Raw genomic sequence first — 57,671 nt, 5'->3', positions numbered from 1 at the left:
GCGGCCCCCGACCTGGGCGTGGAAGATGTCCGGGTACTGGGTGGCCGAGTGGTTGCCCCAGATGGTGATCTTGCGGATCTCGGCGCTGGGAACGCCGAGCTTCTTCGCCAGCTGCGCGATCGCGCGGTTGTGGTCGAGGCGGGTCATGGCGGTGAACCGCTCGGCGGGCACGTCCGGCGCGTGCGTCTGCGCGATGAGCGCGTTCGTGTTCGCCGGGTTGCCGACGACCAGGACCCTGATGTCCTCCGCCGCGCCGCTGTTGATCGCCTCGCCCTGCGGCTTGAAGATGCCGCCGTTGGCGGACAGCAGGTCGCCGCGCTCCATGCCCTTGGTCCGCGGGCGGGCGCCGACGAGCAGGGCGACGTTGGTGCCCTCGAACGCCCGCTTGGCGTCGTCGAACACGTCCACCCCGGCCAGCAGTGGGAACGCGCTGTCCTCGAGCTCGAGGGCGGTGCCCTCGGCCGCCCGGACGGCCTGCGGGATCTCCAGCAGCCGCAGCCTCACCGGCGTGTCCGCGCCCAGCAACTGGCCCGACGCGATGCGGAACAGCAGCGCGTAGCCGATCTGACCGGCGGCGCCGGTGACGGTGACGTTGACGGGCGTTGAACTCACTGGCATCTCCTGGTACAGGTCATCCGGAAGCTCGGGCGGCGGACCGGGACGACCGGCAGCGATCGTGGACCGGCCCACGAAATGCGATGTCTTTCCTTCGCCCCAGCGATGCTAGTCCGACCGCCTGCAACACGGGCAGCTTGGCGAGGCGGAGCCGCTCACACCCCCCGGGCAGGCGTCGGCCCGGACGGCGGGCGCGCCGGCACCAGGCCCCGGACGTGCGCGGACGGCCCGCGAGGGGTGGGTGCGCCGAGGCTCGTGCCGCCGACGACTCCCCGGCGGTGCCGGCCCCTACTGGCCGATCTCCTCGCCGCAGCGGGGCGCCGGCGGCACGAGCTCGAAATGCTGCGCGTCCGCGGCGACCTGGAGAAAGGTATAGCAGCGGTTGATCTGCCCGAAATGCGAGGAAAAATCGATCGGCGCGGGCAGCAGACCGTCGGCGTCGTAGCCCTTCAGCCCGCGCAGCCCCCGGATGAACGACTCCCGGCTCGGGCACGGCCCGGCCGCGGCGAGGCCCCGCAGGAACATGTCGGCCGAGATCCAGCCGGACAGGGCGGCCTGCTGGGCCGGCGGTGACACCTGCGGGGCGTACGTGACCATCCCGGCGAGGAAGCGCTGGTGCGCGGGCGTGCCCGCCTCGAACGGCTGGTAGTCGACGAACGTGTAGAGGCCGGCGAGCACCGGGCCGAAGACCTTCAACAGCCGCTGGTCGTAGCTGACGGGCGACAGGATCACGCGCAGGTTCGCGCGGGCGGCGCGGGCGCCGACGACCACCTGGCCGAAGGCGGCGCCGGTGACCGCGCCGACCAGGACGTCCGCGCCGCTGGCCCGGACCTTCTCCCCGATGCCGGGGATGTCGATCGGGCCGGTCGCGTCGACGCGGCCGACCACCCGGACGCCTGCCGCCCGCAGGCTCACCGCCAGCTTGTCCGCCATCGTCATCGACGTCGCCGAGAACGCCGACTGCGCGATGACCGCGGTGNGCCCGCCGCGCTCGGCCACGAACGCGCCCCAGGTGGTGACGGACGGCCCGTCAGAGATCATGTTGGAGTAGCTGAACATGTTGTCGTTCTGCGTCCAGGCCGCCTCCAGTGAGGTGCCCGTCACCGGCACCCGGGCGCCGTGCAGGTAGGCCGCGGAGCCGCTGGCCACCGAGGTCGACTCGATGATGCCGAAGACCCGGTCGGTCTGGACCAGCGCGCGGGCACCGGCCTCGTTGCCCGCGGGGTTCGAGGCGTCGTCGCGCCAGGTGTAGTGGACCTGGCGACCGCCGACGCCGCCGGCCGCGTCGGCGACCCCGAGGCGCGCGTCGACGCCGGCGCGGAACGGAGCGAACAGCGACGCCGCGTTGCCGGTGTCGGGGTAGAGCAGCCCGAGGCGAACCGCGTCCGGGGTGACGCCCGGCTCCGCGCAGCCCGGGGCCGTCGGCTTCTCGTCGCTGGACACCCGGCAACCGACCGCGACCAGCGCGACCACGACACCCAGCAGGCCGGCGAGGATGCGGCGCTGCGTCCGCGCTCGACGCCGCGACCCACCCCGCGGTCGGCGCCGGCCCGCGGCCGGGACCGTGACGCTGCTCACTCCACCAACCTTGGCCCAGGACGCCATGTTCCGGTGCCATTCCGTTGATTTTGTGAGATTCGCCGGAGCGGGATGGGGCGGGTTTGGGCTCCCGTCGGCGCCACCGGCCCGCTGGCCCACGCCGCGCCGGGCGGGAAGGATGAGGCGGGGAGGATGGGGCGATGGCCGCGGCGAGACCAACCTTGAAGATCGAGTACTGCACCCGCTGCCGGTGGCTGCCGCGGGCGGCCTGGCTCGCCCAGGAGCTGCTGACCACCTTCGAGGGGGACCTGGCCGAGGTCTGCCTGGTGCCGGGGACGGGCGGGGTGTTCGTCGTCCGGCTGGGCGACCGGGTGCTCTGGGACCGGCGGGAGCAGGGCTTTCCCGAGCCCTCCGCCGTCAAGCGGCTCGTGCGGGACGAGGTTGCGCCCGGGCGGCCACTCGGCCATGTGGAGGCCTCGGCACGCGATCCGGACGCCTGACCGCGGGGAGACCAGAACGCGCGAGAGCAGAACGCGCGAGAACAGGACCGCGGGAGAGCAGAACGCGGGCGGGCAGGACGCGGGAGATCGGGACGCGGGAGATCAGAACGCGGCGGCGGCGGCTCGGGCGATGGCCTCGTCCAGCGGTGCGGGGCCGCCGCTGACCCCGACGGCGCCGACGATCATCCCGTCCCGCCGCAGGGGCAGCGCGCCGGTCAGGCCCGAGCCGGGCTCGACCGGCGGGCGTTCCCACCCGCCGTACTCCTCGTCCCCCGCCCCGGCCCCGGCGGCGGCGCCCTCGCCCCCGGTGTGGTTCACCAGGCGGGCCGGTGCGGCCGACGCCCGCGCCGCGCACGCCCGGTCGACCGAGATGTCCGCGGTCTGCAGGCGGGCGTTGTCCATCCGGACATGGGCCACCAGAATGCCGGCGTAGTCGACGACGGCGATGTTAACCGGTTGACCGAGGTGAATCGCATATCTTTCCCCGGCGGCGATGATCCGGCGGGCATCCTCGAGCGATACGGTCATCCGCGACTCTCCCCATAAAGCGGCGTTCCGGTGCGCCTGACCATAGGCCCAGATCGGCCGTCGGGTGGTGGAAGGCGCGCCGCAGAACAACCGTCGCTCACGGCGGTTCCCCACGCGAGCGGCGGAACACAGAAGGACACAGGTTGCCCGCGGCCGGCGCGGTGGTGCCGCGGCCGGGGCGCGGAACACGGGGAAACAGTGAGGTAGCGCCGGGCGGGTCACCCGGCGGCGCCGTCCGCGCGGCCCCCGGCGGGACGCGGGGGCCCGGGCTCCCCGTCGGCCCCGGCCCGCCGCCGGGGTCGCCCGCCCGGGCCAGACGGGTGGCCCGGGTGGACCACCACCGCCGCGCGCAGGCCCGCCCGTCCGGGTCCGGCGCGCAGCCGTCCCGGCCGGCGCGCCGCCGCCGCGTCGTCTGGACCGCGGTGGGTGGCGTCGCCGGCCGGGACAAGGAGCGTCGCCGCGCCCAGGTGGGCGACGCCGCCTGCACCGAGGTGGGCGACGTCGCCTGCGCCGAGGTGGGTGGAGAAGCCGCGCCCGGGTGGGTAGCGCGGGCGGCGGCGGTCCACGTCGCCGCCGCCCGCGCGGGACACCACGACCGACCGCGCCGTTGCGGAGCGGCCGTGGTGAGTCCGGTGGCGGCGGCCCGGTCAGGCCGCCGCGGCCAGCGGGAGCACGACCCGGGGGAACCGGTGGATCAGCCGGGTCGTGAGCTGACCGCCGTCGAGCATGTCGAGCAGCGCGCCCGCCCGGCGATGGTCCAGCCGGCCCGACCGGTGNAGGCCCCGCAGCCGCAGCAGACCCGGCAGGTGCGCCTCGATGGCCCGCTGGTCCGGTCGGGGGGCACCGTCGAGCCAGGCGTCGAACTGCCCGCCGGTCATGATCTCCCACACGATCGTGTCGGCCACCGCGCCGGTGCCGTCGGTGATCGTCACCAGGTGGGGNACCCGGACCAGGTCGCTGAAGCCCGCCAGGTCCGGTCGCAGCCCGGCGGTCACCACGTTGTTGCCGAGCCGGGGATCGAGCCCGGGCGCCGGGCGGCGCAGCACGTTGCGCAGATGGGAGGCGAAGGCGAGGGCCAGCGCGCTGCGCCCGGGCGGGCTGGCGTGGGCGTGCAGCACGATCGCGTCGACGCCGGGCGAACGCACCTGCTCGGCGGCGGCCCGGACCAACCACGCCGGCTCGACCAGAACGAATCCCACCTGAGCCCGCCGGCGCTCGGCGATGGCGTCGCCGCCGTCCTCCACAGAGCCGGGCACTCCGAGGGTCTCGTGGGTCCACTGGCAGGTGATGAGCCCATCGGCACCCGGCAGTGAGAGCAGGGGAAGGTCTCCCGAGCTGAAGATCCGTTCCGTGGCGGGCGGGGGCATGCTGTCTCCGGTCCGGTTGGCCGGAAGCGCCGCGAAGGCGATCGCCGGCCGCAGGGGCGGGTCGATGCGGATAGGGACAGAACGGGCCTCGTTGCGCCGCATGTCCGTCCGATCCAGCAGGTTGGGGGCCGAGACGACGTCGCGTTGGGACGTCTGGGCCAGCCACGCGTGCTGCGGGCTGCGGGCTAGTGGAGCCCGCACGGCCGTGGCGCACGCCTGCCGGGAAGGGACGACCGGAGTCAGNAGGACCATGATCGCGGACGCCTACTGCAGCAGGTTGTCGAAATCGCCGTCCTTGGCGCCCAGTATCAGCGCCTCTATCTCGGCTCGGGTGTAGACGAGGGCGGGGCCGTTCGGATGCCGGGAGTTGCGGACGGCCACCTCGTCGCCCGGCAGCTTCGCCATCTCGACGCAGTTGCCCTGCGAGTTGCTCCGCCGGCTCTTCTGCCAGGTCACGCGCTCCAGCGCCGCCGCAGACATGCCACTGTAGATCTTGGTCACGCGATCTCCCGAAGCCCCGAGTAGCCGTGCCACGACGGCCCTCACCCACGCAGCTCGCCTGTCGCACCGCCGCACTGCGATGGACCCCTCGCCGACCACGCCGGACGGGAGCAGCCCCGCAACCCCCGCCGATGTGCCCGCGTGTGCGCCTGCACGAACTTCGGCTCACGATACAGCACGGTCAGGTGCACGTGCATCAAGCGGGTCGCATGTGCGCGCCACGGCCTCACGTGCGACCGGTCATGCGGCCGCCGCGGTCGCGGCTGCCCGGCGGGGGCGCTCGCGGGCGGNCGCATCCCCCGGTGGCGCTAGCACTCCTGGTCGGGAGTTCACCGAGATGACCCGAAGGAGGTAGCGAATCGTCCGAATAAACCCGCAAAGTGGTGAATCACGCAGCCGACCAGCGGCTCCGGTAACGGCCCGCCAAGGGACCTGGCCGCAGAAGGGAGCGTGACTTGCGGGAATGGCGTGCAAGCGCGGCGGGTCCGCCGGACTCCGGCGCCAAGGGAGGCCGATCGGGGGCACGCTCGCTGGTGTAAAAGTTCATAGCCCCGACACGTCGGGCATCAGGCCCCGTCCGACGACAACCAGACCCGGAGGCCTCCGAACTCACGAGAGACAACGCAATGGGAACCCATCGCCGGACCACCAGGGAGGTGGTCGCACCACACGGCGTCTTGCCGGCCACATCCCGGATCCACCGTCCCGGTGTCAGAACATCTCCGGCCGCCGCGGCGGCGCACGGCGCGGCGACCGCCACCGGTGGGCGGCACGGGGAGCACGACCGGGCCGTCGACCCGGTCGCATGCGCCCGAGTGGGGAGTCGGGCGCCCTGCCCGGTCCCGCGGTCGGGTGGAATCAGACGACGAGCAACCGCGGACATCCCCGCCCCACGGCCGGGGCGGCGACCGACGGTCCGCAACTCCCGGGCGGGAGGCTGGACCAGCGCACCGGACGGACGTGGGGACCATGGGACAAGCAGTCGGACGGGGGCACGAGAGAGTGGGAGCAGGCGAGTGCGAGCGGGAGGAAGTGGGAGCGACCTCATGGGGCAGCGTCGGAACGGATCGGAAGGCCCACCTCACGGGGAGCTACCACCGATCTCTGGCCACACCTTCGGGGGCACCTGCACCGGCACGCCAGCGGACACCGACCACCGGCACTCTCTGTGAGCGTGTATACAAATAACCCTCACTGCGCTAAACAAGCAGCTGTCGCCAGACAAGAGAACCAGCCGCATAACCGGATCCAGAAGATCAGATGTCATACTCTTGCGTTGACCGATGGCGAGGGGGCCGACCGTGACGACAGCTCAGCCGGGAAGTGGGCCGACCGTGCGTCGGATCCTGCTCGGCTCACAGCTCCGTCGACTTCGCGAGGAGAAGGGCATCAGTCGGGAGACCGCTGGATACCACATCCGCGCCTCCGAGTCGAAGATCAGCCGGATGGNGCTGGGCCGAGTCAGCTTCAAAGAACGAGATGTCGCCGACCTGCTGACCTTCTATCAGGTCACGGACGAAGCTGAGCGTGCTCCTTTGCTGGCGCTCGTGCGCGAGGCGAACACCGCCGGCTGGTGGCAGAACTTCAACGACGTTCTCCCCACCTGGTTCCAGCCGTACGTGGGCCTTGAGGAGTCCGCCCAACTGATCCGCACCTACGAGCTGCAGTTCATTCCGGGGCTGCTCCAGACCGAAGACTATGCGCGAGCCATCATCACTCAAGGTAGTGGNGGAGCGCCGGTCGAGGTGATCGAGCGGCGGGTGAGCGTCCGGATCAACCGGCAGAAGTTGCTTTACCGCAAGAGCCCCCCGCGACTGTGGGTGGTCATTGACGAGGCAGCGCTGCGCCGGCCCATCGGCGGCCCCAAGGTGATGCGGGCGCAGATCGAGCACCTGATCAACATCGCGCCGTTGCAGAACCTCACCCTGCAGGTGATGCCCTTCGCCTTCGGCGGCCACGCGGCCGAGGGCGGCGCGTTCACGATCCTGCGCTTCCCGGAGATGGACCTGCCCGACGTCGTCTACCTGGAGCAGCTCACCGGCTCCACCTATCTGGACAAGCGCGAGGACGTCGACCGGTACATGGAGGTCTACAACCGGCTCAGCGTCGACAGCACGACCCCGGCGTCCACCCCGGACGTCCTGCGGCGCATCGTCAACGAGTACTGAGTCGGCNCCGGGCCCGGCCCCGCGCCACCTGGCCCACCTGCCCCACCTGCCCGGTGCCGGCCGCCCGCGCCGCCGCTCAGCGGCCCTGGGGCCCGACGACGGTGCCGGTGCCGCCGTCGAGACCGGTGCCGCTGTCGGCGTCGGCGCACGCGGACGGCGGCCAGGTGAGCTCCAGGCTCAGCCACTGATCGTCCAGATCGACGCCGATGCCCACCGTCGGAGCACCCGGCGCCGGCCCGGCGGCATCGTCACCGGCACCGTTCGGCCAGGGCCAGGGTGGCGGCGGCACCCGGTCCGACCAGGGCAGGGCGACGAAGACACTGCCCCCGGCGGGCGACCACAGCACCGTGACGATCGCCCGCCCACCCGCGGCCGCGGCGAGCAGCGCACCGACCCGGTCGGCCAGCGCCGCGCGCACCGGCGCCGGGGCCGAGCGCAGATCGCCGGAGAGCTGGATCTCGACGCTGATCCCCGCGTTCTCGGCGTCGGCGAGCACCGGGTCCAGATCCGCCAGCGCGGATGACGGCCCGCCGCCGGTCAGCATCCGCCGGATCGCCGCGGCCCGCACCGCGCAGCGGCTGCGCACGGCCGCAGCCCGCGGGTCGAGCCGGCCGTCGGCGATCCCGGCCAGCAGCGGCAGCGCGTCCGCCTCCACGGAAGCCAGCCACTGGGCGCGCTCGCGGCGGATCATCAGCGACGCGTCGATGCGCGCGGCGACCTCGGCCTCGGCCGCCAGGGTGTGCGCCGTGGCGTCGGCGGTGGCGCGCAGCAGCGGGCCGAGCATGGCGGTGACGATCTGTACGCCGCACACTCCGTAGACGTTCGAGCTCAACCGGGCGAGCACCAGCGGGTTGTCCGGATCCCGCAGGAGAACCAGACCGACCAGCAGCAGGATCGCCGCCACCAGCGCGACGATCCACTCCCGACGAGGCCGGGAGGCGGTGATGAACGCCAGCAGCAGCGGCAGGACCAACAGGGGCCAGTTGGCGATCCGCACGATGTCCGGCCCACGGGTGTTCGCCGCCCCGACGACCGCGGCCGCCAGGGTCATCGCCAGCAGCACGAGTGATTCGGCGCGGCCCAGCGGCCGGTCCCGAACCCGCCGCGCGGTCTCGGCGATCACCAGCGCGAGGACCACCCACAGCAGCGCGGCGACCGGGCGCTGCCGTACCCAGCCGAGCGTCGCGGCCAACGGCGCCAGCATGACGACGAGCCAGAGCCCGGCGACCTGGCCGACGGCGCGCCGCTGCCCGGCGGCGTAGGCGTCGCCGAGGTCGGTGGCGATCGCGGTGACCCCCCGCCGGTCGGCGGCGACCCCGCCGCCACGACCCCGCGCCGGCCTCGCGGCCGCCTGGGGTTCCGCGGAACCCGCAGGACCGTCGGGGCCGGCGGCGCCACCGGTGGCGAGGTCAGGCGTCGTGCTCGGCGTGCGCCACTGGAGCCGCACGGTGGTGCCGCGACCCGGCGCCGAGACGATGTCGACCGTCCCGGCGACGTCGTCGAGCCGACCGACGATCGAGCGACGCAGGCCGAGCCGGGCCGGGTCGACGCGGGCCGGGTCGAAACCGCGGCCGGCGTCGGACACCTGCACGGTGACGACACCCGCGCCCCCGTCGAGGCGGACCCGCGCCCGCCGGGTGCCCGCATGGCGCTCCACGTTCGCCAACGCCTCGCCGACCGCGCCCGCGAACGCGGCACCGACGACGGCGGGCGGCTCGATGCCCGTCGCCCCACGGGCGGCACCGCGCAGGTGGCTCGCGCCGGGCAGGCGGTGGCCGCCGGGCAGGCGGTTGTCGCCGGGCAGGCGGTTGTCGAAGGTGACCCGCAGCCGCGGACCGTTGGCGTTGCGGACGACCTCGGCCAGGCGTTCGCCGATGGCCGGCTCGTCGCCCTCGTCCGGGTCGAGCAGGCCCTGCACGGCTGCGAGACTCTGCGCGCAGCGCCGACGGGCCAGCGCCACGTCTCGCCCGCCGCCCCAGGCGATCCCGGTCAGCGTGTTGAGGACCGTGTCATGAATGATCCGCTCGCGCTCCCGGCGATCCCGGGCGACCGCGTGGACTGCGGCCTCGCCGCGGTGGCGGGCCACGACGTTCGCCCAGCGCCGGTCGGCGGTGCGGGCGATCTGACGCAGCCGGCCGATCGCGAGACCCAGCAGCCCTGGCACCAGCACCAGGATCGTCGACTCGACGATGACCTGCGGATTGTGCCCCCAGCCCCCCGCCAGAGTGCCCGCGCCGAGCAGGAAGACACNCGGCGCGGCCAACGTGGGCGGGAAGGCCCAGACCGCGACGACCGCCGCGTTGATCGCGGTCAGGAACACGAAGTTGCCGCTGTCCCCCACGGACTGCGGCGGCAGCCAGTGCCCGGCCGTCAGCGCCAGCGCCAGNGCGACCGCGACGCTCGTGCCGGCGAGCGGGCGCCCCACCCCGCGGCGCAGACCCACCACGCAGAACACGACGCCCCAGGCGACGCTGAGCAGCACGACCGCCATCGCCGCCGGCTGGCCGGCGTACCAGTGCCAGACGAGCAGGTAGGCCAGGGTCAGCAGGACGGCGACGGCGCGCAGCGCGACGAGCACCGCGGCCATGACCCGCTCCAGCGCCCGGTAGGCACTGCCCGTCTCGACCGACGCGCGGCCCAGCTCCAGCGCGGCGGCGCCGAAGGCGGTGTCGGCAATCCCGTCCCCGGCCGCCGGCCCGCCGGGCGCCACCGCACCCCTGCCGGGGCGACCGGTACCCTCGGGTTCGCGTTCCTCCACCGTCCCGACGGTGGAGCCGGTGCCACGCAGCACCACTGTGGCTCCGTCATCGTCTGGCGGTTCCGTCATGGTTTGGCATCACTTCCGACCCGAAGCCCGTTCCGCCCGGGCGAGCTCGTCGCAGGCTACAGGCCGGGTGCCCCCTTCCGCCGGCAAAGGACGCCTCCCGCTGCCGGCTTCGTGAAGGGGACGTCCGAGCAGGTCGGGGGCACGAGATCGGGGAGCCGGTCGCCGGCGGTCGCTCGTGGGCCGGCGGCTGCGTGCCCGCGGTGCCCTAGGCTTGACCGCGTGTGGAAGGACCGCCAGTGAATCCTCCGCCGTCCGCGGACCCCACCCGCGTGGACCGGGAGCCGGCCGACCAGGACGGGACGCCGCGGGTCGGTGAGCTCTCCGCCCGGCTGGCGGAGCTGGGACCCGGCGACGCCCACCGGCTCGGTCGGCGTCTCGCCGACACCCGGCGCACCCGTGAGCCCGCCGCCCGCCAGCGCGCTCTGCGCGCCATCGCCGCAGACACCGATCGGGCGGCCGCGCGGGTCGCCCGCCGGCGGGCGAACGTGCCTGCGCTCAGCTACCCCGAGATCCTGCCGGTGACGCAGCGCAAGGACGAGATTCTCGCCGCGATCCGCGACCATCAGGTCGTGATCATCGCCGGGGAGACCGGCTCCGGCAAGACCACCCAGCTACCGAAGATCTGCCTGGAACTCGGTCGTGGGGTCCGCGGGATGATCGGCCACACCCAGCCGCGGCGGATCGCCGCGCGCACCGTCGCCGACCGCATCGCCGAGGAGTTGGGCACCCCCTCGCCGCAGGCCGGCGGGGTCGTCGGCTACCAGACCCGGTTCACCGACCAGGTGCACGACGACACCCTCGTCAAACTCATGACCGACGGCATCCTGCTGGCCGAGATCTCCTCGGACCGGTCGCTGNGCCGCTACGACACGCTGATCATCNACGAGGCCCACGAGCGCAGCCTCAACATCGACTTCATCCTCGGCTACCTGCGCTCGCTGCTCCCCCGCCGGCCCGATCTCAAGGTGGTCATCACCTCCGCGACGATCGAGACGGCCCGGTTCTCCGCGCACTTCGGCGACGCGCCCGTCATCGAGGTCTCCGGACGCACCTACCCGGTCGAGGTGCGCTACCGCCCGCTGGTGCCAGGCGCCNGCGACACCGACCCGAACGGCCCGAACGACCCGAACGCGGCCGAACCGGATGCGCGGCCTGCCGAGGAGCCGGCGGGCGGCCGCGGGACCGGCCGGGGCCGCGCCAGCAGCGGCAGCGGCAGCGGCAGCGGCGGCAGCGGCCCGGGCGGGCGCCGCGGGCAACCGGCCGAGCCCGAACGGGATCAGACCCAGGCGATCAGCGACGCGGTCGACGAGCTGTGCGCCGAGGGCCCCGGCGACATCCTGGTGTTCCTCAGCGGGGAACGCGAGATTCGGGACACCGCCGAGGCGCTTGCCCGCGAGCAGCGGCCGAACACGGAGATCGTGCCGCTCTACGCCCGGCTGTCCGCCGGCGAGCAACATCGGGTCTTCCAGCCGCACACCGGACGGNGGGTGGTGCTGGCGACCAACGTCGCGGAGACCTCGCTGACGGTCCCCGGCATCCGGTACGTCATCGATCCCGGCACCGCGCGCATCTCCCGCTACAGCCATCGGACGAAGGTGCAGCGCCTGCCGATCGAGCCGGTCTCGCAGGCGTCGGNGAACCAGCGCAAGGGCCGGTGCGGGCGGACCGCGGACGGCATCTGCATCCGGCTCTACAGCGAGGAGGACTTCGCCGGCCGGCCCGAGTTCACCGACCCGGAGATCCTGCGGACGAACCTGGCCTCGGTGATCCTGCGGATGGCCGATCTCGGGNTGGGCGACATGGCCACCTTCGGCTTCCTCGACCCGCCCGACCCGCGCCAGATCAGCGACGGAGAGCTGCTGCTCACCGAGCTGGGAGCGTTCGACGCGGGCGGCACCGGACCAGGCAGGCCCGTCGCGGACGCGCCCGCCCCGGACGGGACCGGAGCGAGCGGGACGGACGCGGGCGCGCCTGTCCAGGGCGGTACCGGAACGAGCGGGGCCGGCGCGAGCGCTGCCAGGGCGGGCGGTACCGGTACGGGCCGGCGGATCACCCCAATCGGGCGGCGCCTCGCGCAGATCCCCGTGGATCCCCGGCTGGCCCGCATGGTTCTCGCCGGCGACGAGCAGGGCTGCCTGCGGGAGGTGCTGGTCATCGCCGCGGCGCTGGCCATCCAGGATCCGCGGGACCGTCCGGTCGAACACCAGCAGGCCGCCGACGAGCGGCACGCCCGGTTCGCGGACCCGACCTCGGACTTCCTCGCCTACCTGAACCTGTGGAACTACCTGCGTGACGCCCGCGGCGAGCTGTCCGCCAACCAGTTCCGGCGGATGTGCCGGACCGAGTTCCTCAACTACCTGCGCATCCGCGAGTGGCAGGACGTCCACGGCCAGCTCGCCGCCGTGGCCCGTGGCCTGGGCCTGAACGCCGACGCCCGCGCCGGCGACCGCGCCTTCCGTGACAACCGTGACGGCAGGGACGGCAGGGACGGCACAGCCGGCAGCCGCGGTGCCGGCGGCAGGAACGGCAAGGGCGGCGGAGCTGGCAGGGACGGAGCAGGTGGCGGAGCTGGCGCAGGTGGCGGAGCTGGCGCAGGTGGCGGAGCTGGCGGAGCTGGCGCAGGTGGCGGAGCTGGCGCGGGAGGCGCGGACGGCGCAGGTGGCGCGGCGGATCCGCGGGCGGTGCACCGGGCACTGCTCACGGGCCTGTTGTCGCACATCGGCCGGTACGACCCGGAACGCCGCGAGTACGCCGGGGCCCGCGGCAGCCGGTTCATGCTGTGGCCGGGCTCGGCCATGGCCCGCGGCCGGGGCCGGGCCGACCGCGCCGCCGCAGCGGACGCCGCCACCGACGCAACCGGCCCGGACGCGCCGCGGCAGCGCCCGTCCGGGCCGCCGGCCTGGGTGATGGCCGCCGAGCTCGTCGAGACGTCGCGGCTGTGGGGCCGCACCGCGGCGCGGATCGACCCGGACTGGATCGAGCCGCTGGCCGGACATCTCGTGCACCGCAGCTACAGCGAGCCGCGCTGGTCCCGCCGGCAGGGGGCGGTGCTCGCCGACGAGCGGGTGACGCTGTACGGGGTGCCGATCGTCGCCGGTCGCCCGGTGCAGTACAGCCGGATCGACCCGGCGCTGTGCCGGGAGCTGTTCATCCGCCACGCCCTGGTCGAGGGCGACTGGCAGACCCGGCACGAGTTCTTCCAGCACAACCAGCGGCTGCTCGCCGACGCCGAGGAGCTGGAGCACCGGGCGCGCCGGCGCGACATCGTCGTCGACGACGAGGTGCTGTTCGGCTTCTATGCCGAGCGGATCCCGGCCGACGTCGTCTCCGTCCGGCACTTCGACGCCTGGTGGCGCAAGGCCCGGCGCGGCTCCCCCGACCTGCTCGACTTTCCCCGTTCGCTGCTCGTCTCGGCGGGCGCGGGCGACGTACGCGAGACCGACTACCCCGACGTCTGGCGGCTGGGCGAGCTGGCCCTGCCGCTGAGCTACCAGTTCGAGCCGGGGGCGGCGGCCGACGGGGTCACCGTGCACATTCCGTTGCCCGTGCTCAACCAGGTGAGCGCCGAGGGCTTCGAGTGGCAGGTCCCGGGCCTGCGCGAGGAGCTGGTGACCGCGCTGATCCGCGGGCTGCCGAAGGTGGTCAGGNGCAGCTTCGTGCCGGCGCCGAACTACGCGCGCGCGGTGCTCACACACCTCACCCCGGGGCAGGCCCCGCTGCTGGTCGCGGTCGAGCACGAGCTGCGCCGGATGGGCGGTCCGGAGATCCCGCGGGATTCCTGGTCGCTGGCCGCCGTCCCGGACCATCTGCGGATCACCTTCCGGGTCGAGGATGCTCGCGGGGCGGTGCTCGCCGAGGGCAAGGACCTCGACGCGATCAAGCAGCGGCTGCGGCCGCGGACCCGGGAGGCCGTCGCCGCCGCCGCGGACGGCGTCGAACGGACCGGGCTGCGGTCCTGGGACGGCGTCGGCAGCCTGCCCAGGGTCGTCGAGCTGCGCCGCGGCGGCCACGTCGTCAAGGCCTTCCCGGCGCTGCTCGACGAGGGCAGCACCGTCGCAGTCCGGGCCACCGACACCGAGACCGAGCAGCGCCAGGCGATGTGGGCCGGCACCCGCCGGCTCGTGCTGCTCGGCGTCGCCTCCCCGATCCGCGGCCTCAACGGGCGGCTGTCCAACGCGGCGAAGCTGGCCCTGAGCCACAACCCGCACCGCGACGCCGCCGACCTGCTCGACGACTGCGTGCGGGCCGCCGCCGACCGCCTCATCACCGCCGCGGGCGGCCCGGCCTGGGACGAGGCGGGCTTCACCGCGCTGCTCGCCGCGGTGCGCGCCGGCCTGCCCGAGGCGTCGTTCGCGGTCGTCCGCGAAGTCCAGCAGGTCCTCGCGCTCAGCCACACGGTCGACCTGGCGCTGCGGGACCTGCGCGCCCCGGCGTTGGCCGCCTCGGTCGCCGACGCCCGCGGGCAGCTCGACGCGTTGATCTACCGCGGTTTCGTCACCGACACCGGCGCGGACCGGCTCGCCGACCTCGCCCGCTACCTCACCGCGCTGGAACGGCGGCTGGAACGGCTGCCCCGCGACCCCGGCCGGGACCGGATCAACACGGCGACGGTCGGACGGGCGTGGGAGGCCTACCGGGAGCTGCTGGCGACGGTGCCGGCGGGTCGCGAGCCGGGCGAGGAGATCCGCCGCATCCGCTGGATGCTCGAGGAGCTGCGGGTGAGCCTGTTCGCCCAGAACCTGCGTACCCCGTACCCCGTCTCCGAGGAACGCGTCTACCGCGCCATCGACACCCTTCTCGGCTGACGCCTTCGACCCCGGGCCTACCGCGGGGGTAACCTCACGCTGGCTCTGCGTGGTGGGATGATGTCCACTCTGCGGATGTCGGCTCTGCGGATGTCGGCTCTGCGGATGTCGNCTCTGCGGATGTCGGCGGCGATGCGCCGGTTCGCCCCGGCGCTCGGCCTGCCTGCGCGCGCCGAACCGTCCGCCGTCCTCGCGCGCGCCTCGACCGGACCGACCTTCGCTGAATGATCATCCTGGACGGCGCCCCCGGCCTCGACGCGCTGCCGGCATGGCTGCTCCCGGCCGAGGCCGGGCGGGTGCTGCTGACCTCCCGCGACCCCAGCTGGGAGCCGTTCGACCGGACCCTGCCGGTCGGCCCCCTGAGCCGACCGGAGGCGATCACCCTCAGCTCGGACTCCGGCCAGATTGAGGCCAGATCATGCCGAGGCTTCGGCACGGTTTTTCGGCCGAAAACCGTGCCTAACCCTCGGCACGATTCTGTACACGGTCGATCGCAGAGAGGCACTAAGTGGGTGGCACGACCAGTGGCCGCAGAGGGCGGTGAGCCGACCCCGCGGTCGGGATCGGGGCGACCCGGATCGGGGCGGCCCAGATCGGGACGGTCGGGACCGGGACGGTCGGGACCGGGACGGTCAGATCGCGCCGCCCGGATCGCGCCGCCCGGACCCTGCGGGACTCGGTCATCCGGTTCCACGGAACCGGGTCCAGCCGCGAGGTGACACCCGGGAACATGGCGCGGGTCTAACGCCCTTGGTCCTGGCGGTCGGCCGGGAGTACCGGGCCCGGACCGGGTCAGGGCCCGGCAACGGGAGCGGCCGGTGACGCCGCGGCGACGCTGGCGCCCAGGGCGGAGCCGATGTCCAGGGCTGAGTTGGCACCCAAACCGGAGTCGGAGCTCCGGGCGCCGGAGGCGTCCGGGACGACCAGCGCGTCCGGGATGGCCGAAGCGTTCGGGAAGACCGAGGCGTCCGGGATGACCGGGGTGTCGAGGGAGGCGGGGGCGGAGAAGTCCCACAGGGCGCCGATGGCCCACCACGGCCAGGCATGGCCGCCGTCCCACAGGATGTGCTGCAGCTCGGAGCCGGGCGCGAAGCGGCTGGCCTCCGCCTCGCCGTCGGGGAGGTTCATCTTCAGGTAGTCCGACCAGCCGCCGCGCCAGGGCACGGTCCTGTCCGCGGTGCCATGGATGTGCAGCATCCGGACGGGGACGGTCGGGCAGGACACCAGCGCCTGCCCGCCGACCATGCCGACCGCGGCGACGAGGTCGGGGGCCTCGCAGGCGACCCGGGCGGCGAGCATCGCGCCGTTGGAGAAACCCCACACGTACACCCGGCTGCGATCCACCGGGGTGTGGCGGGCGGCGTCGTCGACGATCTGGCGCAGGTAGCCGACGTCGTCGGTGGTGGCCTGGCCGCAGCAGCCGCCGGCGTTCCACGCCTCATGGACACCGACCCCGTAGGCGACGGCGAAGCCATGGGCGTCGGCGAACGGATCCGCCCCCGACATCTCCCGCACGTTCTCGGGGCTGTTGAGCAGGCCGTGCAGGAGGATCACCAGCGGGCGGGCGGTGCCGCGGAATGTGGGCGAGAGCCGGACGTCGGTGTGCAGTTGGTAGGTCCGCCCGGAGGCCAGGCGGTGCACGGCGTCCGCGGCCGCTGCCGCCGGGCCGGTTCCGGCCGGGGAGGGCGCGGCGGACGCGGAAGGCCCGGCGGAGATCTCCGCGCCCAGGGCCGCGGCCAGGCCCCCGGCCGCGGGCGAACCGGCGGCAGCGGGCGCGCTCGTGCCGCCATGCGCGCTCGTGCCGCCATGCGCGCTCGTGCCGCCGGGCGAGCCCGCGCCGGCAGGTGAGCTGCCGCGAGCGGGCGGTCTGCCGCCGGACGGCGAAAGGCCACCCGAAGGTGAAAGGCCACCGGACGGCGAAAGGCCACCCGAAGGTGAAAGGCCACCGGACGGCGAAAGGCTGCCCGAAGGTGAAAGGCCGCCAGCGGGCGACAGGCGGCCGGCGTGCGAGACGGCGGCCGATCGGGGGTCGGCGGGGGGCGGGCTGGCCGGTGGGAGCGGGGCGACGCCCGGCAGCCGGGGACCGGCGACGGAGACGACGGCCGGTAGCCGGGGCGTGTCCGCGGTGGCCGCACCGGCCGCGGCGGCTGCGGTGGGAGCGGCGACTGCGGTGGGGGCAGCGGGTGCGGCGGGTGCGGCGGGTGCGGCGGCTATCGAGGACGGGCCGGTGAGGTGGGCAGTGCCGGCCGAGGACCCTGCGGCGGCCGCCGGGGCCGAGGCGACCGACGCGGCGGTGGCCGACGCGGATGACGACGGCGACAACGCCGCGAGGATGAGGGTGGCCAGGCCGACGGCGACCACGCCGACGATCCCGACTCCGCGCCGCAGCCGTCCCCGCCGGGACAGCCCGACCCGCGCCCAACGCAGCACGGACACCGTCCTCTCAACTCCTCGTCTCCGCCCGGTCAGAGCGGTCATGCTAACCCGCTTCCCGTCAAGAACTCCTATANCGGGCTAGCACAGCACAGCAGAGGGCAGTTCGTCCGAATCCGGACGGCTTGCGCACCCGCCCGGGTGCGCCCGACCGTGCCGCGACCGCCCGGAACCGGGCACCTGCCCGGACCGAACTCGCCCGGCGGACCAGGCCGGACGGACTCGGGCCGCAGCCGTCCCGAAACGCCCGGCCCGGCCGACCGGCCGGGTAGCCCAGACGAGTCCGGGGGGCCGCTTGCGGTGCGTTGTGCACGGTCGGAACCTGCAGACCGTTGTGAGGGAGGGGTCGTGACCCGAGGGTCGAGCGGGAGGCAGGGAGGTAGGCGGGTAGGGAGGTAGGCGGGNAGGGAGGNAGGGAGGNAGGGCGCGGCAGGGNGGGGGNACCGCCACTACCCGGCGTTGATCGTCTACGACCTCGAGGAGGCAGGACCTACTCGTCGGGCAGCACCGTGACCGAGGTTCCGGCGACGGCCGAGCACACATGTAGCACTGCTTCGCGGCCGGTGCGGGCGAAATAGGCGGGTTCGAAGGTCTCCGTGAAGGCCTCCAGCCGGGCACGGTCCACCAGAGCCACCGCGCAACCCGCGAACCCGCCTCCGGTCATCCGGGCACCGAAGCAACCCGGGGCGGCGTAGGCCGCGGCCACAGCCGCGTCGAGCTCCGGCCCCGACACCTCGAAATCGTCCCGGATGCCCCGATGGCCGGCCAGTAGCAGCCGGCCGGCCGCCTCGGCGTCGCCGCGGGTCAGCGCCTCGGCGACGGCATCGACTCGCGCGTTCTCGGCGATGACGAAGCGGGCACGGCGCAGCGCCACCGGGTCGAGGCGGCTCGCGGCGTCCGCCGACAGGGCGTCGAGGTCGCGCAGCGCCGGCACCCCCAGCGCCCGCGCGGCCCGCTCACATTCGGCACGCCGGTCCGCATAGGCACTCGTGACGAGCTCCCGCCGCGAGCCGGTGTCGATGACGACGACGGCGAGCCCGGCCGGCAGCGGCACGGGTGTGACGGTCAGCGTCCGGCAGTCGATGCGCAGGGCGTGCCCGGCGATCCCCCCGACGCAGGCGAGCTGGTCGAGTAGGCCGGTGGCGGCGCCGACCCAGGCGTTCTCCGCTCGCTGGGCGAGCCGGGCGAGCTCCGTCGGCGCGGGCACCGAGCCGGCGAGGTGGGTGCAGGCCACGGCGACCGCGAGTTCCAGGGCGGCCGAGGAGGACAGGCCGGCGCCGAGCGGGATGTCGCTGGCGAGCGCGCCCTGCCACGGCACGAGGTCGGCCCCGGCGGGCTGACCAGACGCGGCGAGCTGACCAGACGCGGCGAGCTGGACGGCCACGCCCTGCACGTACCGGGTCCAGCCGGTCGCGCGGGCGGACGGCGGCGTGTCCGCGGGGGGCGGCGGCAGCTCGATGACGGCGGGCGTCGGGTCCTGCTCGGACACCAGCCGTAGATGCGCACCGGCGGCAGGATCCGCGCCGGCCGCAACGTCATCGGTGCGGCGCAGGGCGATGCAGAGCTCGCGGTCGATCGCCACCGGCAGGCACAGGCCGTCGTTGTAGTCGGTGTGCTCGCCGATGAGGTTGACCCGGGCCGGTGAGCGCACCAGCAGAGTCGGCTCGCGGCCGTGGGCCGCCACGAACGCGCGCACCGCCCGAGCCGCGGCCGGCACCGCCCGTTCGCCCCCGCCGTCCACCGAACCCGGGCGCCCCGCCGAACCCCCGTGGCCTGTCGAACCCCCATGGTCTGTCGAACCCCCATGGCCCGCCGAACCCCGGTGGCCCGTCGAACCCCGGCGGCCCGTCGAACCCCGGTGGCCCGCCGAGCCCGGGCGGCCCGGGGGCGACGTCACGACGGACGGATCCGCAGCGGCGCGGCGGGGACCGCCTCGAGGCCGCCGGGCAGGGTTGCCTCCCCGTCCCAGGCGTCCGCCATGACCGCGCGCAACCGGCCCGCGGCGTCCTCGGGGGTGAGGTCGCGCGCGGGCTCCGCGAGCATCTCGTAGCCGACGAGGTGCTTGCGGATCGTCGGCGAGCGCAGCAGCGGCGGGTAGAAGTGGGCGTGCAGCTGCCAGACCCCCTCGGCGGGACGCCGCGAACCGGTCGGCCGGCTCGTGGCCCCCGCCGGGTGCGGACCAGGGGCGCCGTGCCAGCCCATCGAGAACGGGAACGGGTGGTCGAACAGGGCGTCGTAGCCGGCGAGCAGGCGGCCCAGCACGTCGGCCAGGCTGTCCCGCTGGGCGCGGTCGAGGTCGGCGAGCCGCTNCACGGGTCGGCGGGGCAGCAGCAGCGTCTCGAAGGGCCACACCGCCCAGAACGGCACGACGACGAGCCAGTCGGAGTCGTCGAGAACGATCCGCTCCGCGGCGCGCGTCTCGGTGCGCAGGTAGTCGAGCAGCAGCGAGCTGCCCGACCGGGCGAAGTGCTCCCGCTGGTGGGTGTCCTCGGCGGCGGCCTCGTCGGGCAGGGCGTCGCAGGCCCAGATCTGCCCGTGGGGATGGGGGTTGGAGGCGCCCATCGCGGTGCCGCGGTTCTCGAAGACCTGCACCCAGCGCCACCGCTCGGACAGCTCGGCCTCCTGCGCCGCCCACGTGTCGACGACCGCGCGGACCTCGTAGGAGGACATGTCGACCAGCCCACGGCCGTGGTGCGGGCCGAAGCAGACGACCCGGCAGGTCCCGTGCGCGGGGGTGCTGCGCANCAGTCCGCCCGGGTCGGCGCCGGGCGGCGCGGGATCGCTCTCGGCGGGTCGCAGCGCCGGGAAGTCGTTGGTGAACACGTACGTGCCCCGGTAGTCGGGATTGCGAGCGCCGCCCGCACGCTCGTTGCCGGGGCACAGGTGGCAGGCGGGATCGTACGCGACGGCGGGAGGCGTCGCCGCCGTCTCCCGGCCGCCGTGCCAGGGGCGCCGAACCCGCCCCGGCGAGACCAGGACCCAGCGGCCGGTCAGGGGATTGAACCGCCGATGCGTGGTGTCGTCCATCGATTCGACAGCCTGCCACGGCCGCGGCCGGACCGGCCCCGTCCGGACCACCCCGGAAGATCCACCGGCGGCCGAGGCGTCAGGCCACTCGGACCGCCCGGTTACCTGACGCAACGCACTGACGACTCTAGGGTCAGGGGGTGGCACCGCCGCGGCGCGGTCGCGACAACCCGCACGTGCGGCGATCCGGACGGGCGACGGCCGGGCAGGGGTCGGGGCCGTCGGCGCGTCGCGGCCCCCCGACGCATGCAACGCGCATCACACGGCGGATCGGACAGGCGGCAGCGGTCAACCGCCGGCAGTCGGCAGTCGGAGGCCGGCGGCCGACCGGCTCGGAAGGGACGGCAGGGCATGGATCGACGGACGTTGCTGCGCTCGGCGGTGGCGGCGCTGGGCACCGCCGCGTTCTCCGGGGCCACCTGGCGTGCGGCCCTGGCCGCCACCGCCCGGCCCGGGGTGGGGCCCTACGGGCCGCTGCGCCCGCCGGACCGTTCGGGGGTGGCCCTTCCCGGCGGCTTCACCAGCCGGATCGTCGCCCGCTCGCACCTGCTCGTCGGCGCGACCGAGTACGTGTGGCACGACGCGCCGGACGGCGGGGCCTGCTTCCCCGGGCCCGGCGGCGGCTGGACCTACGTGTCGAACTCCGAGGTGATGCTGCACGGCGGCGCCTCGGCGCTGCGGTTCCGAGCCGACGGGACGATCGCCTCGGCGGGGCGCATCCTCGGCGGCACCACCGCCAACTGCGCCGGCGGGGCCACCCCGTGGGGGACGTGGCTGTCGTGCGAGGAGTTCTTCTCCGGCCGGGTGTACGAGGCGTGGCCGGACGGGTCGCGCAAGGCCGTGGCGCGCCCGGCCCTGGGCCGCTTCGCCCATGAGGCGGCCGCCTGCGACCCCGACCACCGGGTGATCTACCTGACCGAGGACCGCAAGGACGGCTGCTTCTACCGGTTCCGTCCGGACCGCTGGGGTGAGCTGTCCGCCGGGCGGCTGGAGGTGCTGGTCGCCGATGCGCACGCCGAGTCCGGGCCGGTGCGCTGGGAGCGCGTACCCGACCCGGACGGCTTCCCCCGGGCCACCCGCCGGCAGGTTCGCGGGGCCCGCCGGTTCAACGGTGGCGAGGGCTGCTGGTACGCCCACGGCGTCTGCTACCTGACCACCAAGGGCGACGACCGGGTGTGGGCGTACCGGGCGGACGCCGGGCGGCTCGACCTGGTCTACGACCGGGCGAGCCAGCCCGACCCGCCGCCGCTCACCGGCGTGGACAACGTCGTCGGCGCGCGCTCGGGAGACCTGTACGTGGCCGAGGACCACTCCCGTCCCGCCCTGGTACTCATCACCCCGGACGGCGTCGTCGCGCCCTTCCTGCGGCTGCCGGGACACGACAGGTCCGAGATCACCGGCCCGGCGTTCAGCCCGGACGGCAGCCGCCTGTACTTCTCCTCCCAGCGCGGGGTGACCGGGCGCAACCGCGGCGGCATCACGTTCGAGGTGACCGGCCCCTTCCGCCGGTGATAGTTGAACCTGACTTCAGCTACAGAGACGTAGGATCGCGGGCATGCTCCCCACCGACCTGCTGACCGTCGGCGAGCTGTCGCGGCGCAGCGGATTCGCACCCTCGGCGCTGCGCTTCTACGAGCGGCAGGGGCTGCTCGCCGCCACCCGCACCGCCGGCGGCCAGCGCCGGTACGAACGCCACGTGCTGCGCCGGCTGGCGTTCATCCGCGCGGCCACCGCGATGGGCCTGAGCCTCGACGAGGTCGCGCAGGCGCTGGCGTCACTGCCGGACGCCCGCACCCCGACGAAGGCGGACTGGTCGGCCATCTCGCGGCGCTGGCGCATCCGGCTGGACGAGGAGATCGCCGCCCTGGAGGCCCTGCGCGACGGGCTCGACTCGTGCATCGGCTGCGGCTGCCTGTCGCTGCGCCGCTGCCGGATCTCCAACCCCGCCGACCGGATCGGCGCCCTCGGCCCCGGGGCCCGCGCGCTGCCCGCGTCGCTGCGGGGCGCCGGGAGGATGCATCACGGTGGCCACCGCCCGCAGCCCGGCGTCGACGGCGTCAGTGGCGACGGCGTCAGTGGCGACGGTCCGTGCCCGAGCGGACCCGCCGCCACCCCGCCGGGGTCGGTCGGATAGACAGACGTCACGGCGGGTGGCGCGGCGGTCCACGACCGCGCCAAGGTGAGCCGAAGCAGGGTCTGAGGAGGGGTTGTGGGGGACTCATACGGTGCGTTCCGGTCGAACGCCGGCTCCACGGAGCAGGTCGTCGGCCACGGTCAACGGCCTGGCGGCGAGCCGTTCTCCCCGCTGCCCAGCCGGGTGGCCCACCGGCCCGTCGAGGCGCCGCCCACCGGGCCCGGGCCGGTCCGCTCCCGTCGCCGCCGTCCGATGATCGTCGGGATCGGCGGCACCACCAGGGCCGACTCCACCACCCACCGGGCTCTGACGACCGTACTCGCGACGATGGCCCAGGCCGGCGCCGAGACGGTGCAGTTCGGATCCGCCGAGCTGGACCTGCCGATGTACGCGCCCGAACGCCGCGAGCGCTCCACCGCGGCCCTGCGCCTGCTCGCCGCCGTGNAGCAGTCCNACGCCGTCGTGATCGCCACTCCCGGTTACCACGGCGGGATGTCCGGCCTGGTCAAGAACGCGCTGGACTACCTGGAGGACCTGCGCGGCGCGCCGCGGCCGTACCTCGACGGGCGGGCAGTCGGTCTCATCGTCTGCGCCGAGGGCAGCCAGGCGGCCGGAACGACGCTGAGCGCCCTGCGCTCGTCCGTGCACGCCCTGCGCGGCTGGCCGACCCCACTGGGCGTGACGCTCAACACCGAGCAGCCCCTGTTCGACTCCGCCGGCCGGCTCGTCGACGCCGCCGCCGCCGCGAGACTCGAAACGCTCGCCGATCAGATCATGGGATTCACCTACGCCTGGTCCCAGGTGATCTGACCCGCCCGGCCGGGCCGCCGCATCGTTCCGTCGCACGGCCCGGTCGCCGGATCCCCGTCGCAGGATCCCCGTCGCAGGGTCCCCGTCGCAGGGCCCCGCCGCGGGTCCCCGCCGCACCGCCACCGCTCTACCCGGTGGCGACCTCCCCGTCCCGGTACCGTTCCGCATCGTGACGGTCCCGCCACGGCTCACCCTGGCGTATCCGCCCAGACGGGACGGGTCTACCGTGGCTGGCCCCGGCGGCGGAACGGGGGTGCCCGGCGCGGCCGGGCGGGCGGATGACGAGGAGACGGACGTGCGACGACGGTACGGGCTGCGTGGGCTCGCCCGGACAGGTCTGGCCCGGGCGGGTCTGGCCGCCGCACTCGCGGCGACGCTCGCCGGGTGCGGCGGTGGTTCGGACGGCGGGTCGGGCGGCTCGGCGGCGTCCGATCCCGCCGCGAAGGGATCCCCCGTCAAGCTGATGATCATCGCGCCGACGGGCACCGCGGGGACGAACTACCCCGAGATGGTGGCGTCCGCCCGCGCCGCCGTCCGTGGCGTCAACGCCCGCGGCGGGATCGCCGGGCACCCCGTCGAGCTCGTCCACTGCAACGAACGCAACGACGCCGCCAGCGCGAAGAAGTGCGCCCAGCAGGCCGTCGACTCCGGCGTCCTCGCCGTCGTCAGCGAGGTCAGCGGCACCGGTGGGATCATGCCGATCCTGCAGAACGCGGGCATCCCGTCGATCGGGTCGGCCGGCATCTCCGCCGACGGCTCCGAGCTCAGCTCCCCCGTCAGCTACGTCGTCAGCCCGTTGACGCTCTACCCGGCGGTCTGCCCGGCGCTGCTGGTGAAGGCGGGCGCGAGCCACCTCGGCCTGGTCGGCTACGACCTCAGCGCCAGCGACCGGCTGATCGTCATGGCCGAGGGCGGCGCGAAGGCCGTCAGCCACCCGATCAACCCGAAGATCCGCATCCCGATCACGACGAGCGACTTCACCCCGGCGATCTCCCAGCTGTCGCGCTCCGGCGCCGACGGCGCGGTGCTGGTCGTGTTCGACCAGGCCGCCTACGCGGTGATCTCCAAGTCCGGCCAGCAGATCCGCACCTGCCACGCGGCGGGCACCCTGTCGCCGAAGTACCTGGCCACGCTCGGCCCGGCGGCGGACAAGCTCGTCGTCGCCACCGCCTTCCCGGAACTGAGCCAGGCCGCCCAGTTCCCCGAGGTCGCGCGGATGGTCTCCGAGCTGGACGCGGAGCAGGCCGCCGGGGACGCCGACGCCGCACCCGCCCTGCGCACCACGACGACCACCACCGGGGCGTGGCTGTCCGTCCAGATCGCCGCGAAGGTCGGCAGTCAGGTGTCCGGGCCGCTGACGTCGAAGAACCTGCTCGCCCAGCTCAACCGGACCAGGCATCTGGACTTGGGCGGCATCGTCCCGCCGCTGGACCTCACCGCGACCACCCCGATCCCCGGCGCGGAGCGCATCTTCAACACGACTCTGCGGGGTGCCCGCTGGGACAGCGCCTCGAAGTCGTTCGTCCCCCTCGGCCCCGAGACCTACAACGGCCTGGACATCCTGCGTCGCGCCGGCTCCTGAGCGCCGTCCGCCCGCCGGGCAGCGACGCGCCACCATCCCCCTGCGCCGGCGGCGCGCGCCGGCTGGCCGGCGGGGCTGGTCAGGGAAGGGGGGCGTAGGCGGGCTCCGGGTCACCGAGGTAGGCCGCCCGCACCCGGGGGTCGGCGGCCACCTGCGCCGGGGTTCCCTCGGCGATGAGCGTGCCGGCGTCGAGGACGACCACCCGGTCGCAGACTCCCATGATCACATTCATGTCGTGCTCGTTGAGCAGGATGCCCAGCCCCCACTCGTCCGCGAGGCGGCGCAGCAGGGCCGCGACCTCGGCGCTGGCCGACTCGTCGAGGCCGGCGCACGGCTCGTCGAGCAGCAGCACGGCCGGCCCGGCCGCGACGGCGCGGGCGATGGCCAGCAGCCGGCGGCGGCCGTAGGGCAGGTCGGAGACGGTGCGCAGCAGATCCTCGCGCAGCCCGAAGGCGTCGACGGCGGCGATCGCCGCGGCGGGCAGCGGCCGCGACCGCGGGACCACCAGGTCGGTCAGGTACGCGCGGGCGTCGCGGCGGTCGCTGGCCGCCTGGATGTTCTCCAGCACGGTGAGGTCGTCGAACAGCTCCAGGTTCTGGAACGACCGGCTGATGCCCGCGCGGGCCCGCCGGTGCGCGGGCAGCCGGTCGAGGCGGACCTCGCCGAGGGTCATCGAGGTGACCGACGCGGAGGTGTAGCCGGTGATCGCGTCGATGACCGTCGTCTTGCCCGCGCCGTTCGGGCCGATCATCCCGACCACCTGGCCGGGCGCGACCCGCAGGTCGACGGCGCGCACCGCGTGCACCGCGCCGAAGCTGACCGTCAGCCCCCNCACCGACAGCGCCGCCGGCTCCACCGCGCCGGAGAACCCGCGCCCCGGCGAGACGGCGACAGGGGCGCCCGCAGCGAGCGCCGGAGAGTGCGCAGGTGCGCCCGATGCGAGCGTCGGAGAGTGCGCAGGAGCGAGCGCCGGGCGGTCCCCCGGGGCCGCGCGCAGCGCCCGGTCCAGCCGGCCGGCGTCGGCGCGACGGCGACGGTCGGCCGCGCCGGGCAGGTGGCGGTCGCGCAGCAGGCGGGCGGTGCGGGCGTTCTCGGGCGCCATCCCGCCGCCGGAGCGGGAGAGCACGACGACGAGGACGATCCCGCCGATCAGCGGCACGTACCGGTCCAGCTCGGCCAGCCAGTCGCGCACCACGCCCCCGAAGGCGACGCCGAGCACGGCCGCTCCCACCGCGACGACCCAGGGCAGCCGCCGCCGCGCCGCCGCGCCGAGCCGAGCGCCGGTGCGCCGGTCGCCGGCCACCGCGGCGCCGGCGGCGAGACCACCCACGCCGGCGATCGCCGCGACGACGACCCGCAGCAGCGCGCCGAGCCGGCCGAGCCACTCCCCGACCGCGCCGCCGATGCGGGTCGCCAGCGCGCCGGCGGCCATCGTCGCGCCCGCGAACGAGCCGCTGACCCAGCCGACCCCGCCGACGACGGCGTAGGCGATGAGCAGGATCGAGGAGAACGGCGCGAACGTTCCGTCGCCGTAGTCGATGTTGCCGCGCTCGCCGTAGACGTAGAAGGCGTAGAGCACCCCGCCGAACCCGGCGATGGCCGCCGACAACGCGAACGCGTACAGCTTGGCGGCCACGACGCTGATGCCCAGCGCCGCGGCGGCGCGCTCGTTGGTCCGCACCGCGATGAGCCGCCGCCCGGCCCGTCCCCGGCGCAGGTTCGCGACCGCGAGCGCGACCAGGACGAAGGCGAGCACGGACACGGTCGCGAAGCCCCGCGGATCGGTCACCTTGTCCAGCGGGACGCCGAGGAAGCGCTGGCGTCCCACCACCGTTCCCTCCGGCGAGGCGAGGTCACCGAACAGCGACCCGAGTCCCCCCGCCCCCGGGGGTGGCGGAGAGTGGTAGCCACGCTGGAACAGCAGGGCGTCGACGGCCGCGCCGAGGCCGAGCGTCACCACCGCGAGCTGCAACCCCCGGGTGCGCAGCGCGGGCAGCGCGAACAGCAGCCCGACGACGGCGGTGCCGGCCACCCCGACGGCCATCGCCGCCTCCAGCGGCCAGCCGCGGGTCGCCACCAGCCGCCCGGCGATGAGCGCCGCGATCCCGGAGAAGGCGAGCTGGGCCAGCGAGAGCTGCCCGGTGAACCCGACGAGCACCACGACCGACAGGATGATCAACGCCCACAGCGCGTTGGCGTCGAGGGCGTCGACCCAGTCACGGGGCAGCAGCCAGACCGCCGCCAGCATCGCCGCGACGGCGACGGCGAGGGCACGCGGATGGACCCGGCCGCTGCCGAGCACCGGATGGCGCTCGGCGAGGTGGCCCCGCTCGGGCAGGCCCCGGCCGCGTACGGCCAGGTAGAAGACGATGACGGCCAGCGGCACCGCTCGGTCGACCCCGCGCCACCAGGGATGGTGTGCGACGAGCTCGTACTGCNCCTCCACCTCGATGACGCCGAGGGCGAGACCGCCGAGCAGCACCCCGGGGAAGGACGCGAACCGCGCCACCAGCGCCACCGCCAGCGCCGGCACGATGAGCAGCAGCAGGTTCGTCGCGGACAGCGGGTTCTGCAGCGGGGCGAGCAGGACGCCCCCGAGCCCGGCGAGCGCGCCGCCGGCACCCCACGCCCCGGCGGCGATCGCGTCGACGGACCAGCCGAAGGTGGCGGCGGCCCGCGGGTTCTCGGTGGCCGCCGTCGCCGCGAGCCCCACCGTCGTGAACCGGAAGACCGCCCACGCCGCCGCGACGACCGCGACGACCGCGGCGAGCCGGACGAACACGTCCACGCCGACGGACTCGCCGAACAGCTCGACCGTGCCGGTGGGCAGCACCGTCGGGGAGGTGCGCACCGCACCGGCGAACATCAGCGTCAGCGACGACTGGAGAATGATCAGCAGGCCGAGGGTCGCCATCAGCCGCAGCAGCGCCGTCGCCTCCCGCAGCGGGCGCATGACCAGAACCTGGAACCCGACGCCGATGCCGGCCGTCGACGCGACCGCGAGCACCGCGGCCAGACCCAGGGGAAGCCCCCACGGACCGTGCAGGCCGTGGAAGGCGTAGGCGGCCCACGCCACCAGCGCACCCTGGGCCATGTTGAGCACCCCGGCCCCGCGGGCGATCACCACCACGCCCGCGGCGACCAGCGCGTACAGCGCGCCCGTCCCGAGGCTGAGCAGCGCGAAGCCCATGACGTCGTTCACGGTCCACCCTGCTCCGGGCGCCGCGTGCCGGCACGCCCTGCTTCATCCCCCCAGCGGTCCCCCGTGGCGGCCACCGGCCCGCCCCGGTCGCGACGAGCGGCTCGGCGCCCATCGCGCCACGGACCTGGCGCGTCGGAACCGCTGATCACGGCGACCGACGCAGACGGTACGGCGGGCGCGACCGGCGTGACAAGCAAACCCTCCACAACAGCCGCGGCAGCCCACGCCATGATCACCGATCGGCGGTGGCGACCATTGCGGCCCACAGGGCCCACCGGACTCCCGGCAGCAGGCCGGGCCGGGTGATCGTGGCCTTACCGGCGGACACCGGACGCTCACGCCAGGTCGCTCGGACGAGCCGCAATCCGCCCGGACGTGGCNCGGACCTGGCGCCGCGCGGCGTCAGGCATGGTGGCCGCGCCCATCTCCCGGTACATCTAGAACAGGCAGACAGAACAGGCCGACACGTCGCCGTCGCCCGGCGCCCGCCCGAACCCGGTGATCGGCCGACGGCGGCGCATCCTCACGACCAGTACACGGCCTCACGACCAGTACGCGGCCACGGNCGACCAGAACAGCCACGGGAGTGGGACGGATGACAGAGCTCGTGCCCGGTGCGAACGCGCCGCTGCCCCGCGGCCCCGTCTCGGTTCGCCTGATCGGGCCGTTCGACCTGTGCGCGTTGGTGACCGCGGCGCACGGCAAGGTCGACGGGGATGACGACTTCGTGTTCTACAACCAGCCGGCGACGGCCGGCGTCATCCTCAGCGGCGACGAGGTGATGGTCGACCCGGAGCGGCTGCGGCCCGGTGCCGAGCGCGTCGTGATCGTCGCCAGCTCCGAGGACGGCACGACGCCCTTCGGGCGGCTGCCCGGGCCCGTCGTCACGTTGCACGACCGGCGCGGCAACCTCAACGCCCACTTCACCCCGCCGCCGCTGACCAGCGAGACCGTGGTCACCCTCATCGAAATCTACCGTCGGGGCGCGCAGTGGAAGGTCCGCGCCGTCGGGCAGGGGTACGCCGACGGCCTGGCCGGCCTCGCCCGCGACTTCGGCGTGGACGTCGACGACGGCAGCCCGGCCACGCCCGAGACCGCGGCTCCCCCGCCCGACCCCACCCCGGCCGTCCCCCGCCAGGACACTCCCGCCAGCCCTGCCCCGACCCACGCCGCCCACGCCGGCGCCGGCGCCGCCCCCGTCCCGGCCGGCGGCCCGCCGGCACGGTGGGGCGAGCAGGCCGCGGCCGGCCGCGGGCAGGTGCGCGACGAGCGGCCGGGGCCGGCCGGGGCCGGGGAGGGCGACGTCTCGTCGATGCTGGCCCAGGTCGTCACGCTGACGAACATCGAACGCGAGCGGGAGGGCCTCGCGCCGCTCGCCGTCGACGCGCGGCTGGCCGCCGCCGCCGAGTCCCACAGCCGGGACATGGCGGCACGGGCCTTCTTCGCCCACACCAGCCCGGACGGCCGTACGGTGTCCGACCGGGTGACGGACCTGGGCTACCGCTACGCCCGGGTCGCCGAGAACATCGCCGCCGGCCAGACCACGGCCGAGGAGGTCGTCGCCGGCTGGATGCAGAGCCCCGGCCACCGGGCCAACATCCTCATCCCGCAGCTACGCCAGATCGGCGTCGGGCACGCCACCGGCGGCGAGTACGNCACCTACTGGACGCAGGTCTTCGGCGTCCTGCTCTGAACCGGCGGCCGGACGCCCACCCCGGGGATGCGCCTACCGGCGGCGCTCCTCGGCGAGCCGGTCCAGCTGACCGTGGGTGAGCGCGGCCCCATGCTCGTCCCCGACCTTCAGGAACAGGTCGAGGGAGCGGCGGTAGAGGGTGTCGGCCTCCTCGAACCGTTGTAGCTCCTGTAGGAGCAGGCCGAACTCGTGGTAGGTGCGCGCGGCGAGGACGTCGTCGCCGGTCTTCACGAAGAGGGCNGTGGCGTGGCGGTAGTGGCCTTCNGCCTCCTCGAACCGCTGTTGCTCCTTCGTGAGCAGGCCGAGGTTGTGGTGGATGAGTGCGGCGCCATGCTCATCGCCGGATTTCAGGAAGAGCGTGACGGACTGGCGGTAGTGGGCTTCGGACTCCTCGAACCGCAGTTGCCGATCCGCACCCAGGCCGAGATAGAAGTAGATGAGCGCGGCGCTGTGGTCGTCCCCGAGCTTCAGAAAAAGGTCGAGAGCGTGCCGCTGGTGGGTCTCGGCTTCCTGGAACCGCTGCCGCCCCTGCGCAATCGCACCGAGCTGACGGTGGGTCAGGGCAGCGTTGTACTCGTCACCGGACTTCAGGAAGAGGTCGAGAGCGTGGCCGTAGTGGGTCTCGGCGTCCTCGAACCGCTGCTGCTCCTGGGCAATCCTGCCCAGGCCGTAGTAGCCGAGCGTGGCACCTCGCTCGTCACCGACCTTCAGGCTGAGGTCGAGGAAGCGGCGGTAGTTGAGGTCGGCTTCCTCGAACCGTCGCTGGTCCACCGCGATCGCACCGAGCTGGTGGTAGGCGAGCGCGGCGCCATGCTCGTTACCGGCCGCCAGCGTGAGGTCGAGCGAGCGGCGGTAGTGGGCGTNGGCCTGCTCGAACTGTCCCTGTGCCTGCGCGACCGTGCCGAGCTGGTAATAGGTGTGCGCGACGCCGTCCCGGTCGCCGAACGTGCGGAGCAGGTCGAGGGCGTGCTGGTAGTGGGTGCCGGCCTCCTCGAACCGTCGCTGCTGCTGGGCCGCGATGCCGAGATTGTGGTAAATACCTGNGGCACCGTGCTCGTCCCCGATCTTCAGCTTGAGGTCGAGGGAACGGCGGAGATAGGTCTCGGCTTCCTGGAACCGTCGCCGGTCCACCGCGAGCGTGCCGAGCTGGTGATAGGTGCTCGCGGCGCCGGGCTCGTCCCCGAAATTCAGGAAGAGGTCGAGGGAGCTGCGGTAATGGGCGTCGGCCTGCTCGAACTGGCGCTGCATCTGCGCCAGCTTGCCGAGCTGGTGGTAGGTGGCCGCGGCATTGTTCTCGTCCCCGGCCTCCAGCCTGAGGTCGAGGGCGGTCCGATAGTGGATTTCGGCCTCGTCGAACTGGCGCTGTTCCTCCGCGACGATGNCGGCGAGATGGTGCAGGTGGGCGANCTCCTCCCGCCCGGTGGCGGTGCCGGGGTCCGGGTAGGCGCCGATGGTGCGGGTGATCAGGTGCAGTCGAGGGTGGTGCTGCTGCGTCTGCCCGAGGTACGAATCCAGCGGTACGAGAACGGGAAGGACGGGTTGTGNCGTGGTGAGGGCATGAGTGAGGGNCCCCTGCAGGTTGGCGTAGGACGCGGCGGTGACGGCCCGCCCCAGTGTCCGTTCCTCCGCCGCCTGGGAGNTGAGGAGCTGCTGGGCCCACTCACCGATGCCACAGTAGAACTGGTAATGGGCGTCGGCCGCGTCCGCCCGGTGGGGAAGGTCGCGGATACGGGTGCGCAGAAAGTAGGGCAGAACGGGTTGGACCTGCACCATGTCACTGAGATGCGGGTGCGGGGTGGCGAGGCCGACGCCGACGGCATGCTCCACCGCGCCCGCCAGGTCGAGCGGGCCGAGCGCCGCGATCGCCGGAAAGCCGGCGAGGATCTCCTGGTAGTGGGCCAGGGACGCGCCGGTGGGCACGACGGCGGTGANCGGGGCGAGCAGGAGCAGGGACTGCTGAAGTGCCGGGTCGAGTTTGCCGTAGCTGTACTCGATCGCGGTGCGGACCAGCCCGACCGGGTCGGCGTCGCGCTCGCCGGTGTCGAGATCGTCCAGGACCCCCGTAGGAGTGGNTCCAGCCAGCACGGGCAGGACGGCGGTGAGCGGGAGCGGGTAGCCGCCGAGCAGGTCGATGAGCCGGTCCAGCGCCGCCCGTTGGTCAGGATCCTCCCGGTGCCGGGTGGCGCCGTGGCGGATCAGGATCCGTCCGNCCAGGTCCCGGGCCGCCTGGGGATCCAGCCCGGGCAGCAGGTAGACGTTGTCCGTGAAGGTCCCGGGGGCGAGCCAGCCCTCCGCCTCGCGGGAGCCGATCAGGGCCAGCGTCCGGCCGCCCCGCAGCCGACCCAGCAGCAGCCGCAGCCGCTGCTGCTCGGGTTCGGGGAGGGCGTGCGGGATCGACGCCGGACTCGCCGTGATCGACTCGGCGTTGTCCACGAGGAGCAGGTGCCGTCGGGACCGTAGCAGCCCCGCGATCTTCTCCAGCTGGGCGTCCTCGGACAGCGCGTCGAGTCTCGCCTGCTCGACCGGGTCGAGGAGACGTCTCCCGATCTCTCGCACGATCTGCCCGGCAGTCCACGCCTGATCCTCGTAGCTGAATCGGAACACCTCGTCCACCAGGCCGGTGCGCTGCCACCACCAGCCCAGATGGGCCAGCAGCGCCGACTTCCCGGCCCCGGCCATTCCCCGCACGAGCAGCACGTTCCGAACGTCGTCGAGCAGGAGGCGGCGTTCGACGGTCTGCACGTCCAGGTCTCGGCCGACGAAGCCGTACTCGGTAGCCGGTTCGTCGGCCACCGCCGCCTGCCTGGCGTAGAACCGTTCGGATTCCGGCCCGGTCATCTCCCGTAGCCGCAGATCCACCGGGCGCTGCCGGTAGAGCACCGGCAGCATCCAGTCCTCCAACGTGAGTTCCTCGTTGAAGTACGCCTGCCGGGCCGGCTCCTCGAACAGCCGTCGCCGGGCGACGTGCACCGCGGCCACCGGATCCGCCTGCGCGGCCAGCCTGCCGTACAGGGCCGGGATCGCCCGCGCCGCCGCCGACACCGTCACCGAATAGGCCATCCCCACCGTCGTGGGCACTCCGGCCTCGACCAGTCGGTGGGCCAGGCTCGCCTCGTCCCCGTGCTGCATCGCCGACTGGCACGCCGAGACCACCNCCACCGGCACCCGGTGCTCCGCCAGCAGGCCGGCAACCGCGCCCGCGGGAACAGGCTCGGCATCCCCGTCCCGCGCGGTCTCGAAGAACAGGAATCCCTGCTCGCCGTCGAACGCCTCGAACCGCCGCCGCAGGAACAACCCCTCCGCCGCCCACTGCCCTGCCGCCAGTTCGGCCTGCGTGGTGAACAGGCCGTGCAGGTCGAAATGAACCACGTGGTACCAACCTGATCCGTGCTCGGCACGCGCCTCGTCGAGATGGTCGCGCAGNGCGTCCCACGTCCCCGGGCGGACCAGATCCACCTGCACCGGTACCGGAGCCTGCCGCAGCGCGTCCAGCAACGGCCGTGACAACGTCCGAAAACCCACGTCGGACGGGCCGTCCGGTCTCGCCGTGACCACCAGAATGTTCAACGTCGTCCGACCCGACNCCCCCTCGAACCGGGCCGCCAACGGCTCCACCCGCCGCGTCACCGGCAGCCGCACCGCCAGCGGTGAAGGCAGGTCGGGATCCCGCAGGGCCTCCCAGTGCAGGCGCTGGAATGCCGCCGACCCACTCNCCTCCNCCCGGCAGCCGTCGAATCCCTGCTCCCGCATCCGCCGATAGTCATACGCCCCCGCGCCGCCGAAAACCTGGGTGAACAGCACCCGCCCGTACTCGGCGATCCGCGCCTCCGCTGCCCGCTCCAGATCCTTGTCGAGGAACGGATAGCGCAGGTGCTCCTCGAAATACCACGCCAACGACGCTTCGTCCCGCTCGTCGGCGGGATCACGTACATCGATGTCATAGTCGACACCGTCGTCGAACGCCAGTCGAACCGCGAACGACCCGTCGGGGCGACGTTCCCGCTCCCGGACGACAACCGTGCCCACCGTCCACTCCCTCCGGGACCAGCTTCCCGGGGCCGGGGCACGCACGATGACGACTCCGACCGGCCGACACGCCGAATTTTACCCGCCGCGTACAACAAAGGGTGCCATCACCGAAAAGAATGGCGTGACGCGACCGGCGGATTCCGGCGTCCGACCGGAGACTCCGGGTGTCGGCTCCCGCTTTCGGCTCCCGCTGTCGGGTTCTGCTGTTCTCGCGACGGCCGGGTGAGCCCCGGATTCTCGGCTCGGAAGCGGAGCACGCGGGCCGAGGCCTGCGCGTCAGGGGCAGGGATCAGGGGGCGACGGGACGGCCGCGCAGGACGATGAGGTCGGGGGCGGCGAGGACGCCGACGTCGGCGCGCGGGTCGGCGGGGTAGACGACCAGGTCGGCGGGGGCGCCCTCGGTGAGCGCCGGATGCCCCAGCCACGCCCGCGCCGACCAGGTGGCCGCGGACAGCGCGGCCTGTGCCGGCAGGCCGGCGCGGCGTAGCTCGGCGACCTCGGCGGCGACCAGGCCGTGCGGCAGGCTGCCCCCGGCGTCGGTGCCGACGTACAGGGGGATCCCGGCGTCGTGGGCGGCCCGCACCGTGTCATACCGGCGAGCGTGCAGGGCCCGCATGTGCCGGGCGTAGGCGGGGAACTTCTCCTCGGCNCCGCGGGCGATGCCCTCGAAGGTGGCGATGTTGACCAGGGTCGGGACGATCGCGACCCCCCGCTCGGCGAACAGCGGGATCGTGTCCTCGGTGAGCCCGGTGGCGTGCTCGATGCAGTCGATGCCCGCCTCGACGAGGTCGGCGAGCGAGTCCNCCGCGAAGCAGTGAGCGGTCACCCGGGCGCCGGCCGCGTGCGCCGCGTCGATCGCCGCCTTCGCGGCGTCCGCGGGCCAGCAGGGCGCGAGGTCCCCGACGCCGCGGTCGATCCAGTCCCCGACGAGCTTGACCCAGCCGTCGCCGCGACCGGCCTGGGTGACGACCTCGGCCACCAGGTCGTCCGGCTCGACCTCGGCGGCGTAGTTGCGGAGGTAGCGGCGGGGACGGGCGATGTGCCGGCCGGCGCGCACCAGGCGGGGCAGGTCGTCGCGGTCGTCGACCCAGCGGGTGTCCGCCGGGGAGCCGGCGTCGCGCAGCAGCAGCGCGCCGGCCGCCCGGTCGGTGGTGATCTGTTCCTCCGCGGTCGGCCGGTCCACGGCGCCGCCGGCGTCGAGGCCGACGTGGCAGTGCGCGTCGACCAGGCCGGGCAGCGCCCACCCGGACACCGTGCGCACGTCCCGGGCGGCGGTGCCGGTCGGCGCGGTGAAGCTGATGCGACCGTCGACGACCCACAGCTCGTCGCGGACCTCCTGCGGCCCGACCAGCACCGCGCCCCGGATCCGCAGCGCCGGCGGAATCACCACCACCTGCCCGCTCCCGACCTGCCCGCTCCCGACCGGCCTGCTCCCGAGTGAGCCGCCCCCGCTCCGCAACCTTCCGTCCCGGGGATGGCCAGCCTGGTTTCGACCAGTGTTGTCACATTCGCCTCCGCTGCTCCGTCGAGCCAAGTCTGCCCTCTTCCCGACGAAGCAGCGCGCCCCGGCCCGCGCTGTGGCCGGTGCGCGGGGATCCGGCCGGGGCCGGGGCGGCGATGCCGGCGTCAGACGTCGAGCTGGGCCTCGACGGCACGCAGGCGGTGGCGGGCCAGCGCGAGGTTCGCCCGCCCCTTGTCCAGCACCAGGTAGAGGAACAGGCCGCGGCCGGAGTGACTCTGCAGCAGGCGGATCAGATGGTACTGGCGGCCGAGCGTGATGAGGATGTCCTCGATGGTGTCCTGCAGGCCGAGGCTCTCCATCGTCCGCAGCTTCGCCCGGATGACTTCGGTGTTACCGGCGGCGGCCACCTCCAGGTCGAGGGTGTGCGCGTTTCCGGCCGTGCCGAGGGTCATGCCGCTGGTGAAATCGACGAGGGCCGCCCCGAGCGCGCCCCCGATCTCCAACGACTCCTTCAGGGCTATATCGACACTGTTCATATCGCCTCCCGCGTTGTCGAGGTGGATGGCGGCNCCGACGCCACCGTCCGTGTGCACCGACGTGGGCTCACGCGAACCGCGCGTCGACAATCGTCCCCNCATCACAGTCCCTCGCAGACTTCAAACCGCCCGATCTACGACTGCTCATCCAACTTTAATCGGCCGCGACCGGAACGCACGAGGCTGAACCAAAAAGGTACGTCCGCGGACAGAGAGACCACATTGACCTGACCTCCACCGATGCNCGATCACCGTGCCACCGAACCGTCGGGCACTGAATTAACATGCAGAAATGAATACGAAGATTGGTCTTCGACGGTGGAGATATCCATCGGACGGCGTGGGGGCCGCCCGAGAGCCGTCGACGGCCCCCCCGTCGCCGCGGGATCCGCCTGGGCGGCAGCGCATCTCCCCCTGCTCGGGCGCCATGATCCGGTGTTGCGCGGGGTAGGAGCGGCGGCATGGCCGATCACCGAGCGACAGTGCACCGGGGCAGCCTTCGGCACGACGACTCGCGGCACGACGACTCGCGCCGCGGCGGCGGGCAGCGCGGGTGGCGAGGTGCGCTGCCGGTCGTGGTGCTGGGCCTCCTGCTGCTCGTCTCGGTGCTCGGGGCGGGATGCGGCTCGCAGCCGACGGGCGCGCGGCAGACCGCGGCGGCGCAGCGCGCACCCGCAGCCGGCGCCACCAGCCCGGTCGGCCCCGGCAGGGAGCAGCGGGGATCGACGCCCGAGGCCGGTGCGGTCGGACACGGGGACGAGCCGGGGCGGCCCGCGGCCGGGGGCGTCAGCGCGCCGCAGCTGCCGATGGGCGGGCGCACGCTGCTGCCGCGCTACCGGATCGTGGCGCACTACGGCTCGGTGGGCGGTGGTGCGCTCGGCGTGCTCGGCGAGGGAACGCCGGAGCAGGCGGCGCAGCGCGTGCTCGCGGCCGCGGCGCCCTTCGCCGCGGGCGGCCGGCCGGTGCAGCCGGCGATGGAGCTCATCACGACCGTCGCGTCGGCCTCACCCGGCCCGGACGGGCTGTACAGCTCCGCGCTGCCGGCGGCCGCGGTCGAGCCGTACCTCGCCGCCGCCCGGGCGCACCGGATGCTGCTCATCCTCGACCTGCAGCCCGGGCGCGGGCGTTTTCTGGACCAGGCGCGGCGGTACGAGCAATTCCTGCGGGAGCCGGACGTCGGGCTTGCCCTCGACCCGGAATGGAAGATGGGGCCGGACCAGATCCCCGGTCGCCAGATCGGCAGCAGTGACGCGGCCGGACTGAACGAGGTCTCGGCCTGGCTCGCCGATCTCACCCGTGCGCGCAATCTGCCACAGAAACTGTTCGTGATACATCAGTTCACCGAATCGATGCTGCCTGACCGGGCGGCCATCGCCGCCCGCCCCGAACTCGCCACCGTCTTCCACATCGACGGGTTCGGCGTCCGTCAGGACAAACTCGACAAGTACGCGCTGCTGGCGGCCAGAGCGCCGTTCTTCACCGGATTCAAGCTCTTCCTCGACGAGGACACGAACATGTTCAGTCCGGCGGAGACGCTCACCCTCACGCCCCCGCCGGACCTCATCACCTACCAGTGAACGGCGCTCAGCCTCGCCACCACGGCCCGGTGATGGCCACCGTGAGGCCGTCGCCCTGGACGTTGGCGTACAGCCAGCGGCCGTCCTGGGAGAAGGTGGCGCCGGCCCACTCGCTGTCGCTGCCGGCGTTGCGGGCGAGCGGGTAGGGGGTGCCGTCCGCCGAGGGGGCGACGAGGTAGTTCTCGCCGTCGCCGTCCTCGCAGAGCACGATCCCGCCGAGCGGCGAGACGGTGATGTTGTCGGGCCCGTCGAACCGGCCGCCCGGCTCCAGGCGCAGGACGAGTTCCAGGGTGGAGTGCTTCGGGTCGAACCGCCAGACCTGCCCGGAGTGGTCGGTGGCGGCGCCGTCGGCCTTCTTCGCGTAGCTGGAGACGATGTACGCGGTGTCCCCGGACCAGAAGATGCCCTCGGCCTTCGGCACCCGGGTGATCTTCGCGGCGTCGAACTGCGACCGGACCGACACCGTGGTCGCGTCGGGGTCGGGCACGTCCACCCAGGTGACGGCCAGCTTGGTGCGCAGCTCCCGCACCGCGGACAGGTCGCGCACGTCGGGCACCGACAGCGCCTGCAGCGTTCCGCCGGCCCGCAGGCTGCCGGGGCCGCCGAGCGGGCGGCGCGGCAGGAACCGGTAGAGCAGGCCATAGGGCTTGGAGGCGTCTTCGGTGAGGTAGACGATGCCGGATCGCGGGTCGATCGCCACCGCCTCGTGCGGGAAGCGGCCGAGCGCCGTCAGCGGCACCGGGGCGGCGTCGCGCAGCCGGCCGAAGGGGTCGACCTCGAACACGTAGCCGTGCTTCTTGGTCAGCACCGCCTCGGTGGCCGGGGTCGCCTCGGTCTCCTCGCAGGACAGCCAGGTCCGCCACGGCGTGCCGCCGCCGGCGCAGTTGCGGTAGGTGCCGGCGAGGCTCGGCACGTGGCCGAGCAGCCGGTCGCCCGCGACCGTGAGGGTCGTCGTCCCGCCGGGGCAGGCCGGGTCGTAGACGAGGCCGTCGCGGTGCGGCACCGCCGGGATGTCGGTTCCCGGCGACAGCTCGTGGTTGCGCACCAGCACGCTGCGCCCGAATCCGCCGGGGAAGGCGAACATGCCGTCATGCGACCCGGGCACCGCGCCGCCGCCGTCGAGCGTGTCCTTGCCGGCGCGTGAGAACACCGAGTAACGGAAGCCGGCAGGCAGGTCGACGACCTTCTTCGGATCCGCGACGAGCTCCCCGTACCCGCGGAAGGCCTTCGGCGTCGCGGCGTTCGCGGTGCCCGCGAAGACGGCGTCCACCGCCCCGGCCAGGGCGAAGCCGAGGCCGGCGGTCCCCGCGCCGGCCATCAGCTGTCGACGGTTCACAACCATGTTTGTCCTCCTCCGGCGCCGGTCCCATCGACGCCGCAGGGAACGCTGTCAGCCGAACATGGCCGGAGATCGACACGGACGGAAACATCAGTGCACGTACAACCGACCGAGACCCTCGCCCACCGTCACCGAGATGGCCAGCCGCCCCGGCCCGCCGACCAGCCCCGATGGCGGGCGGGGCCATCGGGGTAGACGGGCTCCGCTCGACCGAACCGACCCGCCACCCGAGCACGGCCCCTCCAGCTCGGCCGCCCACGCCGCCACCACCAGACACGCGACGCCGACACCAGCGCCGAGGCCACCGGCCTCACCCTGCTTGCCTTCCCGGTCGCCATGGGCATCGCGGGGCCGATCGGTGGGCGCCTGGCCGACCGGGCCGGCTCCCGGCCAGTCGCAGTCGCGGGCGCCGCGCTGACCACCGTCGGGCTGGTGCTCCTGGCACCCCTCGGCACCGCATGGTCACCGGCCGAGGTGGCCGTCCGGCTCGCACTCGCCGGTACCGGCATGGGTCTGTACGGCGGCCGGCGCAGACGCTGGTGATGACCGCCGCGCCACCGGACCGGATCGCCACCGCGGGATCGATCGTCCAGCTCGCCCGCAGCCTCGGCTTCGCCATGGGCCCGGCGGTGGCCACTGTCGCCTGGGCGCTGGGTGGCAGAGCTGAGGCCGGCACCCGGATCGGGCTCGGCATCGCCGCGCTGGCCGCCTTCGCAGCCGTGCTGCTGCTTGCCCGCCCACGCCCGGCTGCGCCGCTGGTGCCGTCCGAGCCGCCCGTTCCCGCCGGCCCACCGATCGGCTGACCCGAGGCCCTGCTTCGGCCAGCCCTGCCACGTGCAATCCGACGAGGCCGCATTCGCCCCGCCGGCCCCGCAGAGAACAGGAGGCCCGACATGTGCGGCATCACCGGGTGGGTGTCGTTCGGCCAGGACGACTACGAACAGAAGACGGTCATCGAGGCGATGACGGCCACGCTGCGGCGGCGTGGGCCCGATGCGGGCGGCACCTGGGTCGGCGCCCACGCCGCGATCGGTCACCGCCGCCTCGCCGTCATCGATCTTGTGGGCGGCGTCCAGCCCATGGTCAGCGACCAGGACGGAGCCGAGACCGTCCTGACCTACAGCGGCGAGATCTACAACCATCACGAGCTGCGGGGCGAGCTCGTCCGGCGCGGCCACACCCTGCACACCCGCAGCGACACCGAGGTGGTTCTGCACGCCTACCTGGAGTGGGGCGACCTTCTCGTTGATCGCCTGGAGGNGATGTACGCGTTCGCGGTGTGGGACGAGCGGGCGGGGCGCCTGCTGCTCGTCCGCGACCGACTGGGGGTGAAGCCCCTGTTCTATGCCGAGATCCCCGGCGGCGTCGTCTTCGGATCCGAACCGAAGGCGCTGTTCTGTCATCCGCTGGTGCGCCCCCGGGGTCAACGCCGACGGACTGCGGGAGGCCTACAGCCTGTTGTTCAACACCGGACCGACGGTGTGGACGGGGGTTCGGGAGCTGGCGCCCGGTGCCCTGGCCACGTTCGGCCCGCACGNCCTGACCGAACGGACCTACTGGGCACTGGATGCCGCTGCGATGGCTGCCGTCTCACCCCAGGCGGCCGTCGAGCAGGTACGCGTCCATCTGGAGCGCGCCACCGCCGCCCAGCTTGNGGCGGATGTCCCACTCTGCAGCCTGCTGTCCGGCGGGTTGGACTCCACCGTTCTCACCGCGCTGCTCGCCGACGAGCTGCGCCGCCGCGAAGGGCCGCACGCCCGCATCCGTTCCTTCGCCGTCGACTACAGCGACCAGGCCGTCCAGTTCACCGGCGACGTCCTGCGGACCGGCCACGACGCCCCGTACGCCGTGGAAGCGAGCCGGTACATCGGCACCGACCACAGCACCGTCGTGCTCGACCCCCACACACTGCTCGACCCCGAGCACCGGCTGGCCGTCGTCGCCGCCCGTGACTCACCGATCGGGGTCGGCGACATGGACACCTCGCTCTACGTGCTGTTCGGGAAGATCGCCCAATCCTCGACGGTGGCCCTGTCGGGCGAAGCCGCAGACGAGGTCTTCGGTGGCTACCCGTGGTTCCACTCGCCCGCGGCGCTGTCGGCACCGACCTTTCCCTGGCTGCTGGTGACCGGCGACGAAGCGGCGATGCCGCTGCATCCAGATCTGGCGGCCACCCTGCGAATCGAGGAGTTCCGGGCGGACACCTACCGCGACGCTCTCGCCGCTGTGCCACACCTCGACGGCGAGGACCCGACCGAACACCGTCAGCGCGAGATGGCCCACCTGTCACTGACTCGCTGGCTTCGTCAGCTCCTGCACCGCAAGGACCGGCTCAGCATGGCCCAGGGCATCGAGGTGCGCGTGCCGTACTGCGACCACCGACTCGTCGAGTATGCCTTCGGCGTCCCCTGGGCGGTCGGAAGTTTCGACGGCAGGGAGAAAAGCCTCCTGCGTGCGGCCGGCGCCGGCCGCTGCCCCGAGTCGGTCCTGATCCGGGAGAAGAACCACTACCCGACCACCCACCACCCCGACTACAACCGTGGGCTGCAGGCGATGGCCCTGGATGCCCTGGACGCCCACGGCGGCCGGGTGCGTGACCTGGNCGACGTGAGTCGCCTCCGACCGCTGATCGACGGGCCGCCCGAGCGGCTGGAGTGGGGTCAGCGGCTGAGCCTCGAACGCGTTGTCGACCTCGCCCTATGGCTCGACCACCACCACCCGGAACTCACCCTCTGACACCCGGCGGACTCACCGCCGTCGAACCACTCCGTGACCATCCGGACCGCATCCCAGGAGGTCCCCATGTCACCGACCGATCCGATCCCCCTGTACGGGCCCCAGTACAAGCGCGATCCCTACCCCCTCTATCGGCGACTGCGCGCCACCGGACCCGTTCATCGGGTCCGCTTTCCCAGCGGCGTGATCGGCTGGCTGGTCACCGGCTACCGGGCAGCCCACGAAGCGCTGAACGACCACCGGCTCGGCAAGAATCACGCACTGGGTACCTCCGATGCGCTGAGCGCCCTGATCGACGAGGAGGGACTCCNTCACCTCGACCTGTTCAGCCTGCGCGACATCCTCGGGGACCTTCCCTACGACGACAAGNGGTCGTCGGTCAGCAGGCGTTATGGACCGACCTCCGAGCAGCTGCGGGCCGAGGTGCGATCCGATGAGGACACCCGCCGCCTGTACCAGGGCATAACCCGATTTCTGGTCGAGGACACCGCCGAGTTTGTGGGCAGCCGGTCGGCACTGCAGCGTGAGTGCCGCCAGCGGGCCTATGGCGTCATCGGCCGCAGTCGAGCCTGGGGGCGGCTGGTCGCCGAGCACCATCCGCGGGCGGTGCGTCTGTCGATCCATCCCCAGCGCCGCGGCACGTCCAAGTTCGGCATCCGCCTGTTGGAAAGCTCCGACGCCTGGATGACACCGTGGCACGCCACAGTTCTGCGCCGGGCGGACGGCGCCTCGGAACTGATGCGACGCGCGGACGCGCAGCGGCTCGGCCGGTTGGTGACGCGCGACGGCCGGCCGAGCCATTTCCAGGCCCACGCTGCGGTCTGACCACGCCGTCGGGACACCCTGCGGCTTCAGCACGGATTCCGTTTCTCCTCGCTCTCCCGCCCGGCCTCCTCCCGCCCGGCCGCCCGCCCGGCCTCGGTCGGGACCGAGCCGGCGGCCGGCGCTGGGCGGCGGCCATGGCAGCTCCACAGGCAGGGGCGCTGTGGGCAGACGCAGCGTGGTCGCCCGATCAGGCGTGGGCGACCGGTGAACGGGTCCGCGAGCAGGAATCCGTCGATGTCGAAGACGTCGCGGAGGACCTCGGCGCCGAGTACGACGGCCGGCGGCCCGGCGGCGACGACCCGGCCGGNACGTAGCGCCACAAGCGTGTCCGCGTAGGCGGCGGCCAGGTCGAGAAAATGCAGGGCAGCCAGAACGGTCAGATTCAGGCTGCGTACCAGCTCCAGAACATCAAGCTGGTGGAACGGATCCAGGTGATTCGTCGGCTCGTCCAACACGAGCAGCCGCGGCTGCTGGGCGAGCGCCCGAGCGAGCAGAACCCGTTGCCNCTCCCCGCCGGACAGCGTCGAAAGCCGGCGATCGGCGAACGGGCCGCAGCCGGTTCGGTCGAGCGCCTGGTCCACCACGGTCCAGTCGGATTCCTGCAACCGGTCGAACATCCCCAGGTACGGCGTACGCCCCAGGCCGACGGACTCCCGCGCGGTGAAGTCGAACCCGCCGTGCTGATCCTGGGCGAGAACCCCGACGGCCCGGGCGACCTGTCGAGCCGGCGCCCGCCACAGGTCGTCCGGGCCGAGCAGGATCGACCCCGCACGAGGCCGCAGCGCCCGGTACACGGTCTTGAGCATCGTCGACTTACCGCTCCCGTTGGGACCGACGAGAGCGACGAACGCACCGGCCTCGACAGTGAGGTCGATGCCGTTGACCGCGGGCACAGAGGTCCATCCGGCGGTCACTCCAGCGATGGACAACCTCACAGCACACCCGCCGATCCGATCGCACCACGGCGTAGCGTGATCACGAACAGGGGCACCCCGATCGCCGCGGTCAGGATGCCGACCGGCAGCTCCGTCGGCGCGAGGACGAGGCGGGCCGCCGTATCCGCCCAGACCAGGACGATGGCACCGAGCAGCGCGGCGACGGGAAGTACCCGCCGATGGTCCGCGCCCACGAGCAGCCGGGTCAGGTTCGGGATCACCATGCCGACGAAGCCGATGGCTCCCGACATCGCGACCGCCGTGCCGGTCAGCAGGGCGACGAGTACGAGCAGGAACCCTCGAGATCGGCTCGCGTCCACGCCGAGCGCGGCGGCTGCCTCATCCCCGAGTACGAGGACGTTGAGCCGGCCACCGAGGGGCAGCAGCAGGGTGGCGAGCGCACCGACGACCAGCACGACGGTCACGGTCAGGTCCCAGCGCGCCCCGGAGAAACTGCCCAGCAGCCAGAACAGGACTTGCGCCTGGGCGTCCGCGTTGCGGGTACGTAGCAGCAGAAAGGAGGTGACGCCGTCCAGCAGCTGCGCGGCGGCCACACCGACCAGTACCAGGCGGGCCGGTGCCAACACCCCGCCGGTGCGGGCCACCAGGAACACCGCGGCCCCCGCCAGCAGCGCCCCGCCGAACGCCGCGAGTGGCAGCGTCATCGTTCCGAGAGTCACTGCGCTCAGCACGGTCAGGGCGAACACCGCCGCGGCACTCGCTCCCGAGGACAGCCCGAGGATGAACGGGTCTGCCACCGGATTGCGCACCAGCGCCTGCGTGACTGTTCCGGCCAGCGCAAGACCCGCACCGACGGCTGCTGCCGTGAGCACCCGGGGGGCCCGCAGCTGCCAGACGATGATGTCCGTCGGCCCCGTGATGTGACCCGAGCCGAAAACGTGCGCCCGCAGTATCCCCACGACCTCGCCGACCGGCACCGCGACCGGGCCGAGTCCGACGGACATGACGACCGACACCGCCAGGGTGCCAGCCAGAACGGTGATCACGACGGCGGTCGGGACGGCTGCCGCCAAACCGCCGTTCCGTGACCCGTGCGGCGTCGTCGCGGTGGTTCGGGTGGCGCCGGGCGCGGCGGTGACGGTCACCGGGCCGACCGATGCAGGGCCGCGCCGACCATGGTGACGGCCTGCCCGTTCAGGGGGCTCGGGGACAGGAAGACCGTGTTGGAAACGGTGACGATCCGCCGCTCGCGGACCGCGGTGATCCGGGCTAGCTGGGGGCTGGCCAGGATGGCGCTGACCAGGTCGGCGGCCTTCGCGGACCCGGCGAAGGTGATGGCGACGATGGCTTCCGGGTCGCGGGCGACGACCTCTTCGAGGTTCACGTTGGCGCTGTCACCGGGGAGATCGGCGAAGATGTTCGCCCCACCGGCCTGGGAGACGATGCCGTTGGCCAGGCCACCGCCGCCAATCGTGCCGATCGACTGCCCCGCCGCCGGCGCCGCGGACAGCACGAGTGTGCGAACGGGGGGCCTTCCTTCGAACAGAGCACGGGCCGGGGCGATCTCCGCCCCCAGCTGGGTGATCAGCGCCTCGCCTCGCTGCTCCACACCGAAAGCACGGGCCGTGTCCCGGATGAACTGCCACGTCGGGGCCAGGTCTCGCACCCGCGTCCCGGTTGGTGCGGCGCAGGCGACGACGACCGGGATACCGGCAACGGACAGGTCCCGGGCGGTCGGTGTGCCGGGAAACCCGCCCAGTTCCAGGGTGGAGGTGCCCAGAACGAGGTCGGGTCGTTCGGCGATCACCTGCTCCCGGTTGGGCAACCGGTCGGACAGCAGCGGAATCCTGTTCAGCCGGGTCCGGTCACCGGTCGGGTACGCGGCGAAGAAGTCGTTGCCCGCCGTGGCGACCACCCGGTCGAGAAGGCCGAGTCGCAGCAGCAATCCGGCGGCGCCGCCGTCCAGGGTGACCACCCGGCGCGGCGTGCTCGGCGGTCTCACGGGAGTGGGGCAGTCCGCCGAACCACTGGCCGCGGATCCGTGGCCGCCGCCTGCGTTCCTGTCCCCCGACAGGCCACCGCCCGGGCTGGCCGCCGCAGGGGCACCGGCGGAAGCGTCGTGTGCCACGGCAGACGAGTCGGCGCAGCCCGCCGCGGAGCAGGCTACGAGCGCGATCGACGCCGCAAGCACCCGGGATCCTCGGCGCCCGAGCCGCGATCGGTGAGAGCGGACGGGTCCCTGCCTCCCGCCGTGTCCGGACCGAATCACGCGGTCGGCGCCGAGCTGACGGGTAGCTGCCCGCGGGCGGCTCGAATCCGGGGCCCCTTGGCTCGGTGCGGGCGGGGAAGAACTCGCGGAAGGCGAAAGATCCTCACCAGGCGAGAAGATGTATTTGCAGTGCGTCACAACAGTCTCCCTTGGCTGGGCAGACGTGAGCACGGCCATGGGTCGACCCCACCGGGGCCGCCCACGGCTCGCAGACGGGGTTCGGCTACCTGCGGGCACGAGGAGATACCCAACCGGTGAGTACGGCCTTCCAGAGGCCGAACGCGTGCCGCTCAGGCGCCAGCGGCGTGAAGCGGCGAGCAACGCCCATCCATCTCGACGGAGCGCGCAGGACGCCGGGGCACAGCCCGGCCGATCCGTCAGCGTCCCCGCGGTCGCCCGTCCGCTCGAGGCAGTGTCGGCAGTAGGCCGTGGGACAGGCCTCGGCAGCCGGTCAGGTTGTGCCGGGAACCGGCGGCCCTCGGCGGATGACGACATGGCGGAGCAGCACAAGGCGGCGAACCGGTCGGTTGGTTGCCGGCTTCCACGCTGCGCGGCCCGGCCTGGGCCGGCGTGTTCCATTCGGGCGTCGGCGCAGCCGCCTGACCACTCGCCGGGCCACCCGGACGACGCCGCTGGTCACCCGCCACAGGGCATGTTCCCCGATGGCGAGCCACCAGGTGAGCAGGAGGGCCGCGCCGAGGTGGGCTGCGGCCATCGCCGGTCCTCCGGGCAGCAGGTTCACGCCGGAATGCCCGACCGTCCCGCCGGGTCCNACCTCGCCGGCGAGCCCCCCGCTCCGGCTCGCGCCGTGGGTGGGCATGGCCAGGGTGAACGCGACATGCAGCCCCACCTGAACGGAGAGCATGAGCCCGGCGAGGCGTCGCCGGCACATCGGCCGGTCGGCGACGCCCCAGCAGATCCGCGCGGCCAGCGCCGCGCCTACCCCCAGAACCGGCAGCGAAGGCGGCCGAGCACAGGTTGTGAGGTGAGCGGCCGTCGCCAGTCCGACGGCCACGCCGGCCACGGTCGCGGTGCGCACCGCACGCCCGACTCGTGTCGCGGCCCAGATCACAGTCCCAGCATCCTAGCTCTTCGCGGACAGAGTCCTTACTTTCCGCAACGCTCCACGCTTATGCGTGACCGAACATGTGCTGCCTGCGGTTATTCTACGAGATGTAGAGGTGAGGTTCCATCTTCTGATGNGGTTCGCAGCCACCACAGTCCGTACGGGTGGTCGTACGTGACGCCTGCCCGGTGCCTTCCTGGGGCGAACATCCGCAATCATCGAAACGTCGTTCGGCATCGGGCACCGTAGAGCACACCGATCGCCACGGCCGGAGAAAATCTGAGCCCCTGATGTGACGGCTGCGAGACGGGCAACCCAATCCACGAGCAGCGAGGGCCGTGGTCCGTGGGTTTCGGAGGGCCGCCCCACGGACGGCTCCCGGCACGGCGGGTCGTACCCGCCGTGCCGGGCCCGGTCAGCCGACGCCGACGGTGTCGTAGTCGGCGATGCGCAGGGACATCGTCTCGGCGAGGCGGGCCATGGCGCCGTCGATGAGCTTGAGGTCGCGGATGGCGAGCTGGCCGTCGTGGACGGTGCCGGCCTGCTCCTCGCTGCGACGTTCGGCCCGGTCGAGCAGCGCCGACGAGCGGGTGTAGGTCGCGTCGCGCGGGCCGTTGAGCGCGGCGGCGATGACGTCCAGCGACTCGTGCAGGGTCGCGGTCGCCCCCTTGATCTCCCGTCGGCTGCCGAGGTCGAGCGGGCCGGCCCTGTCGACGTCGTGGACGAGGTTGCGGCTGTAGCTGCGCGACGCGGTGGCCAGGCGCATGACCTCCCCGATGCCCTCGTCGATGCCGCCGACCGCATTGCGGCGCAGGGGCTGGGCGGTCGCGACCAGGCCCTGGTAGGCGGCGTCGACGGCGCGGGCGTCGGCCCGCAGGGCGGTGTCGCCGCCGACCGGGTCGCCGAGCAGGCGGGCGCTGGCGTGCTCGACGAGGTCCGCCACCGCCTGCACGTACGCCCGCAGGGCAACCCGCAGCACTCGGCGCGTACGCAGCGGGAACACCACCATCACGACCACGATGGCGACCCCGGCGCCCAGGGCGGTCTCCTCCAGCCGCAGGCGCAGCAGCGAGTTGGAGAACTCGTCGAGCTGGACGTAGAGCTGGGAGACCATCACGGTGATCCCGACGACCATGAAGGCGTAGTTGATCCGCATCAGGTAGAAGCCGAGGAACAGCGACACGAAGATGACCGTGAGCGACAGCGCGGTGTCGTGGCCGACCGCGTGCGCGAGCACCGAGCCGATCAGGATGCCGACCAGCGTGCCGATCACCCGGGACAGCGCCTTGCGCACCTGCTCGCCGGAGTTGTTCGCCCCCATGAAGGTGATGAACGCGGCGATCACCGCCCAGTAGAACCGCCGGCCCGACAACAGGTCGCCGAGCGCGATCGCCGCCGCGACCGCGACGCCCATCTGGATGGCCGCCCGAACGTGCGGTGCGAGCCGGATGCTGCCACCGGGACGCTCGCCCCGTTCCAGCGAGGCCACGGCGCTGGGCACCGCGGACCCCGGCAGCCAGCCGCCGAACAGCATCACCGACGGCTGGAACGCGGCCGCGCCGTCCTCGGCCTTCGCCGAGCCCAGGGCGAGCCACTGGACCATCGCCTCGGTCAGCGCGAGCACCGATCCGGCGAAGCGGTGCACGACGACGACCGCGGTGCGGTCCCGGCTGCCGGCGAGGGGATCGGGGTCGTGGTCGACCGCCCGCAGCAGCTCGATCAGCGCACGGGCGTGAGCGTTGGCCGCCTCGGCGTCGCGGTCGAGGATCCCGTTCAGGGCGCCGCGGACCTCGGCGAGCTGGTCGGCGGGCAGGCCGAGGCGGGCCATGGCCTGGGCGAACCGGGCGACGTTGGTCAGGGCCAGCTCGACGTCGAACAGGCGCTGGTGCAGCAGCTGGCCCGACGAGCCGTCCGCCACCGCGGCGGGATCGCCGAGCTGGGCGTCGATCATCAGGGCGGCCTCGTTGAGCCGGACGAGCTGACGCTGCAGGCGCTGCTCCTGGCGTTCGCCGTGCTCCGGGTCCTCGAACAGCTCCAGGGCCAGCTTCGCCACCTTGCGGGCGCGGGCGGCGTAGGAACGCTGGGTCCGCTGCAGGGCCTTCGCGGGATGCGGGTAGAACAGCACGAAGCGGACGATGATCGCCACCGCCAGCCCCACCCCGAGCTCGGCGCACAGCCAGCCGAGGTCACCCAGCGACACGCCTGCCCCGAGGAAGAACCCCAGGAAGACGCCCATGAACAGCAGCATGCCGCCGATGAAGCCGCGCAGGCCGAAACGCCGGCAGTAGGTGCCGACCGCCAGGCTGAGGGCGAGGACGATCAGCGAGATCGTCCGGTGATCGGCGAGGCTGATGCCGAGCACGAGCATCGGGACCAGGGGGACCGGCAGCAGGAGCATCGTCACGAGCTGGCCCCGCGCGGTCGCGTCCATCACCCCGAAGACCGAGATCAGCCCGATCAGCGCGCCCATCATCATGGCGATGACCTGGTACTGGTGGTTGGCCGCCGCCACCGCGGCCGCCTTCGCCGCCGGCAGGTGCGCGCCGTGGGTGTCGATCTGCAGCGCGTGGGTGGCCCGGACGAACAGCCACTCGACGAGCAGGATCGCGCCGATCGTGATGACGCAGTGCAGCGCCATCCGGAACCGGTTCAGGCCGGGGTCCGAGCCGAGGAAACGGTCGACCCAGCGGGTACGGAGCTGCTCGGCCGGTCGGGCCGGCGGGCTGGCGGTGGCGACGTCGAGCCGGACCTCACCGATGCTCAATACATCCCTCCAACGGGGGTCGCGATCCTGCCCTGGTCGAGGACCGGATCGGCTGGATGAGGGCGACGGGGGAACGCCCTCGCGCCTGACGCGGNGGTGCCCGGCGAACGGCAACGGTCATCCGGACCNGCGCCCGTGCGGGCGATGGACGCGGCCAGGCCGACGGCCCCGGCGGCGATCCGCACGATCGGAACCCTGATGTGCGGCCACCCGATGTGCGGCTATTGATAAGTTAGCAATATTTCAGCTTCCGGAGTGCATTCTCCGGATGTGGGAGATGTGACAGCGGGTGAGGGAATAGGGTGATCTCCCCCCGCGCCGTTCGGGCCGGTCCTGACGGGGCTCACCGCCCGCCCACCACCCACCACGGAACGTGCGACGATCCGCNCCCCGCTCGTGGCGCCCGCCGCGCCCGGGCGAGATCAGCCCACCCCCTGTCGGTCGCCGAGAGCGACGATGATCTCGCCGGTCGCCCGCGGCGACGGCCACCGCCGGCACCCACGGGACGATAACCGGGCGCCACCATTCCCGAACCTGATTATCCGTAGACGGACTTCCCTGGGAGCCCTGATGCGCCGATTCCCCGGATCGCCGTCAGTACCGACTGAAACCACCACCAGTACGCGTGTCACCGGTACTGGTTTCACCGGTGCGGGCATCCCCGGTGCNGGTCAACGGGGAAAAGCCGGCCGGCGGCGATGTCCAACCAGCGGCCGTCCGGTTTCTCGAAGATTCTGNGATTCTGCCGTTAGCTCGACTCGTCGGTTCCGGCCAGGCCCGTGAGGTCCGCGGCGGCGACGGGTAGCCCGGCGGAGACGGGGTCGGCGGAGGGGGCGGGGGCGGGACCGGCGCGGTCGCCGAGCAGGCGGGTGCCGTCGGGGAGGTTGCCGGTGGCGGAAGCGTGGCGCAGGTACTCCCACAGGGCGCGCTGGAGCTCGAGGGCGGCGCGGGTCGGCTCGACGTCGCGGCGCCGGGCCAACCCGATCGTGCGCTGCAGCCCGGGTGCCACGAAGGGGGTCACCCGCATGCCGAGCCGGCGGGCGACCATGCTCGGGATCACGGCACTGCCGAGCCCCGCCGCGACGAAGCCGAGTACCGCGTCCATCTCCCCGCCCTCGATCGCGAAGGTCGGCTCGAAGCCGACCTCCCGGCAGGCCGTCACGGTGGCCTCGCGCAGGTCGTAGCCGCGCCGGAACATGNCCAGCGGGTGGTTGCGCAGGTCGGCGACGGTCAGCGAGCGACCCGTGACAACCGGCGGCTCGTCCAGGGAGGAGACCAGGACCAGGCTCTCCCGGATGAGCGGGGAGGTGGCCAGCGCCGGGTCGGAACTCTGCAGCGGCAGGATGATCAGGGCGAGGTCGAGGTCGCCGCCCGCGAGGTCGCGGACCAGGTCACGGGAGCCGCCCTCCTCGACCAGCAGGCGGATGCCCGGGTAGCGCTGGTGGAACAGGCGCAGCACGTCGGGCAGGAAGCCGGTGCACAGACTCGGTGTCGCGCCGAGGCGGACCGTGCCGTGGCGCAGGTCGAGCAGCTCGTTGACGCGCTGGCGAGCCGTCTCCGTGTCCGCGAGGATGCGCCGCGCCAACGGCAGCAGCGTCTCCCCCGCCGCGGTCAGGCTGATGTTGCCCCGAGCGCGGTTGAACAGTGGTGTGCCCAACTCCTGTTCGAGCGCGCGAACCTGTTGGGACAGTGAGGGTTGCGCCACATGCATCCGCTGCGCGGCCCGGGTGAAATGGCGGGTCTCCGCGACGGNGACGAAATAGGCGAGCTGGTGGAACTGCACGCCCGCCAGCGTAGACCTCGATAGCAGCCGACTATGGAGTCCAGGTTTATCATGTCTTGGACCACTCGAGGCCCCGGTTCTAGGGTGCGGGCGTGGCTGTAACAACCCCGACGCGACCGGCGCCCGCTGGACGCCCCCCGCGCCCNGCGCGATCCTCCTTCGCCCCGTTGAACTTCTGGCGTTCGACGATCGGCAAGAAGACCGTGATGGCGGTCACCGGTCTGCTGATGCTGCTGTTCCTGATCGTCCATATGCTCGGGAACCTGAAGATCTTCTTCGGCCGAACCGACTTCGACCACTACGCCCACTGGCTGCGCACGATCGGGAACCCGGTCCTGCACGAAAGCTGGTATCTGTGGATCCAGCGGTTCGTCCTGGTAGTGGCCGTCGTGCTACACGCCGTCTCGGCCTACCAGCTCAGCCGACGGGACCTGAAGGCCCGGCCGACGAAATACTCCCACCACCAGCGGGCCAGGGCCGGCTACGCCACGCACATCATGCGTTACGGCGGCATCACCCTGGCGCTGTTCATCGTTTACCACATCCTCGACTTCACCACGCTCNCCCTGAACCGCCACGGAGTCNACGGCGCCGCCTACGACAACGTCGTGTCGAGCTTCAGCGTGTGGTGGGTCACGGCCATCTACATCGCCGCCATGATCTNCCTGGGCCTCCACATCCAGCACGGCTTCTGGAGTGCCGCCCAGNCCCTCGGGTACAACCGGCCGAGCCGCGACCGCGCCTTCAAGGGTGTGGCGACGGGTCTCGCCGTGCTTCTCACGGTGGGATTCCTGATCGTTCCGGTGTCGGTCCTCGCCGGCCTCGTCGACTGACGCACGAAAGAGGCTGNCATGTCCTTCTACAAGCTCGGCGACGACATCGCCGACACCACCGCGCCGGACGTGCCGATCGAGCAGCNCTGGGACAGGCGCCGCTTCGACGCCAAGCTGGTCAACCCGGCGAACCGGCGGCGACACAGCGTGATCGTCGTCGGGACGGGCCTGGCCGGCGGGGCCGCCGGAGCGACCCTCGCCGAGCAGGGCTACCACGTCATCCAGTTCTGCTACCAGGACTCGCCGCGCCGGGCGCACTCCATCGCCGCGCAGGGTGGCATCAACGCCGCGAAGAACTACCGCAACGACGGCGACTCGGTCTACCGGCTGTTCTACGACACGGTCAAGGGCGGCGACTTCCGGTCCCGGGAGTCCAACGTCTACCGGCTCGCGCAGACGTCGACCCAGATCATCGACCAGTGCGTGGCGCAGGGTGTGCCGTTCGCCCGCGAGTACGGCGGCCTGCTCGACACCCGGTCGTTCGGCGGCGTGCAGGTCGCGCGGACCTTCTACGCCCGCGGCCAGACGGGCCAGCAGCTGCTGATCGGCGCCTACCAGGCGTTGTCGCGCCAGATCGACGCCGGCAACGTCGAGATGCACGCGCGCACCGAGATGCNCGACCTGATCGTCATCGACGGCCGCGCCCGCGGCATCGTCGCCCGTGACCTGATCACCGGCCAGATCTCGACCTACATCGCCGACGCGGTCGTGCTGGCCACCGGCGGGTACGGCAACGTGTTCTACCTGTCGACGAACGCGAAGAACTCCAACGCGAGCGCGATCTGGCGGGCCCACCGGCGTGGGGCCTACTTCGCCAACCCGTGCTACACGCAGATCCACCCGACCTGCATCCCGCGTTCCGGCGACCACCAGTCCAAGCTCACCCTGATGAGCGAGTCGCTGCGCAACGACGGCCGGATCTGGGTGCCGAAGAACCCCGGCGACACCCGTTCGCCGGACCAGATCCCCGAGGCCGACCGCGACTACTACCTCGAGCGGATCTACCCGGGCTTCGGCAACCTGGTCCCCCGCGACATCGCCTCCCGCGCGGCGAAGAACCAGTGCGACCTGGGCCGCGGGGTCGGCCCCGGCGGCCTGGGCGTCTACCTCGACTTCGCCGACGCGATCAAGCGGATGGGCGAGGCCGCCGTCCGCGAGAAGTACGGCAACCTGTTCGAGATGTACGACCGGATCACCGGCGAGGACCCGTACAAGGTCCCGATGCGGATCTACCCGGCCATCCACTACACGATGGGTGGCCTGTGGGTGGACTACGACCTGCAGAGCACCATCCCGGGCTGCTTCGTCATCGGCGAGGCGAACTTCTCCGACCACGGCGCCAACCGGCTCGGCGCGAGCGCGCTGATGCAGGGCCTGGCCGACGGCTACTTCGTCCTGCCGCCGATGCTGGGCAACTACATCGCCTCGAACACGTTCGCCAAGGTCGACGCCAGCCACCCCGAGGTGGCCGCGACGGTCGCCGAGGCGNCGGGCCGGCTGGACCGGCTGCTGTCGATCGACGGCGAGCGCACCGTCGACTCGTTCCACCGCGAGCTCGGCGAGATCCTCTGGGACGAGTGCGGGATGGCGCGCAGCGAGGACGGCCTGCGCAAGGCGCTGGGTCGGCTGCCCGAGCTGCGCGAGGAGTTCTGGCGCTCGGTGAAGGTGCCCGGCAGTGGCGCCACCATCAACCAGAGCCTGGAGCGGGCCAACCGGGTGTCGGACTTCCTCGAGCTCGGCGAGCTGCTGTGCGTCGACGCGCTGCACCGCGAGGAGTCCTGCGGCGGTCACTTCCGGGTCGAGAGCCAGACCCCGGACGGGGAGGCCCGCCGCGACGACGACCGGTTCGCCTACGCCGCCGCCTGGGAGTTCGGCGGCACCGGCGGCACCCCGATCCTGCACCGGGAGCCACTCGAGTTCGACTACGTCCACCTCGCCCAGCGCAACTACGCGTGAGAGACGGGGTCGGACAGCCATGAACCACGCGACACGAACGATCGACGCGCACACCATGACCCGCGCGCTCCCGACGAACCACGACAGCGCAGACAGCGCAAGGAGCCGACCGTGAAGCTCACCCTGCGGATCTGGCGCCAGGCCGGCCCGGCCGAACCCGGCCGCATGGTGGCCTACGAGGTGCCCGACGCGAACCCGGACATGTCCTTCCTCGAACTGCTCGACGTGCTCAACGAGCGGCTCACCCTGGAGGGCGAGGACCCGGTCACCTTCGACCACGACTGTCGCGAGGGCATCTGCGGCTCCTGNGGCGTGGTCATCAACGGCCAGGCGCACGGTCCGCGCGCCCTGACCACCACGTGCCAGCTGCATGTGCGCTCGTTCTCCGACGGCGACGTGATCGACGTCGAGCCCTGGCGCTCGGTTGCGTTCGGCGTGCTCAAGGACCTGATGGTGGACCGGTCGGGCCTCGACCGGATCATCCAGGCCGGCGGGTACATCAGCGCGCCGACGGGGAGCGCCCCCGAGGCGCACTCCACGCCGGTACCGAAGCCGATCGCGGACACCGCGTTCGACAACGCCACCTGCATCGGCTGCGGAGCCTGCGTCGCCGCCTGCCCGAACGGTTCGGCGATGCTGTTCACCTCGGCGAAGGTGACGCACCTCAACAGCCTGCCGCAGGGGGCGCCGGAGCGGGCGAGCCGCGTGCTCAACCTGGTCGAGGCGATGGACGCCGAGGGCTTCGGCGGCTGCACGAACACCGGCGAGTGCACCAACGCCTGCCCGAAGGGCATCCCGCTGGACAGCATCGCGACCCTCAACCGCGAGTACCTGCGCGCCTCCCTCGGCCGCAAGTAGCCCGCAAGGAGAAGGCCGGTCCGCGCCCCGTCGACAGCACCCCGTCGGCGGGGCGCCGCCATGCCACCGCCGCGATGCCACGCACCCTGCCCGCGCACCACCGATGAGCGCCCGAAAAATGCGGCATAGGTCGCGAACGGGACGGAACGGCAGCGGCGCCCCGACGGTCGGCGGACCATGGTGACGGTGGACAGGCAGGCGCGGGACGTTCCTGATCGGGTGGCGGTGATCGGCGGCGGGATGGTCGGGCTGTGCGTGGCCTNGTTCCTGCAGGAACGCGGGGTGCGGGTGACGGTCTTCGACCGGGACCGGCTCACCACCGGGCCGAGCTGGGCCGGCGCCGGCTCGTCGTGGGGCAACGCGGGTTGGCTCACCCCCGGCCTCGCCACGCCGCTGCCGGAGCCGGCGGTGCTGCGCTACGGGCTGAAGGTGCTGCTGCGGTCGGACTCACCGGTGTACGTGCCGCCGGTTGCCGACGCCGGGCTCGCCCGCTTCGTCGCCGGGTTCGTCCGGCACAGCACGACGGGTCGCNGGCGGCGCGCCATGCGGGCACTCGCACCGCTGACCCGGGCGGCCCTCGGCGCGTTCGACGAGCTCGCCGCGGGCGGCGTGACCGCGCCGACCCGGGCCGCCGCGCCCTTCCTCGCCGGCTACCGGGACCGTGCCGACCTCGACGCGCTGCTCGTCGAGCTCGCCGAGGTGCGCGCCGCCGGCCAGCCGGTCGACGCCGAGGTGCTCGATCCCCTCGCCGCCCGCGATCTCGAGCCGCTGCTGTCCGAGCAGGTCCGATACGTCGCCTCCGTGCACGGGCAGCGGTTCTGCGACCCGGGGCGCTTCGTCGCGGCCCTCGCCGACAGCGTGCGGGCCCGCGATGGCGTGGTCCACGAGTCGACGGCCGTCGCGGGCCTGCGGGAGGCCGGCGACCGGGTCGAGGTGCTCGGCCCGCTCCCGGCGGCGGGCGCGTTCAACGCCGCGGTCCTCGCCACCGGCGCCTGGCTACCCAGGCTGGCCCGGCCCTTCGGGGTCCGCCTGCCCGTGCAGGCCGGTCGCGGCTACAGCTTCCACGTCACGACCGAGCAGCCACCGAGCGGGCCGATCTACTTCCCGGCCTCCCGGGTGGCCTGCACACCCATCGGCGACGGCCTGCGGGTCGCCGGGATGATGGAGTTCCGCCATCCGGACGCGCCGCCGGATCCGCGGCGCACCCGCGCGGTGGTCGAGNCTACGCGCGGCCTGCTGCGCGGGGTCGACCTCGAGGCCCGCACGCACGAGTGGGTCGGACCGCGTCCCTGCACGCCGGACGGGCTGCCGCTGATCGGCCCGACCGCATCGCCGCGGGTGTTCGTCGCGGGCGGTCACGGCATGTGGGGCATCACCCTGGGCCCGGTCACCGGCCGACTTCTCGCCGACGCCGTGGTCGCCGGCACCCCCGCGGCCGATCTGGCCCCCTTCGACCCGCTGCGCTGACCCGCGGATCCCCGCCACGCTGACTGAGTGCGGCCGGGGTGGGCAGATTTCGCCCTCACCCGGCCGCACCGCCTCCGTTACCGGGCTCGATCAGGCCCCGGTACGGGGGGTGGCGCCGGCGACCCGACGACGCCGGGCCGCGACCCGCAGCAGCGCACCGCCGCCGAGCAGGGCCACNGCGATCGAGGCCATGGCTCCGGTCTCGACACCGGTGAAGGGCAGCGCGCCGCCCGCGGGTGCCGCCGCACCGACACCCACGCCCGCGCCGACCACGCCTACCCCGACGCCGGCGCCGACGAAGCACGGGCCGCCGTCACGCCTGTCGCGGTCCTTGTCGTCCTTGTCGTCGAACCAGTCGTCCTTGTCGTCGCGGCCGTCCTTGCCGCCCCAGCCGTCCTTGCCGTCCCGACCGTCCTTGTTGTCCCAGCCGTCCCGGCCGTCCCGGCCGTCCTTGTTGTCCCAGCCGTCCCGGCCGTCCCGGCCGTCCTTGTTGTCCCGACCGTCCCGGCCGTCCTTGTTGTCCCGGCCGTTCTTGCCGTCCCAGCCGTCCCAGCCGTTCTTGCCGTCCCAGCCGTTCTGGCCGCCCCAGCCGTTCTGGNCGCCCAGCTCGTCGGCCCGCGCCACCTTGTCGTTGCTGATGTTCCTGTTGCCGAACCCGTCCCTACCGAACCCGTCCCTACCGAAGCCGTTGTTGCCGAAGCCGTCCTTGCCGTCGCGGCCGTCCTTGCCGAAGCCGTCCTTGCCGTCGCGGCCGTCCCTGCCGAACCCGTCCTTGTCGCCGAAGCAGTCGTCGCGGTCGTGCCGACGCCTGCCGTGGTGGTCGAACACCCAGTCGCCGATCCAGTTGGTGATCCAGCCCGGGTTGAACGGCAGGCCCTCGATGCCGTCTTCACCGAACCCGACCACCAGCACGGACGCGCTGACGACGCGCGTCGCCAGCGCCTGCTTCGCGGGCGTCAGCGGAGCCGCCAGCCCGATGTTGATCGGGGGCAGGATCGGCTTGTCCTTACCCGGCTCGTACCCGGGTGGGAGGCCCGGACCCCCAGGACCCCCAGGACCGCCGGGACCCCCCGGACCGCCCGGTGTCTCTGGGCCCCCAGGGACACCCGGCCCGGCGGCCAGTCCTGGGGCAGCCTGGATGTCCTGATCGTCGAGCGACCCCGGACCCTCGGACACCCCCGGCGGCACCGGGCCACCCGGCGGGGGCGTCACCAGGGGCGGGGGCGTCACCAGGGACGGTCGATCGGCGATGCCCTCGCCGACCGCGGTGATGGTGTGCTGGCCGGTCCTCGGAAGGTTGACCGGCACGCTGAACGAACCCGCGCTGCCCACGGCCTGGGCCTCGTACAGGTATTCCCCGTCGAGCTCGATCTCGATCTGGGTGCCGGGGAGAAATCCGCAGCCACCGAAGGTCACGGTCTCGCCCAAAGTAACAACGGAATCGCTAAGGGTACCCGCCCCGGTCGGACCGGCGCACACGGAACCCTCAGGACCCTCGGAACCCTCAGAACCCACAGAACCCACAGGACCCACGGAACCCTCAG

At 73.2% G+C, this 57,671-nt stretch carries 30 protein-coding genes and 41 pseudogenes (1 of these 71 cut by a window edge); 38 read left to right on the top strand and 33 right to left on the bottom strand.

Annotated elements, in window-relative coordinates; genetic code table 11:
• The 3 genes and pseudogenes from UK94_RS07975 to UK94_RS44080 form a co-directional block, all read right to left on the bottom strand.
• On the bottom strand, window positions 1-612 hold part of the coding region annotated (locus tag UK94_RS07975) for a malate dehydrogenase (protein WP_235486940.1) (this coding region is incomplete at its 3' end). Its footprint begins 105 nt before the window's first position; 612 of 717 annotated nt are visible.
• 291 nt (window positions 613-903) lie between these two features.
• Window positions 904-1,594 (bottom strand): annotated as a pseudogene (locus tag UK94_RS44085) (ABC transporter substrate-binding protein); the annotation flags it as partial.
• A gap of 1 nt (window position 1,595) precedes the next feature.
• Window positions 1,596-2,220: ABC transporter substrate-binding protein (locus UK94_RS44080; RefSeq protein WP_235486939.1), on the bottom strand; the 625-nt coding region annotated here is incomplete at its 3' end.
• Between the two features lie 134 nt (window positions 2,221-2,354).
• Here UK94_RS44080 and UK94_RS07965 point away from each other — a divergent pair.
• Entirely contained in the window at window positions 2,355-2,654 is a 300-nt protein-coding gene (locus UK94_RS07965; protein ID WP_055749274.1) for a SelT/SelW/SelH family protein, read from the top strand.
• Window positions 2,655-2,756: 102 nt separating this feature from the next.
• Here the strand turns inward: UK94_RS07965 and UK94_RS07960 are convergent, their stop codons facing one another.
• The 3 genes from UK94_RS07960 to UK94_RS07945 all read right to left on the bottom strand — a co-directional run bounded on the left by UK94_RS07960 (window position 2,757) and on the right by UK94_RS07945 (window position 5,050).
• A complete protein-coding gene (locus UK94_RS07960) occupies window positions 2,757-3,182 on the bottom strand; it encodes a heme-binding protein (protein ID WP_041939738.1) in 426 nt (141 codons plus the stop codon).
• Window positions 3,183-3,400: 218 nt separating this feature from the next.
• Window positions 3,401-3,772 (bottom strand): hypothetical protein, encoded by a 372-nt coding sequence (locus UK94_RS07955; protein WP_157734154.1) that lies wholly within the window; start codon window positions 3,770-3,772, stop codon window positions 3,401-3,403.
• A gap of 1,041 nt (window positions 3,773-4,813) precedes the next feature.
• Window positions 4,814-5,050, bottom strand: coding sequence for a DUF397 domain-containing protein (locus UK94_RS07945; protein WP_009742485.1), 237 nt, complete (start codon window positions 5,048-5,050; stop codon window positions 4,814-4,816).
• Window positions 5,051-6,351: 1,301 nt separating this feature from the next.
• Here UK94_RS07945 and UK94_RS44075 point away from each other — a divergent pair.
• From UK94_RS44075 to UK94_RS44035, 10 genes and pseudogenes are all read left to right on the top strand, one after another.
• A pseudogene (locus UK94_RS44075) lies at window positions 6,352-6,499 on the top strand (helix-turn-helix transcriptional regulator); the annotation flags it as partial.
• A 1-nt stretch (window position 6,500) separates the two neighbouring features.
• A pseudogene (locus UK94_RS44070) lies at window positions 6,501-6,779 on the top strand (Scr1 family TA system antitoxin-like transcriptional regulator); the annotation flags it as partial.
• A 1-nt stretch (window position 6,780) separates the two neighbouring features.
• Window positions 6,781-7,218, top strand: a 438-nt coding sequence (locus tag UK94_RS44065) for a DUF5753 domain-containing protein (RefSeq protein WP_235486937.1), incomplete at its 5' end; no start/stop codon positions are given.
• Between the two features lie 3,165 nt (window positions 7,219-10,383).
• Window positions 10,384-10,902: pseudogene (locus UK94_RS44060) on the top strand (ATP-dependent helicase); the annotation flags it as partial.
• Window positions 10,903-10,927: 25 nt separating this feature from the next.
• Window positions 10,928-11,139: pseudogene (locus UK94_RS44055) on the top strand (hypothetical protein); the annotation flags it as partial.
• 1 nt (window position 11,140) lies between these two features.
• Window positions 11,141-11,529: pseudogene (locus UK94_RS44050) on the top strand (hypothetical protein); the annotation flags it as partial.
• 1 nt (window position 11,530) lies between these two features.
• Window positions 11,531-11,680 (top strand): annotated as a pseudogene (locus UK94_RS44045) (hypothetical protein); the annotation flags it as partial.
• Between the two features lies 1 nt (window position 11,681).
• Window positions 11,682-11,835: pseudogene (locus UK94_RS73080) on the top strand (hypothetical protein); the annotation flags it as partial.
• Between the two features lies 1 nt (window position 11,836).
• Window positions 11,837-13,692: pseudogene (locus tag UK94_RS44040) on the top strand (DUF3418 domain-containing protein); the annotation flags it as partial.
• A gap of 1 nt (window position 13,693) precedes the next feature.
• Window positions 13,694-14,850, top strand: a 1,157-nt coding sequence (locus UK94_RS44035) for a DUF3418 domain-containing protein (protein WP_235486935.1), incomplete at its 5' end; no start/stop codon positions are given.
• A 792-nt stretch (window positions 14,851-15,642) separates the two neighbouring features.
• On the opposite strand, the gene UK94_RS07920 is transcribed toward UK94_RS44035, so the two are convergent.
• The 5 genes and pseudogenes from UK94_RS07920 to galT (UK94_RS44020) form a co-directional block, all read right to left on the bottom strand.
• A complete protein-coding gene (locus tag UK94_RS07920; RefSeq protein WP_235486933.1) occupies window positions 15,643-17,286 on the bottom strand; it encodes a PHB depolymerase family esterase in 1,644 nt (547 codons plus the stop codon).
• Between the two features lie 487 nt (window positions 17,287-17,773).
• Complete coding sequence (galK, locus tag UK94_RS07915) at window positions 17,774-19,000, bottom strand: galactokinase (RefSeq protein ID WP_055749318.1); 1,227 nt, start codon at window positions 18,998-19,000, stop codon at window positions 17,774-17,776.
• A gap of 176 nt (window positions 19,001-19,176) precedes the next feature.
• A pseudogene (galT, locus tag UK94_RS44030) lies at window positions 19,177-19,592 on the bottom strand (galactose-1-phosphate uridylyltransferase); the annotation flags it as partial.
• Between the two features lies 1 nt (window position 19,593).
• Window positions 19,594-20,027, bottom strand: a pseudogene (gene galT, locus UK94_RS44025) (galactose-1-phosphate uridylyltransferase); the annotation flags it as partial.
• A 1-nt stretch (window position 20,028) separates the two neighbouring features.
• The coding region (gene galT, locus UK94_RS44020) for a galactose-1-phosphate uridylyltransferase (protein ID WP_235486931.1) at window positions 20,029-20,310 on the bottom strand (282 nt) is incomplete at its 3' end.
• Between the two features lie 351 nt (window positions 20,311-20,661).
• Between galT (UK94_RS44020) and UK94_RS07905 the strand changes: the two genes are divergently transcribed.
• The 5 genes and pseudogenes from UK94_RS07905 to UK94_RS07890 all read left to right on the top strand — a co-directional run bounded on the left by UK94_RS07905 (window position 20,662) and on the right by UK94_RS07890 (window position 24,836).
• On the top strand, window positions 20,662-21,822 hold the full coding sequence (locus tag UK94_RS07905) for a DUF839 domain-containing protein (RefSeq protein WP_055749270.1): 1,161 nt from the start codon (window positions 20,662-20,664) through the stop codon (window positions 21,820-21,822).
• A 43-nt stretch (window positions 21,823-21,865) separates the two neighbouring features.
• Complete coding sequence (soxR, locus tag UK94_RS07900; RefSeq protein ID WP_055749269.1) at window positions 21,866-22,444, top strand: redox-sensitive transcriptional activator SoxR; 579 nt, start codon at window positions 21,866-21,868, stop codon at window positions 22,442-22,444.
• Between the two features lie 75 nt (window positions 22,445-22,519).
• Window positions 22,520-22,888, top strand: a pseudogene (locus UK94_RS44015) (NAD(P)H-dependent oxidoreductase); the annotation flags it as partial.
• A gap of 10 nt (window positions 22,889-22,898) precedes the next feature.
• On the top strand, window positions 22,899-23,254 hold a 356-nt coding region (locus tag UK94_RS44010; RefSeq protein ID WP_235486927.1), incomplete at its 5' end, for an NAD(P)H-dependent oxidoreductase.
• Window positions 23,255-23,549: 295 nt separating this feature from the next.
• Complete coding sequence (locus UK94_RS07890) at window positions 23,550-24,836, top strand: ABC transporter substrate-binding protein (protein ID WP_011606710.1); 1,287 nt, start codon at window positions 23,550-23,552, stop codon at window positions 24,834-24,836.
• Window positions 24,837-24,915: 79 nt separating this feature from the next.
• On the opposite strand, the pseudogene UK94_RS44005 reads toward UK94_RS07890, so the two are convergent.
• The 3 genes and pseudogenes from UK94_RS44005 to UK94_RS43995 all read right to left on the bottom strand — a co-directional run.
• A pseudogene (locus tag UK94_RS44005) lies at window positions 24,916-25,667 on the bottom strand (ABC transporter ATP-binding protein); the annotation flags it as partial.
• 1 nt (window position 25,668) lies between these two features.
• Window positions 25,669-27,274 (bottom strand): annotated as a pseudogene (locus tag UK94_RS44000) (branched-chain amino acid ABC transporter permease); the annotation flags it as partial.
• A 1-nt stretch (window position 27,275) separates the two neighbouring features.
• A partial coding sequence (locus UK94_RS43995) for a branched-chain amino acid ABC transporter permease (protein WP_235486925.1) occupies window positions 27,276-28,038 on the bottom strand: 763 nt, incomplete at its 3' end.
• A 595-nt stretch (window positions 28,039-28,633) separates the two neighbouring features.
• On the opposite strand from UK94_RS43995, the pseudogene UK94_RS07880 reads away from it, so the two are divergent.
• Window positions 28,634-29,693 (top strand): annotated as a pseudogene (locus UK94_RS07880) (CAP domain-containing protein); the annotation flags it as partial.
• Window positions 29,694-29,764: 71 nt separating this feature from the next.
• On the opposite strand, the pseudogene UK94_RS43990 reads toward UK94_RS07880, so the two are convergent.
• The 11 genes and pseudogenes from UK94_RS43990 to UK94_RS07865 all read right to left on the bottom strand — a co-directional run.
• Window positions 29,765-29,971: pseudogene (locus tag UK94_RS43990) on the bottom strand (hypothetical protein); the annotation flags it as partial.
• A gap of 25 nt (window positions 29,972-29,996) precedes the next feature.
• Window positions 29,997-30,594 (bottom strand): annotated as a pseudogene (locus tag UK94_RS43980) (tetratricopeptide repeat protein); the annotation flags it as partial.
• A gap of 1 nt (window position 30,595) precedes the next feature.
• Window positions 30,596-30,769, bottom strand: a 174-nt coding sequence (locus UK94_RS43975) for a tetratricopeptide repeat protein (RefSeq protein WP_268761248.1), incomplete at its 3' end; no start/stop codon positions are given.
• A 6-nt stretch (window positions 30,770-30,775) separates the two neighbouring features.
• A pseudogene (locus UK94_RS43970) lies at window positions 30,776-31,112 on the bottom strand (tetratricopeptide repeat protein); the annotation flags it as partial.
• Between the two features lie 829 nt (window positions 31,113-31,941).
• A pseudogene (locus UK94_RS43965) lies at window positions 31,942-32,885 on the bottom strand (CHAT domain-containing protein); the annotation flags it as partial.
• A gap of 1 nt (window position 32,886) precedes the next feature.
• The coding region (locus UK94_RS43960) for a hypothetical protein (RefSeq protein WP_235486923.1) at window positions 32,887-33,154 on the bottom strand (268 nt) is incomplete at its 3' end.
• 1 nt (window position 33,155) lies between these two features.
• On the bottom strand, window positions 33,156-33,286 hold a 131-nt coding region (locus tag UK94_RS43955), incomplete at its 3' end, for a hypothetical protein (RefSeq protein WP_268761247.1).
• Window positions 33,287-34,049: 763 nt separating this feature from the next.
• Window positions 34,050-34,409, bottom strand: a pseudogene (locus UK94_RS43950) (amidohydrolase); the annotation flags it as partial.
• A gap of 1 nt (window position 34,410) precedes the next feature.
• A pseudogene (locus UK94_RS43945) lies at window positions 34,411-34,563 on the bottom strand (amidohydrolase); the annotation flags it as partial.
• A gap of 1 nt (window position 34,564) precedes the next feature.
• Window positions 34,565-35,147, bottom strand: a pseudogene (locus tag UK94_RS43940) (amidohydrolase); the annotation flags it as partial.
• A 239-nt stretch (window positions 35,148-35,386) separates the two neighbouring features.
• Window positions 35,387-35,758, bottom strand: coding sequence for a hypothetical protein (locus UK94_RS07865; protein WP_041940970.1), 372 nt, complete (start codon window positions 35,756-35,758; stop codon window positions 35,387-35,389).
• A 461-nt stretch (window positions 35,759-36,219) separates the two neighbouring features.
• Here UK94_RS07865 and UK94_RS07860 point away from each other — a divergent pair, with 461 nt between their 5' ends.
• Entirely contained in the window at window positions 36,220-37,335 is a 1,116-nt protein-coding gene (locus tag UK94_RS07860) for a hypothetical protein (protein ID WP_063822662.1), read from the top strand.
• Between the two features lie 7 nt (window positions 37,336-37,342).
• Here UK94_RS07860 and UK94_RS07855 read toward each other — a convergent pair whose 3' ends face one another.
• Entirely contained in the window at window positions 37,343-38,677 is a 1,335-nt protein-coding gene (locus UK94_RS07855) for a DUF839 domain-containing protein (protein ID WP_011606719.1), read from the bottom strand.
• 294 nt (window positions 38,678-38,971) lie between these two features.
• On the opposite strand from UK94_RS07855, the pseudogene UK94_RS34600 reads away from it, so the two are divergent.
• The 6 genes and pseudogenes from UK94_RS34600 to UK94_RS43925 all read left to right on the top strand — a co-directional run.
• Window positions 38,972-39,217: pseudogene (locus UK94_RS34600) on the top strand (hypothetical protein); the annotation flags it as partial.
• A complete protein-coding gene (locus UK94_RS34595) occupies window positions 39,217-39,477 on the top strand; it encodes a hypothetical protein (protein WP_055749265.1) in 261 nt (86 codons plus the stop codon). The pseudogene UK94_RS34600 and the gene UK94_RS34595, both read left to right, overlap by 1 nt.
• Before the next feature lie 90 nt (window positions 39,478-39,567).
• Window positions 39,568-39,934: pseudogene (locus tag UK94_RS43935) on the top strand (asparagine synthetase B); the annotation flags it as partial.
• Between the two features lies 1 nt (window position 39,935).
• A pseudogene (locus UK94_RS43930) lies at window positions 39,936-40,211 on the top strand (hypothetical protein); the annotation flags it as partial.
• Window positions 40,212-40,329: 118 nt separating this feature from the next.
• Window positions 40,330-41,276, top strand: a pseudogene (locus tag UK94_RS34585) (asparagine synthase C-terminal domain-containing protein); the annotation flags it as partial.
• Window position 41,277: 1 nt separating this feature from the next.
• Window positions 41,278-41,410: hypothetical protein (locus UK94_RS43925; protein WP_235487017.1), on the top strand; the 133-nt coding region annotated here is incomplete at its 5' end.
• 1,133 nt (window positions 41,411-42,543) lie between these two features.
• On the opposite strand, the pseudogene UK94_RS73075 reads toward UK94_RS43925, so the two are convergent.
• The 7 genes and pseudogenes from UK94_RS73075 to UK94_RS43910 all read right to left on the bottom strand — a co-directional run.
• Window positions 42,544-42,740 (bottom strand): annotated as a pseudogene (locus tag UK94_RS73075) (ABC transporter ATP-binding protein); the annotation flags it as partial.
• Window position 42,741: 1 nt separating this feature from the next.
• Window positions 42,742-43,128: ABC transporter ATP-binding protein (locus UK94_RS43920; protein ID WP_235486921.1), on the bottom strand; the 387-nt coding region annotated here is incomplete at its 3' end.
• Between the two features lie 38 nt (window positions 43,129-43,166).
• Window positions 43,167-44,204 (bottom strand): iron chelate uptake ABC transporter family permease subunit, encoded by a 1,038-nt coding sequence (locus tag UK94_RS07825; protein WP_157734153.1) that lies wholly within the window; start codon window positions 44,202-44,204, stop codon window positions 43,167-43,169.
• A 68-nt stretch (window positions 44,205-44,272) separates the two neighbouring features.
• Window positions 44,273-45,133: an ABC transporter substrate-binding protein gene (locus UK94_RS33635; protein WP_157734152.1), complete on the bottom strand. Its 861-nt coding sequence runs from the start codon at window positions 45,131-45,133 to the stop codon at window positions 44,273-44,275.
• A 1,748-nt stretch (window positions 45,134-46,881) separates the two neighbouring features.
• Complete coding sequence (locus UK94_RS07810) at window positions 46,882-49,230, bottom strand: FUSC family protein (protein ID WP_041939743.1); 2,349 nt, start codon at window positions 49,228-49,230, stop codon at window positions 46,882-46,884.
• A gap of 748 nt (window positions 49,231-49,978) precedes the next feature.
• Window positions 49,979-50,429, bottom strand: a pseudogene (locus UK94_RS43915) (LysR family transcriptional regulator substrate-binding protein); the annotation flags it as partial.
• A 1-nt stretch (window position 50,430) separates the two neighbouring features.
• A pseudogene (locus UK94_RS43910) lies at window positions 50,431-50,982 on the bottom strand (LysR substrate-binding domain-containing protein); the annotation flags it as partial.
• Window positions 50,983-51,180: 198 nt separating this feature from the next.
• Between UK94_RS43910 and UK94_RS43905 the strand changes: the two are divergent.
• From UK94_RS43905 to UK94_RS43850, 14 genes and pseudogenes are all read left to right on the top strand, one after another.
• Window positions 51,181-51,576 (top strand): annotated as a pseudogene (locus UK94_RS43905) (succinate dehydrogenase); the annotation flags it as partial.
• Between the two features lie 22 nt (window positions 51,577-51,598).
• Window positions 51,599-51,676 (top strand): annotated as a pseudogene (locus tag UK94_RS43895) (succinate dehydrogenase); the annotation flags it as partial.
• A gap of 1 nt (window position 51,677) precedes the next feature.
• Window positions 51,678-51,720: pseudogene (locus tag UK94_RS43890) on the top strand (hypothetical protein); the annotation flags it as partial.
• A gap of 1 nt (window position 51,721) precedes the next feature.
• Window positions 51,722-51,846 (top strand): annotated as a pseudogene (locus UK94_RS43885) (succinate dehydrogenase); the annotation flags it as partial.
• 18 nt (window positions 51,847-51,864) lie between these two features.
• Window positions 51,865-51,931, top strand: a pseudogene (locus UK94_RS73070) (hypothetical protein); the annotation flags it as partial.
• Window position 51,932: 1 nt separating this feature from the next.
• A pseudogene (locus UK94_RS43880) lies at window positions 51,933-52,462 on the top strand (FAD-binding protein); the annotation flags it as partial.
• A 1-nt stretch (window position 52,463) separates the two neighbouring features.
• A pseudogene (locus UK94_RS43875) lies at window positions 52,464-53,334 on the top strand (FAD-binding protein); the annotation flags it as partial.
• A 1-nt stretch (window position 53,335) separates the two neighbouring features.
• A pseudogene (locus UK94_RS43870) lies at window positions 53,336-53,802 on the top strand (fumarate reductase/succinate dehydrogenase flavoprotein subunit); the annotation flags it as partial.
• Between the two features lie 111 nt (window positions 53,803-53,913).
• Window positions 53,914-54,110 (top strand): annotated as a pseudogene (locus tag UK94_RS43865) (2Fe-2S iron-sulfur cluster-binding protein); the annotation flags it as partial.
• A 1-nt stretch (window position 54,111) separates the two neighbouring features.
• On the top strand, window positions 54,112-54,660 hold a 549-nt coding region (locus tag UK94_RS07790), incomplete at its 5' end, for a succinate dehydrogenase/fumarate reductase iron-sulfur subunit (RefSeq protein ID WP_235486920.1).
• A 177-nt stretch (window positions 54,661-54,837) separates the two neighbouring features.
• Window positions 54,838-54,922: pseudogene (locus UK94_RS73065) on the top strand (hypothetical protein); the annotation flags it as partial.
• Window position 54,923: 1 nt separating this feature from the next.
• Window positions 54,924-55,191: pseudogene (locus tag UK94_RS43860) on the top strand (amino acid dehydrogenase); the annotation flags it as partial.
• Window position 55,192: 1 nt separating this feature from the next.
• Window positions 55,193-55,881 (top strand): annotated as a pseudogene (locus UK94_RS43855) (FAD-dependent oxidoreductase); the annotation flags it as partial.
• 1 nt (window position 55,882) lies between these two features.
• Window positions 55,883-56,127 (top strand): FAD-binding oxidoreductase (locus UK94_RS43850; protein ID WP_235486918.1); only part of this gene is annotated, 245 nt, incomplete at its 5' end.
• Window positions 56,128-57,671: the final 1,544 nt, after the last annotated feature.

The organism is Frankia sp. AvcI1, assembly GCF_001420875.1.
GTDB classification, from domain to species: Bacteria; Actinomycetota; Actinomycetes; order Frankiales; family Frankiaceae; genus Frankia; species Frankia alni.
Note: the sequence above shows the minus strand (reverse complement) of the source record. Positions and strands in the feature narration are given on the sequence as shown.

Excerpts from the sequence above, each read along its gene's own strand:
- soxR (WP_055749269.1), top strand. The coding sequence starts at position 21,866 with ATGCTCCCCACCGACCTGCTGACCGTCGGCGAGCTGTCGCGGCGCAGC.
- UK94_RS07960 (WP_041939738.1), bottom strand. The coding sequence starts at position 3,182 with ATGACCGTATCGCTCGAGGATGCCCGCCGGATCATCGCCGCCGGGGAA.
- UK94_RS07905 (WP_055749270.1), top strand. The coding sequence starts at position 20,662 with ATGGATCGACGGACGTTGCTGCGCTCGGCGGTGGCGGCGCTGGGCACC.
- UK94_RS07860 (WP_063822662.1), top strand. The coding sequence starts at position 36,220 with ATGGCCGATCACCGAGCGACAGTGCACCGGGGCAGCCTTCGGCACGAC.
- UK94_RS07865 (WP_041940970.1), bottom strand. The coding sequence starts at position 35,758 with ATGAACAGTGTCGATATAGCCCTGAAGGAGTCGTTGGAGATCGGGGGC.
- UK94_RS34595 (WP_055749265.1), top strand. The coding sequence starts at position 39,217 with ATGACCGCCGCGCCACCGGACCGGATCGCCACCGCGGGATCGATCGTC.
- UK94_RS07965 (WP_055749274.1), top strand. The coding sequence starts at position 2,355 with ATGGCCGCGGCGAGACCAACCTTGAAGATCGAGTACTGCACCCGCTGC.
- UK94_RS07855 (WP_011606719.1), bottom strand. The coding sequence starts at position 38,677 with ATGGTTGTGAACCGTCGACAGCTGATGGCCGGCGCGGGGACCGCCGGC.